The sequence below is a fragment of the Lentzea sp. NPDC036955 genome, assembly GCF_055608005.1.
In genome coordinates this window covers 240,318-295,894 of record NZ_JBVJRC010000003.1, presented here as the reverse complement: position 1 = coordinate 295,894, position 55,577 = coordinate 240,318, and the positions used below count along the sequence as shown (strand labels likewise).

Below are 55,577 nucleotides of genomic sequence, written 5' to 3'. Positions count from 1 at the left end.
AGGGACTCGGACCGGGCTCGTGGAACTGCTCGGCCTGGGCTCTCTGACGGTGCTCATCGGGGTCGTCGCACTGAGGATCTGAACCGTTCCTCTCAGCGAGAACCGGTCGAACCGGGCTCTCGGCGCAGGTCAGTGCCGAGGGTGTCCGGCATCACCCGGCGACGGTAGTCACAACGGCCCCTCCGGACGCGCGAAAAATGGGGTCGTGGTGCAACCATGTGTGTATGGCTGCTGTGAAGTCGCAACCCACGCGAATCGTCATTGTCGGCGGTGGGTACGTCGGGATGTACACGGCTCTCGGACTGCAGAAGAAGCTGCGTTCCGGTGAGGCGTCGGTCACCGTCATCGACCCGCAGCCGCACATGACCTACCAGCCCTTCCTGCCAGAGGCGGCGGCCGGCTCCATCGAGCCGCGCCACGTCGTCGCCCCCCTGCGCAAGGTGCTCAAGCGCTGCCACGTCGTCACGGGCCGCGTCACCAAGATCGAGCACGCGCGCAAGATCGTGACCGCCGAGCTGTCGGACGGCCACGTCGAGGAGATCGAGTACGACGTGCTCGTCTCCGCGTTGGGTGCGATCTCCCGCACGCTCCCGATCCCCGGCCTGGCCGAGGTCGGCATCGGCATGAAGACGATCGGCGAGGCGATCTACGTCCGCAACCACGTGCTGTCGCGCCTGGACCAGGCCGCCAGCACGAACAACGCGGACCTGCGCAAGAAGCTCCTGAGCTTCGTCGTGATCGGTGGTGGCTTCGCGGGCATCGAGACGCTCGCCGAGCTTGAGGACATGACGCGGTATGCGCTCAAGTACTACGAGGGCATCAAGCCCGAAGAGATGAACTGGGTCCTCGTCGAGGCGATGGGCCGGATCATGCCCGAGGTCTCCGCGAAGCTCGGTGCGTGGACGGTCGAGGCGCTGGAGAAGCGCGGTATCAAGATCTACCTCGACACCCGCGTGAAGTCGCTGGAGAACGGGCACGTCGTCCTCGACGACGGCACCGAGTTCGACTCCGACACGATCATCTGGACCGCCGGCATGAAGGCGAACCCGGTGCTGCGCAACACCGACCTGCCGCTCGACGAGCGCGGTCGCGTCCGCTGCACCGCCGCCATGCAGGTGCAGGGCCTCGAAGGCGTGTGGGCCGCCGGTGACTGCTCCGCGGTGCCGGACCTCTCGCGCACCGACGAGGACCCGACGGCGACGTGCGTGCCGAACGCGCAGCACGCCATCCGCCAGTCGAAGCTGCTCTCCAAGAACATCGTCGCGTCGCTGCGCGGCCAGAAGCCGAAGGACTACTTCCACAAGTACCTCGGCTCGGTCGCCGGCCTCGGCCTCTACAAGGGCGTCGCGGACGTGTTCGGCCTGCGCTTCAAGGGCCTGCCGGCGTGGTTCATGCACCGCAGCTACCACGTGGCGTTCATGCCGACCGTGAACCGCAAGCTCCGCGTGCTGATGGACTGGACGCAGGCGCTGTTCTACGGCCGCGAGGTCGTGGCGCTCGGCCAGATCAACGACCCGAAGTCGGACTTCGACCGCGCGGTCCAGAGCTGATCCTGGTTCGGTCCAGTGGGCCGAACGCGTGACCGCCACTCGCTGTGAGTGTGAAGATGCCCCGGACGACACCTCGTCCGGGGCACTCTTATGGCCCAGAGGCGGAACTTGAGCGCCCAATCGGAGTAAAGCGCTGACGCCTGCCTTGACATTGCGTTACGTGAACTTGAGACTACGGCTGGTGCATCACCTGAATGCGTGGTGCGCCCGTGTGGGAAAGAGGTGATCCCGATGTCTCTCGAGGAGCTGGCCGCACAGCTTCGTCGCGGCGAGATCGAGGACCCCGCGTTGGCGCGGTACGCCGCGGAGTACGCACAGGCGGGGAAGAGTTTCAGCAGCAAGAAGGACGATTGAGCAGGTCGGCTGACGGGCGGGTGCCGAGTGCCCCGTCCGAGGCTGCCAGACCACTGCTGCTGCAGGGTCAGGACTACCTCTTCCGCTCTCCTCCCAAGTGCCTGGACTTCCAGGAGCAGGTCCACCGCCTCGGCATGGTCGACGAGGGCGACGGGAACCCCCAGCCGTGCGTGCTGGTCCTGGCGCGCGCCGCCGACATGGAGATGAACGAGCTCTCCATCGCACTGGCCGAGCGCGGCATCCGGATGGCCCGCATCGACGCCGACCGCTGCGTCGACCTCCCGTTGTCGGTCTACACCGACCAGCCCCTCGTCGAGCTCGACCGCTGGCTGCTGCGCCCCCTGCTGGTCTGGCGCCGCCACTTCGAGCTCTCCGCGGTCCCCGTCGAGCCCGGCACCCTCGCCGGCGCCTACGCGGTCGATCAGTGGGCCTCAGTGGCCAACTGGCTGTCCTCCCGCTCCGACTGGGCCCACGTGAACCCCTCGCGCTTCTCGACGCACCTGGACCGCCTCACGCAGCTCTCCGACGCCGCCGCGTTCGGCCTGCGCGTGCCCCGCACCGCCGTGACGACCCGCCCCGGCCGCACCCGCCCCGGCGGTGGCCGCTGCATCGTCAAGACCGCGGGCCGCCACCTGCTCGAACCCCGCCCCGGCGTCCAGCACGGCCTGTTCCCGCGCCCGCTGGAGACCTCCAGGGCCTCCGACGCCCCCGAACCCGCCCCGGTGATCGTGCAGGAGTACGTCCCCTCCGACACCGAGCTGCGCGTCTTCGTGATCGGCGAACGCTGCATCGCCTACCAGGTCGACAAGCTCGACCCGGCCCAGTTGTGGGTGGACCCGGACGCCGTCCGCGTGACCCCGACCTCGGTCCCCACCTCGCTGTCGGACCGCCTGCTGGCACTGGCCCGCCACTGGCGCGTCCAGGTCGCCGCCTTCGACCTCCTCGTCACCGGCCGCGACCACGTGTTCCTGGAGATCAACGTCAACTGCGACTGGCGCTGGTTCGAACACCGCGCCGGCGACAACTCCGTGTCCGCCGCCGTCCACGACTGGGTCGCGCTGCGCTTCAAGGAGCTGCTCGGAGCGGGGAGGACGCGCTGATGTTCGGGTCCGTTCGATGCTTAGCCGGATGCTCGCTCTAGTCCAATTCACTGGGCCGCTCGGGCGAGAAACGACCATCCGCGCACACAAGCCGACGATCAAGGCCTAGGCTCCCCGTCGCCCCCGTAGCCCAATCGGTAGAGGCAGGTCCCTTAAAAGGATCACAGTACGGGTTCGAATCCCGTCGGGGGCACCATGCGCATCACCCGGTCGACCACGGCGTTGACCAGCGCGACCGTGCCGCAGAGTTGATCTTGTAACCGTCGGTGACACCCATTGGTCGCCGATCTTCCCGGAGCGCTGAGAGCGCTCCCGCCCTCCTGCCGGGACAGCTGAGAGTTCTCGCAGCTCAGACCCCCTCCGTTACAGGATTTGGCAAACCTTTCATCGTCACCTAATCCATTCGGGTGTCAGTGTGCCCACTGGGCTAACGACGACTACGGAGAGGCATACATCCCGGTCACGAGCATGTCCATAGGGGGACGAAGGGGGCCGGGATGCCGAACCCGATCGTGACCGAGAACCAGTTGCCGGGGAGTCCGAAGTCCGAGTGGGACGGCATCAGCGGGGCCGCTGATCCCACCCTGGCAGGCTTCACCACGAAGCTGAGCGTCAACAGGGGCCAGACGATCGACTTCAAGATCCACTCGAACTCCGCGAACTACCGCATCGACATCTACCGGCTCGGTTACTACGGGGGTGCCGGCGCGCGGAAGGTGCACACGATCCAGCGCACCACCTCGTCGGTGCAGCCGGCCGCGTTCAACGACCTCGGCACCGGGTTGTGGGACGCGTCGAACTGGTCGGTCACCGCCTCGTGGGCCGTGCCCGCGACCATGGTGTCCGGTGTGTTCCTCGCGAAGCTGGTGCGGCAGGACGGGGTCGCGGGGGCGAGTCACATCCCGTTCGTCGTGCGCGGCGACGGGACGCAGCGCGACATCGTCTTCCAGACCTCGGACACCACCTGGCAGGCCTACAACGGGTGGGGTGGCGCGAACCTCTACGGCGGCAACGCGGCCACCGGGACGCCGACGGGGCGGGCGTTCAAGGTGAGCTGCAACCGGCCGTTCAGCACGCGGCTCGCGCAGGGCGGTGTGGACGCCGGGCCGCAGGACTTCGTGCTCAGCGCCGAGTACGCGATGATCAGGTGGTTGGAGCGCAACGGGTACGACGTGGCCTACGTGACCGGCCTGGACGTCGGGCCGGGCAACTACGTCCTCACCAACCACCACGTGTACCTCTCGGTCGGGCACGACGAGTACTGGTCGGGGGCGCAGCGTGCGCGCGTCGAGGCGGCCAGGGACGCGGGGGTGCACCTGTGCTTCTTCAGCGGCAACGAGGTCTACTGGCGGGTCCGCTGGGAGCCCGACGTCACCGGCACGCCGAACCGGACCATGGTCTGCTACAAGGAGACCAGGAACGCCGCCAAGATCGACCCGAGTCCGGAGTGGACGGGCACCTGGCGCGACCCGGCGTTCTCACCGCCCTCGAACGGCGGCGTCGCGGAGAACCGGTTGACGGGCACCAGCTTCTCCGTCGACTCGCACCAGGCCGACCGGATCGAGGTGCCGGAGGCGTACGGGAAGCTGCGGTTCTGGCGCAACACCGGCATGGCCGCGCTGACCGCCGGGCAGGTCGGGTACGTCGAGGACGGCGTGCTCGGCTACGAGTGGGACGAGTCGCCGGACAACCGGTTCCGGCCGCCGACGCTCGTCAAGCTCTCCCGCACCGACCGGTTCATCGGCGCCAAGTACCTCCTCGACTACGGCACCACGACCGGTGACGGCGACGCCACCCACCACCTCACGCTCTACCGGGCGCCCAGTGGTGCCCTGGTCTTCGGCGCCGGCACGGTGTTCTGGTCGTTCGCACTCGACGCGGTGCACGACTACACCAGCACCGACCCGTCCATGCCCGTGGTGTCCGAGGACCGCGACGCGCAGCAGGCGACCGTGAACCTGTTCGCGGACATGGGTGTGCAGCCGGAGACGTTGCAGGGCAACCTGACGCCCGCCACGGCCTCGACGGACACCACGCCGCCGGTCACGGTGATCACGACGCCCGCGAACGGTGCGACGTTCACACAGCAGGCGCAGGTGATCATCAGCGGCACGGCGAGCGACGTCGGCGGCCGCGTCGCGACCGTCGAGGTGTCCACCGACAACGGCCAGTCCTGGCGGGCGGCCACGGGTACGACGAGCTGGTCGTTCTCCTGGTGGCCGCACCTGCCGGGCACGTACGCGGTCAAGGTGCGGGCCGTCGACGACAGCCTCAACGTCGAGAACGGGCCCACGCGCACGGTGACGGTGACGCCCGCGGCCTCGGTGCGGCTCTTCCAGCCCACCGACGTGCCGTACGGGCTGCACGCGCCCGACGAGAACCCGCTGGAGCACGGCATGCGGTTCTCCGTCAACACGCCCGGTTCCGCCACCGCGCTGCGGTTCTACAAGAACCCGTACAACACCGGTGCGCACACCGCCCGGCTCTACAACGCGGCCGGCACCAAGCTCGCCGAGGTGGGCTCCACCGGCGAGACCGCGAGCGGCTGGCAGCAGGTGAACATCGCCCCGGTCGCGCTGACGCCCGGCGAGACCTACACCGTCAGCGTGCACTCGGCGAAGTTCGAGAACTCCGACCACAACTTCTTCCACGTCCCGCGCACGTGCGGTGCGATCACCGCGCCCGCCGACGCCGGCGTGTTCCGCTACGGCGCGGGCGGCACCATGCCCACCGAGACGTTCCTGAAGTCCAACTACTGGGTCGACGTGGTGTTCGCGCGGGCGGGCGGTGCCGGCAACCTGGCGCCCGTCGCGGTCGGCAACAGCGGTTTCACCACGCCGGTGGGCACCGCGCTCACGATCCCCGCGGCGACGTTGCTGGCCAACGACTCCGACCCCAACGGCTACCCGATCTCGATGGTGTCGGCGGGTTCTGCCACCAACGGCACGGTGAGCTTCGACGCGGGCGCCCAGACCGTCACGTTCACGCCCACCGCCGGTTTCTCCGGGCCCGCGAGCTTCCAGTACACGATCACCAACGGGTTCCTGCAGTCCTCGGCGACGGTGAGCCTGAACGTCGGTGTCGCGATGACCACGCAGTCGCTGTTCACCGGCGCCGACGTGCCCGCCATCCCGAACTCCACCGACAACGGCCCGGTCGAGCTCGGTGTGAAGTTCCAGTGCACGGTGGCGGGGGCGAGCGCGACCGGTGTGAAGTTCTACAAGGGCACGCTGAACACCGGGCCGCACACCGGCCGGTTGTGGAGCGCCACCACCGGCGTGCTGCTCGCGACCGCCACGTTCAGCGGTGAGACGGCGAGCGGCTGGCAGAGCGCGACCTTCCCGTCACCGGTGTTGTTGACGCAGAACCAGTTCTACGTCGTCTCGTACCACACGACGACGAAGTACTCGGTGACCGAGAACGGGTTCACCTCGGCGCGGACGGCGGGGCAGCTCGTCGCACCGTCGAGTGCGAGCGCGGGCGGCAACGGCGTCTTCACCTACGGCCCGGCGGGCAGCTTCCCCTCGTCGTCGTTCGCGGCCAGCAACTACTTCGTCGACGTCATCGCCGCGGTCCCGGTGCAGCCGCCGGCACCGGTCTCGTTGTTCAGCGGCTCCGACGTGCCCGCGATCGTGAACTCCGGCGACGTCGGCCCGCTGGAGCTGGGCGTCAAGTTCCGCACGTCCTCGGCGAACGCCACGGCGACGGGCATCAAGTTCTACAAGGGTTCCCTGAACACGGGCACGCACGTCGCGCACCTGTGGAACGCCGCCACGCAGCAGCTGCTCGCCACGGCGACGTTCACCGGCGAGTCGGCGAGCGGCTGGCAGACGGTGACCTTCGCGAACCCGGTGCCGTTGACGGCCAACACCACCTACATCGCCGCGTACCACACGACGACGCGCTACTCGGTGACGAACGGCTACTTCGCCAACGCCAGGGTGGTCGGCTCGCTGACGGCGCCGTCGAGTGCGAGCGCGGGCGGCAACGGGGTGTTCGTCTACGGCCCGGCCGGGTCGTTCCCCGCGTCCAGCTTCGACTCGACGAACTACTGGGTGGACGTGGTCGTGCAGGCCGGCTGAGCAGGGCTACCAGGTGGGGCGTGCGGTCACCCCGCCGTCGACGACCAGGTCGTGGCCGGTGATCCACGCCGCCAGGTCGGAGGCGAGGAACACGCACGCGTTCCCCACGTCCTCGGGCGTGCCGAGGCGGTGCAACGGGGCGGCGTCGTGCCAGCGCGCGACGCCCTCCGGCCACTGCTCCTCGATGCCGGGGCGGCTGATCAGGCCGGGGGACACGGTGTTCACCCGCAGCCGCGGCCCGTACTCCTGGGCCGCGGCCCGCGCGTGCACGACCAGCGCGGCCTTGGAGGCGCTGTAGTGGGCGTGGCCCGCGGCCGGGTGGGTGCCCTCGATCGACGCGATGTGCGTGATCGACCCGCCCTGCGGCAGGACCTCTGCGGCCGCCTGGGTGACGGCGAACGGCCCGGTCAGGTTGATGTCCACAACGGACTGCCAGGACTCGGTGCTCATGCCCGGCAACGGTTCCACGGGCTGCACACCGGCGTTGTTCACCACCGCGTCGAGCCTGCCGTGCAGTGCGAAGGCCTCCTCGACCACGCGCCGCGCCGCGAACCGCAGGTCGCCGTCGACACGGCCGCGGTGCGGCACGACGACGGCGCCGGCCGCGGTGAACCGGCGCGCGATGCCGGCCCCGATCGTGCCGCCCGCGCCGGTGACCAGGACGACCCGGCCGCTGAGGTCGATCACGAGACGATGCCCTCCAACCGGTCGCGCAACCAGTCAACGATCTCACCACGGCCGGCCACGAAGCCCGCCGCCCCCAGCGCGTCGCCGCCGACGTGGTGGAACACGCCGCCGGCCGCCCGCACCAGCACCGCGCCGGCCGCCACGTCCCACGGGTGGATGCCCAGGTTCGCCGCCGCGTCCGCCCGCCCGGCCGCGACCCAGGCCAGCGACAGCGCCGTCACGTACACCCGCCGCACGTCCGCGACGGCGAGCAGGTCGGCCAGCAGCTCCACCTCGCCGCTGTAGGGGCTGCCGGGCAACGGGACGTCGGTCAGCACCACCGGCCGCGGGCTCGGTCCCGGCGGGATCACCAGCCCGGCCGACCGCACCGCGAACGGCACGCCCTCGGCCGCGGTGAACAGCTCGTCGCGGAACGGGTCCAGCACGCACCCCGCCACCAGTCGCCCGTCCACCGCCGCCGCCACCGACAGGCACGCGAGGGGCAGCCCGCGGACGAAGTTGCGGGTGCCGTCGATCGGGTCGACGTACCAGGTGATCCGCGCCTGCTCCGCGCCCAGCTCCTCGCCGACGACGGCGGAACCGGGCACGTCGAGCGCACGCCGCAGGAACGCCTCGACCGCCAGGTCGGCACTGCTGACCTGGTCGAACGCGCCCTTCGCGGCAACGTCCACCGGCAGCTCGCGCAGCAGCTTCGCGGCGTCCACGCAGGCCTGCGCGGCGAGGTCGAGGAGTTCGCCAGGAGTCACGCCCCCATTGTGATCGGTCACAAACCCGACCGGCCGACTCTGGGCAACGTCCCACCCGCGCACGTGACCGGAACCACCACGATGAGCTGACCTGACGACGACGTTGGAGGTTCGGGATGCGGATCGTGGCCGGGTTGGCTCTGGTGGCGGGTTTGGTCGCCGGAACAACCACCGCCCAGGCGGACACCGTGGAGTACGTGGCACTGGGCGACTCGGCGGCGGCCGGTCCGCTGGTCCCGGCCCAGGACCCGGCGCTGTGGTGCCTGCGGTCGGCCCGCGACTACCCGCGGGTGGCGGCGGAGCTGCTCGGCGCGCGGCTGACCGACGTCACCTGCTCCGGTGCGAAGACCGACGACTTCACGGGCCGCCAGTTCGGGTTCGTGGCACCGCAGTTCGCCGCGCTGAAGCCGTCCACCGACCTGGTGTCGCTGACGGTCGGCGCCAACGACGTCGGCCTGTTCCAGACGGCGTTGAGCTGCATCAACTTGCTGCCCCAGCCGATCGGGGTCTCCTGCAAGGACCGCTACACCTCCGGTGGGACGGACCGGCTGGCCGCGGCCGTGGACGCGTGGGGGCCGGAGCTCGGCGCCGCGCTCGACGAGGTCAAGCGCCGGTCACCGCGGGCGAAGGTGCTGGTCACCGGCTACGGCACGTACATCAGGCCGGGCGGCTGCTACCCGGTGCAGCCGGTGTGGAGCCGCGACGCCGACTACCTCCAGGGCGTGCTCAACCGGGTCAGCGCCACCGCGCGGGCCGAGGCCCAGAAGCGCGGCGCGACGTACGTGGACTTCGCCGCCGTGACCGTGGGCCACGACATCTGCGCCGCACCCGCAGACCGCTACCTGGAGGGGCTGGTGCCCACGACCGCCGCCGCGCCGCTGCACCCCAACGTCGCCGGCATGGCCGCGTTCGGCGCTACGGTCGCGCGCGCCGCGCGGCCAGGGCAGCCGCCAGCAGCGTGACGTGCTCGATCCGCGTCGGGTCGAGGCCGGTGAGCTCCGCGACCCTGCGCAGCCGGTAGTCCACGGTGTTCGGGTGGACGTGCAGCTCGGTGGCGGCCGGCCGGCGCGACCCGCGGCGCAGGTAGACCTCCAGCGTCTGCACGAGCTCGTCGGACAACGGCGCCACGACCGCGGCCAGCGGTTCCAGCGCCGCGCTCGGCCGGGACAGCTGGTACTCCAGCAGCACGTCGGCCAGCCGGTACAGGCCGGGACCCGAGCGCACGGCGACGGCGAGCACCTCGCGGGCGAGCCCGGCAGCGGCCGCGACCCCGGACGGCGGGGCCGCGACCGCCGCCACCGTCAACGGCACCCCGGCGGCCCGTGCCGCGTCCGCCACGACCCGGTCGGCCCGGTCGTCCTCACCCGGCAGCAGCACGATCCCGCCGTCGGGGGTGAGCGCCGACAGGACCGGTTCGCGGCTGTGCCGTTCCAGCTCGGTGCGCAGCCGCCGCAGCTTGCGCCGCCCGGCCACGGCCGCGTCCACCCCGTCGGTCAGCTCGTCCGGGTGCGGCGGCACGTGCAGCGCCAGCACCACCACGGGCCCGTCCGCGACTCGCGTGCCGTCGAGCAGCCCGGTCAGCTGCGTGTGCCGCGCCGACCGCTCGTCGTCGAACATCGTCTGCCGCTCGTCGAGGTACCCGGCGCTCACCACCGGCGTCACGAGCTGCAGGTACCGCATGGCCAGCGCGTTGAGCGCCAGCACCTCGCCGACCTCCTCCGGCCGCGCCTCGGGCACCAGCACGTCCCACACCACCTGGATGCCCACGTGGTACGCCGTGAGCACGACGTCGACCGGCACGCCCTCCTCCGCACGCCGGGCCGCCGACTCGCGCAGGAACCGCAGCTCGTCGGCCGTCGGCAGCTCCCGGCTGCGCAGCACCCGCGCGAACGCCCGCAGCGTCCCCTCGATCACGCGGGCGATGTCACCGGAGAGCTCCTCGGCGGGCAGCTGCCGGTAGCCGGGCACCCGGTCGGTGATCTCCGCGAGCACGAGCCGCACGAACGACGGCAGCTCCGCGACGATCCGCTCGGACAGCGGACGACCACCGATCACGAAGGACATCCGCCCATTCTGGCCCGTTCGGGGCTCGGGGCACCTCAGAGTCCGGGCACCTCAGAGTTCGAGCACCGTGCCGTCCGGCGGGAGCTCCACACCCGCCGCGCGCACCTGTGCCGCCTCCGGCGAGTCCGGGTCCAGCACCGGGTTGGTGTTGTTGAGGTGCGTGTAGATCCGCCGCACGGCCGGGAACCGCCGCAACCGCGGCAGGCTCGCCGTGATCGGCAGGTGGCCCATCGCGGCCTGCCCGGACCCGCTGCCCGTCGCCGTGCCCATCTCGGAGGCCGCGTGGAACGTGCCGTCGAGCACCAGGCAGTCCGCCCCGGCCACCACGTCGTCGAACCCGTCCGGCCAGTGCGCGAGGCACGGCGCGTAGACCAGCACACCACCGGTGACCGGATCGGCGAACCGGTAGGCGACCACCCAGTCGCCCTCCGCGGTGGACGACCGCGCGTACTTCGGGCGCTTGCCGCTGATCGGGACCGCCGTCACCCGCAGGCCGTCGAGCTCGACCTCGGCGGTGGTGACCTCGCGCCAGTCCACGGGTGCGTACCCGTCGACCACCGAGCGCAGGTCGAACCGGTCGCGCAACGCGTGCAGCACCGGGCCCGGCGCCCACACCGCCAGGCCCGTGCCGCCGCGCAACGTCAGCAGGCCGAGCGCGTGGTCGAGCTCCGCGTCGGTGAGCAGGGCGCCGCGCACCGGGGTCTCGCGCGGGCCGGGACCGGGGTTCAGCAGCGCGCAGGCGGCGAGTTGCGTGCGGATGTCCGGCGAGGCGTTGACCAGCCACCAGCGCGTGCCGTCGGCGCTGACCGCCAGGCAGTCCTGCGACCGGGTGGGCAGCTCACCGGACCGGGCGCGGACGCACAGCGCGCAGGCGCAGTTCCACTGCGGGAACCCGCCGCCGGCCGCGGTGCCGAGCAGGACCGCCTTCACGGCATCCTCCGCATGGCCACGGCCGGTTCGACCGCCGGTGCCACCTCGGTCGCCAGAATCAGGTCCACAGTGGACCGATGCGGCGACAGCGAGCACACCGGGTCGGTGGCGGCGGCGTCACCGGTGAGCTGGAACGCCTGGCACCGGCAGCCGCCGAAGTCGACCTCCTTGCGCGGGCACGACCGGCACGGGTCCCGCATCCAGTCGAAGCCGCGGAAGGCGGCGAACGACGGCGAGTCGTGCCAGATGTCGTGCAACGACGAGTCGCGCACGTTCTCGACCGGCAGCGTCGGGATCACGGTGGCGGCGGGGCAGGGGAGCACCGAGCCGTCGGGCGCCACGGTCAGCTGCCGCGCACCCCACCCGTACATGCACGGCTTCGGGTGCGCCTCGTGGTAGTCGGCGATGACGTAGACGATCTCCATCACCCCGCGCAGCCGTTCCTGCGCCGCGGCGACGACCGGGCCGGCCGCCGCCAGCTGGTCGCGCGTGGGCAGCAACGCCGCCCGGTTGCGCAGCGCCCAGCCGTAGTACTGGGTGTTGGCGAGCTCCAGCCGTTCCGCGCCCAGCCGCTCGGCCAGCGCGATGATCCCGGCGACGTTGTCGAGGTTCTGCCGGTGCAGCACGGTGTTCACGGTCAGCGGCAGGCCTTCGGCGCGGATGAGGGCCGCTGCCTCGACCTTCCGGTCGAACGCCTTGATGCCCGCGATCCGGTCGTTGCCTGCCTTGGTCGCGTCCTGCAAGGAGAGCTGCACGTGGTCGACGCCGCGCCCGGCCAGGTCGTGCAGCCGGTCGCGGGACAGGCCCACACCGGACGTGACGAGGTTGACGTAGCAGCCGAGGCTGTTCGCGTGCGCCACCAGCTCCGGGAGGTCCGGTCGCAGCAGCGGTTCCCCGCCGGACAGGTGGACCTGCAACACGCCCAGCGAGCGGGCTTGGTCGAAGACGCGCAGCCAGTCCTCGGTGGGCAGCTCGGCGCCCCTGCGCACCAGCTCCACCGGGTTCGAGCAGTACCCGCACTGCAGCGGGCAGCGGTGCGTGAGCTCGGCGAGCAGGCCGAACGGTGCCTCAGCCATCGACGTCGACCACCCTCCGGTCCACCAGCCGCGCCACCAGCTCCGCCACGTCCGCGGGCTCGACGCCGGCGTACTCGTCGCCCAGCGCCAGCGCGATGTCCCCCACCGACCGGACGCCGTCGCACAGCGCCACGACGGAGGCGGCGGTCTCGTTGAGCACCAGCACGCCCTCGGGGAACAGCACGACGTGCGCGGAGCGGATCTGGTCGTAGCCGCGCTTCACCCCGCGCCGGATGCGCGGCACGGCGCCGAGCGCTAGCACGGCCTGCCCCTGCCCGAGTAGTAGTCGACGGCGTCCAGCACGGCCCGCAGCACGTCGCACTTGAACGCCAGCGCCGCCACGGCCGCCAGCTGCTGTTCGCGGGTGCGGGCGTGCTCGACCACGACGTCCACAGTGGCCTGTCCCTCGCCGGCGACCGCCCGGATGCGGTCGGTGAAGTAGGCGAACCCCTCCTCGGCGATCCACGGGTACCGCTCCCGCAACGCCGCGAGTCGCTTGCGCATCAACGCACCCGAGAACATCTCGGTCAGCCCGGAGGCGACCCCCTCGACCCACGGCCTGGTGCGCGCGAAGTTCACGTAGGCGTCGACGGCGAACCGGACGCCGGGCAGCACGTGCCGTTCGTCGAGCACCTCGTCCCTGGTCAGCCCGACCGCCTCGGCGAGCAGCAGCCAGTTCTCGGCGCCGCCCTCACCGGGTCCCGTGCCGTCGTGCCACACGATCCGCTCGCGCCACTGGCGGCGGACCTCCGGCACCGGGCAGTTTGACAGGATCGCGGCGTCCTTCTGCGCGATGCAGCGCTGGTAGTACCAGCGGTTCGCGGCCCACGCCTGCAGCTCGTGCTTGCTCAGGCCGCCCTCGTGCATGCGCAGGTGGAACGGGTGGCTGTCCCAGTACCGCGGGGCCAGCGCGCGGAGCTCCGCAACGAACTCCTGGGCGGACACGGCTTTCATCAGCGTGCACTCCTCAGCGGTTCAGCCAGAAGTCGTACCCGTCGCGTTCGCTCCCCTGGCTTCGACGACGATTCGATCATGTGTTGGTGGTACTTGCAGATGCCGTTGCCGGCAGGGGAGGTGCGGGAGACCGGGGCCCCCGCCGCCGCGGGGGTCCCGGTGCGGGCCGCGTCAGCTGCGGGCCGCGTAGGCGGTGACCTCCATGGGCGTGTCGAAGTCGCGGAAGTCGGGCTTCACCCACTCGCGCTTGACCTCGGGAAGCTTGTGCTCGGTAGCGGTAGCGGCAACGTTCATGCGCGACTCCTCGGGTCTACGGCGTGCCCGGGAAGGGCACGCGCGGCTCTTCCGTGGGACGCGGCGGCGACTTTCACCGTAGGACGTCCCGCGTGGATCGCGCTAGACCGTTCACAAGGTTCCCAAAGATCATCGGAGCGGAACCGCCTTTCAGGCCTGAGAAGACGGACGGTTGTATCGAAACATCCGATGAGCGTTGTGGGTTTGTGCGAGCTGTGATTGGGTAAACACGCCCTGCAACACCTCCGCCGCAGCCTGAAACCACGAGCGGACCCGAAGGAGAGCACACATGCGTGCTCGTCGTATCGCGGCAGCGGCAGCCTGCACGGCCGTCGCCGCCTCCCTCTGCGTGATCCCGGCCTCCGCGCAGGACGGACCCTCCGCGCAGGCCGAGCGGACCCTCGCCAGCGGGTTGGACATCCCCTGGGACATCGAGTTCCTGCCCGACGGCAGCGGCATCTTCACGGAACGGGACACGTTCAAGATCAAGAAGCTCAGCGGCACGACCGTGACCGAGCTCGACACCGTGGAAGCGGCCCAGAGCACGGGCGGTGAGGGCGGACTGCTCGGCCTCGCGGTGTCGAAGACGTTCGCGACCGACAACTCGGTCTTCATCTACTACTCGACGGCGACCGACAACCGGATCGCCAAGCTCGTGCTGGGCGGCACGCCGCAGCCGATCGTCACCGGCATCCCGAAGAACCGCTACCACAACGGCGGCGGCCTGGAGTTCGGTCCGGACGGCTACCTGTGGGCGACCACCGGCGACGCCCAGAACACGGCCAACGCGCAGAACTGGAACTCGCTGGGCGGCAAGATGCTGCGCTTCGACACCGCGGGCAGGCCGGCGAGCGGCAACCCGCGCGCGAACAGCGTCGTGTACACGATCGGCCACCGCAACCCCCAGGGCATCACCTGGGTCGGCACCACCGCGTACGCCACCGAGTTCGGCAACAACACGACCGACGAGATCAACCGCATCGAGGCCGGGAAGAACTACGGCTGGCCGACGTGCGAGGGCAACTGCAACGTCGCCGGCATGACGAACCCGGCCGTCACGTGGTCCAACCGGCTGGCGGGCCCGACCGGCATCGCCCTGCACAAGAACGCGCTCTACGTCGGCGCCGTCACCGGCCGCCGGATCTGGAAGGTCCCGGTCAACGGCACCACGCTCGGCACGCCGCAGGCGTTGTTCACCGGCGCCTACGGCCGGGTGCGCTCGATCGCTCCCGCACCGGACGGCACCCTGTGGTTCGGCACGTCCAACCAGGACGCCAACGGCCAGCCCGGTTCGACCGACGACCGCATCGTCTCCACCGACGCCTGACCCACCCGTTCGCGCACCGCTGCTTCGGCACGCGGGGACCTTTCGTGCGCTTCTGGGGTACGAAAGGTCCCCGCGTGCCGTCGGCGGACACGAGTGGGTGACGTCGGGAGGTGGGGTCAGTTGCGGGCGGCGGGCATCCGGCGGAGCTGGTCGAGGACCGCCGGGTCCTGCAGCTGCATCCACTGGATGACCTCGGTGTAGGTGGCGCACACCGTCTCCGGCTTGCCGCACACCTCGCCGAGGAACTGCTCCATCGCCGTGGAGAACGCCGACCCGTTCCACTCGTTGAAGTGGTTGCCGATCACCAGCGGCGCGCGGTTGCCGTTCAGCGCCGCCCGGTACACCGACCGGTACGTGTCGACGACGATCTGCGTGAACTCCGGGGCACGCGCCGGTTCCTCCTTGGCGCCGTTGAGCGCGTACCAGAGGTTGAAGTCCATCATCACGACCTGCCGGCCCAGCGCGGGGACGCGCACCTCGGGCATCGGGAACTCGTACAGTCCCCTTTGGACGGACGGCCACTGGACGCCGAGCGCGACCTGGCTGGTGTCGTAGACCAGGCCGTGGGCGGCCATCGCAGGGAAGGCCTCGTCCCAGTTGCCCTCCAGGCACGGCGTCCGTCCACCCCGGACCGCGTCGGCGGGCAACCGGAAGCCCTCGGACCGCGCCTTGTCGACGATCAGGCGGAACTGCGCCAGCTCCGCGTTCCAGGCGGCGTTGTCCCACTTGTCCACCGAGGGCTGGCTGCCACCGGAGCAGAAGTGGCCGTTGTAGTGCGTGCCGATCTCGTGGCCGTCGGCGATCACCTGGTTCAGGTAGCCGATCCTGGCCTCGATGTCCTGCCTGCTGCCGCCGAAGTCGATGTCCGACCGGCCCCGCTTGAGACCCGCGGGCGGCTGGTACAGCGTCCGGTCCTGGTCGGCCAGCATGTACACGCCGGACAGCAGGCCGGTGACGTGCGCGCCCGTCTGCCTGGCGACCGGGAGCACCTTGTCCCAGTGCTGCTTGGACACCGCGCCGTCGAAGGAGAAGAGCACGAACTGCGGCGGCTTCTCACCCTGCGCCAGCTTGTGCATCCACGGTTGCTTCGCGAGCTGTTCCGGCGTGGGGCCGGGCACGCGCGGCGCGGGCCCGGACTCCTTCGGAGTCGGAAGGCGGGGCGCCATCGGCAGCGGGCCGTTCTCCGCCTGCTGGTCCGGGTCGTCGTGCGGACTCAGCGTCATCACCAGCACGAGTGCCAGTGCCAGAGCCACGCCCGTGGTCAACCATCCCCAGCGCTTCACACAGTAGGAGACGATCGGTCACCCGAACGGGTTGCGCCGGGGAGGCGATTGGTCACCTGACGGGGTCGGCGATCACCACTCGGTTCGCCTCGTAGCCCTGCTGCCCACCGATCCAGGTACCCCCGCACGTGACCAGCACCAGCCGGTGCGGGCCGCGCGGCCCGAAGAGCTCCAGCGCGCGGGCCGGCAGCTCCTCCTTGCGGACCGTCTCGATCTGCCGGATCTTGAACCGGAACTCCTCGCCCGCGCTGTCGGCGACGACGACCTCACGGCCGTTCTGCGCCTGCCACAGCTCGGCGAACGGTCCCTTCGCGCCCTTCCAGTCGACGTGCCCGGCCAGCACGGTCGCGCCCTCGGCGCCCGCCAGCTCGGTGCCCCACCAGGTCGCCTCGCCGATGCCGTCGGGCACCGGCAGCACGCCGTCCTTGACCTCGCGCCGCACCAGAGTGGCCGAGCCACCGGCGGGCAGCCGCACCGAACCGGGACCGGCCTTGGGCGGCGCGGGCTGTTGCTGCTGCGGTGGTGCGGGCTCGACCGGTTTGGCGTTGCCGGTGTTCGCGCCGCCGATCAACCCGGTGAGGTCGGCGCCCCTGCCGGTGCTCATGCTGTCGCCGACAGGACCGGGCCCGACCACGGGGATCTCGTCCGCGACCGGCCGTCCCGCGAGGACGTCGGTCTCGGACGAGGTGACCAGCACGCTGGTGGCGGCGACGCCCACCACCAGCACGCCGGTCAGGAAAGCCCGGGAACTCACTGCCTGCGCCACACCAGCAAGCCTGCCAGTGCCCCGCCGAGCAGCACCAGGCCACCCACCGAGAGCAGCAGACCGGGGCGCAGCTGCGAGTCGAACGACGCGGTCGCGACCGGCGTGCTGCCCTCCGTGCCCGCCGGGATCGTGCTGGGCACGACCGGGGTGTTCGGCTTGTTCACCAGCTCCAGCGCGAGCGTCGAGCCGGGGCCGACGGACCCGCACGCGGCCGGTGGTGCCTTCGCGTCGAAGAACTCCTCGTACCCCTTCGGCGCGGCCACCTCGACGAGGCAGATCTCCTGCGGCGTGCGCAGGTCCGGCACCTCGACCGTGCCGTCGGCGCCGGTCTGCAGCACCAGCGGCTTGCCGTCCGTGCCGACCAGCGGGCTGTCGTCCTGCTTGAGCGCGGGGCTCGTCTGGTCCTTGGCGGTGACGCGCAGCGCGACGCCCGCGATGGCCTTCTTGGTCTCCGAGTCGATCTTCGTGATCTTCACGGCGCCCGGAGCGGTCTTGGCCTGGGCGTTGGCGGCGGCGGTCAGCTTCTTCTCGCCGCCGGTGGTGACGATCCGCTGCATGTTCTCGGTCTGGATCGGCTGGTGCACGACCGGCTTGTCCGCGGGGGAGTCGGCGGTGACCGCGATCGCCGGCTTCGGGCCGGTGGGGACGACTTTGAGCGCGACCGGGCTGCCGTTCGCGTCGGTGGTGACCTTGCCCTCCGCGCTGCCGTCGACGAGCGTGGCGTCGGTCAGCGCGAAGCTGATCGGCGCGCCGGAGACGCCCTTGTCGTTCTGCTTGAGCAGCGACACGGTCCACGTCGACTCGGTGCCGATGACGAGCGGTTCCTGCGGCGCGGTCGCGGCGAGCTTCCACGGGCCGCGGTTGGCCTCGGCGTCGGCCCGCATCCGCGCGACGGCCTCCAGCACGGGCGCGGGCAGCCGGGCGGCGTACCACTCGGCGTTGTAGGCGAGGTAGCGCGGGTCCTTCGTGTCGAAGTTCACCGCACCGTCCGGCGCCGCGGTCCAGCTGTGCAGCAGGTGCGCGAGCGCCGCCGCCTCCTCCGCCGACTTGGTCGTGGAGTAGCGCAGCAGGAGGTAGGAGATGTTCGCGGCCACGTCGGGCGCGAGCTTCTTGCCCGCCTTCGTCAGCAGCTCGTCACCGGGCTGGTAGCCCACCGCGCTGTCGGGAGCGGGCAGGGCGTACTGCACGCACCACACGTGCTTGTCCTGCCACACGTACGACCCGTGCCACTCCGAACCCGTGGTGGCGTTGGGCTGGACCTCTGTCGCGTTGTAGCCGATGCCCTTGACGCCGACCGCTGTCGCCGTCGCGGGGGCGGTCAGGAGCGCGAGCCCCGAGACCGCAGCCACTGCGGCAAGACGTTTCCAGCCCATGGTGAATCGTGGTCCCCTCTGACCTGTACATATCCCGCGTGCGAGCTTGTCGGTAGCCCACTTCGGGGACAAGCCGCCACGAGGGGGAACTAGGGCGCTGCGCAGGGTGTGATCGTGAATGTTATGTGATCGGCGTTACGTGCGCGGGGCCGGACACGCCGCGACACGCCGTGGTCAGGTCACGCTCCGGAGTCTTCGCGCGAGTTCGCACACTATTAGCGCACGTGTGATCGCTTGTGCGAGTAAAGTCGGCTTTACCGACGGGGAACCTGGCACCCAGCGTGCTCGTTGTACCCGTGACGGCGTAAAGCAACGCCCCAGGAGGACCAGGTGCGCTCCAGCAGCAACCCGGCTTTCCGTAACCTGCCGACCGGCGGCGGGTACGGAGGCTATGCAGGCTTCGGACAGCCCGAAGCCGGCTACCAGCAGGCCCCGCCGCCGCTGACCAGCGAGCGGCCGATGACGATCGACGACGTCGTCACCAAGACCGGCATCACGCTGGCCGTGGTGGCGGTCACCGCCGTCATCACCTACCTGATGCAGGCTTGGGTACTGCTGTTCCCGGCCGCGATCATCGGACTCGTGCTCGCGCTGATCATCTCGTTCAAGCGCGTCCCGAGCCCGCCCCTCGTCATCGCCTACGCCGCCGTCGAGGGTGTCTTCCTCGGCGCGTTCAGCGGGATCATCGGGCGGCTGATCGACGGCTGGACCGGCAACCCCGGCCAGGGTGTCGTGGTGATCGGCCAGGCGATCATCGGCACGATCGGCGTCTTCGCCGGCATGCTGGTCGTCTACAAGACCGGCGCGATCCGCGTCACGCCGAAGTTCACGAAGTGGATCACCGGCGCGATCATCGGCGTCGCCGTCCTGATGCTCTTCAACCTGATCATGAGCTTCTTCACGACCGGCGGCCTCGGCCTCCGCTCCGGCGGCACGCTCGCGATCATCTTCAGCCTCGTCTGCATCGGCCTCGCGGCGTTCAGCTTCCTGATCGACTTCGACGCCGCGGACCAGGCGATCCGGGCCGGCGTGCCGGCCAAGTTCGCGTGGCAGATCGCGTTCGGTCTCACGGTCACCCTGGTGTGGCTCTACACCGAGATCCTGCGCCTGCTCTCGTACTTCAACTCGGACTGACGTCCGGGTATCCGATCGGAGGGCGTTCCGCTGCGGCGGGGCGCCCTTCTGCATTTGTAGGCTGGGTCGCGTGGAAAACGGGTACCGCCTGGAGATGAGTCCGCCGACCGTCGACGACTACCTGCGCCTGCGCGAGGAATCCGGCCTGAGCGCGCGCAGTCGTGAGGAAGCCGAGAACGGCATCAACGGCGCGTGGGCCACTGTTCGCGCGATTCACGCGGAATCAGGCGAAACCGTGGGCATGGGTCGCGTGCTGAGCGACGGTGGCTGGTACTTCCACATCATCGACATGGCGGTGTTGCCGCGCCACCAGCGCAAAGGCATCGGTGACGCGATCATGACCGCATTGCTGGACCGCATCGGCGACCACTCGCCCGACGCGTACGTCAGCTTGCTCGCCGACCCGCCCGGCCGTCGTCTCTACGAACGGCACGGCTTCACCGAGAGCGCCCCGGCGTCGGTCGGCATGCGGCTCGTGCGCTAGACCCGCCAGCGCACGTCCGGCAGCTCGGTGCCGATTTTGATCAGGCAGTCCGTGCAGAAGGCCCCCACCTGCGAACGCGACACCCGTTCATCGGGCACCGAGTGCTCGCACACCGCCTCGTAGAAACTGCGGCGGGAACCACGGGCCTGGTCGAGCGAGAACGCGTGGCATTGCAGGTCGTATTCGCTTTGCCACCACACATAGGGCATGTCCCAACCTCCTGACTCGTCGGTAGGGACGGACTTCCCCTCGCCCGATGACGCCATTGCTGGACGATTCAGGTCATCGGCAGAACGGTGGTGGGCAAGTAGCTCCGTTCGGGTGAAACGGAGCTACTTGCAAGTGGCAAATTGCAGATCTTGGAATCGGTCCAGGATCAGCTGAGGCGTTCCAGCACCATCGCCATGCCCTGGCCACCGCCCACGCACATCGTCTCCAGACCGAACTGCTTGTCGTGGAACTGGAGCGAGTTGATCAGGGTCGTGGTGATCCGCGCGCCGGTCATGCCGAACGGGTGGCCGACGGCGATGGCGCCACCGTTCACGTTCAGCCGGTCCAGGTCGATCCCGAGGTCCTGGTAGGACGGGATGACCTGGGCCGCGAACGCCTCGTTGATCTCCACGAGGTCGATGTCGGAGATCGACAGGCCCGCCAGCGCCAGCGCGCGCTTCGAGGCCTCGACCGGCCCGAGGCCCATGATCTCCGGCGACAGGCCGGAGACGCCGGTGGAGACGATCCGCGCCAGCGGCGTGATGCCGAGCTCGCGGGCCTTGGTGTCGGACATGACCACGAGGGCGGCCGCGCCGTCGTTGAGCGGGCAGCAGTTGCCGGCGTTGATCCGGCCGTCCGGGCGGAACACGGGCTTGAGCTGCGACACGGCCTCGTAGGTGACGCCGGCGCGCGGGCCGTCGTCGGTGGAGACGACAGTGCCGTCGGGCAGCGTCACCGGGGTGATCTCGCGGGCCCAGAAGCCGTCGGCGATCGCCTTCTCGGCGAGGTTCTGCGAACGGACGCCGAACTCGTCCATCTCCTTGCGGGAGACGCCCTTCAGCAGCGCCAGGTTCTCCGCGGTCTGGCCCATCGGGACGTAGACGTCCGGCAGGGCACCGGACACCCGCGGGTCGTCCCACGTCGAGGCGCCGGAGGCGGCGACGGAGGCCGTGCGGGCCTCGGCGTCGGCGAAGAGCGGGTTGTGGGTGTCCGGCCACGAGTCGGAGCTGCCCTTGGCGAAGCGCGACACCGTCTCGACGCCCGCGGAGATGAACACGTCGCCCTCGCCCGCCTTGATGGCGTGCAGGGCCATGCGCGTGGTCTGCAGCGACGAGGCGCAGTAGCGGGTGACCGTCGTGCCGGGCAGGGTGTCGTGGCCCAGCAGCACGGACACGACGCGCGCCATGTTGAAGCCCTGCTCGCCGCCGGGCAGGCCGCAGCCGAGCATCAGGTCGTCGATCTGCGCCGGGTCGAGCTGCGGCACCTTGTCCAGCGCCGCCTTCACCATCCGCGCGGCGAGGTCGTCGGGCCGCACGTCCTTCAGCGAGCCCTTGCCCGCGCGGCCGATGGGGGAGCGGGCGGCGGAGACGATCACGGCCTCAGGCATCGGGGAGCTCCTCGTTGGGGGTCAAGGTCGCAGCCGAGCCTAGTTAACGCCCGCTCACCCCGGCCAGCGCACGTGACGAGGATTTCCGGAACTCACGCGTGCCGCCGGTGCAGCCACGCGGGCCACCGCGACGCGCCCACCGCCAGCGCCGCCGCCGAGCGCAACGGCACCGGCGCCGCCGCCCACTCCGGCAGGAACCCCGCCACCCGGCACAACGGCGCCAGCAGCACACCGGCCGCCGCCTCGTAGCCGGCGGCGCTGGGGTGGAAGCGGTCGGAGCTGAACATGTCGGCGTGCCGCGCGGTGAACTCCGGTGCCAGCAGGTTCCCCAGCGGTACCGCGACACCGCCGGCCCGCCGCACCTGCGCCGTCTGCGCCGCCGCCAGCCGCAGGCTGTACCGCCGCCCGATCGCCCGCAGCGGCTGCGGGATCGGCCGCACGATCCCGAGGTCGGGGCAGGTGCCGACCACGACACCGCACCCGGCGGCGCGCAGCCGGCGGACCTGCTCGCCCAGCAACGCCGCCGAGTCGCGCACCGGCGTCCGCGTCGTCACGTCGTTCGCGCCGATGATGACCAGCGCCGCCTGCGGTTCGCCCGGCAGCGCCGCGTCGACCTGCGGCACCAGGTCGCGGGTCGTCGAGCCGCTGATCGCGTACGTCGACAGCCGCACCGGCCGGGCCGCCTCCTCGGCCAGCGCCCCGGCCAGCAACACGCCCGGCATCTGCGAGGGGTGCGTCACACCGACGCCGACCGCCATCGAGTCGCCGAGCACCGCCAGCCGCAGCGGGTCCCGGCCGTCGTCGCGGTACACGCCGTCGGGCGCGGGCCACAGGTGTTCCAGCACGCCGATGGCCACGCGGGCCCGTCTGCCCTGCTCGTTCAGCAGCCCGACGAGCGCCCCGGACAGCCCGCCGAGCGTCGCGGCGGTCATGGTGGCCGCGCGCAGGTGTCCCGTGCCGAGCATCCGCACCACCCCCTCTCCTCTGGAATCGTCGGCATCACCGTTCGAATCAACCTCCGCTGCCACTAGAGCTACGCTTCGTGCGCTATCTCGGAGAGTGGGAGTGGGGAGTACAGCGGTGGAGTACGTCGAGCACGTCGTCGACCTGGTGGGCAACACGCCGCTGGTCAAGCTCAACTCCCTGACCTCGGGCATCAAGGCGACCGTCCTGGCCAAGGTCGAGTACCTGAACCCGGGCGGCAGCGTGAAGGACCGCATCGCGCTGCGCATGGTGGAGGCGGCCGAGAAGTCCGGCGAGCTGCAGCCCGGCGGCACGATCGTGGAGCCCACCTCGGGCAACACCGGTGTCGGCCTCGCGCTGGTCGCCCAGCGCAAGGGCTACAAGTGCGTGTTCGTGTGCCCCGACAAGGTCAGCGAGGACAAGCGCAACGTCCTCAAGGCCTACGGCGCCGAGGTCGTGGTGTGCCCGACCGCCGTCGCGCCCGAGCACCCGGACTCGTACTACAACGTCTCCGACCGGCTGGTCCGCGAGATCCCCGGCGCGTGGAAGCCCAACCAGTACGCGAACCCGGAGAACCCGGCGAGCCACTACCACCAGACCGGCCCCGAGGTGTGGCGCCAGACGGCGGGCAAGATCACGCACTTCGTCGCGGGCGTCGGCACCGGCGGCACGATCTCCGGCACCGGCCGTTACCTCAAGGAGGTCTCGGACGGCGCGGTGAAGATCATCGGCGCGGACCCGGAGGGCTCGGTCTACTCCGGCGGCACCGGCCGGCCGTACCTCGTCGAGGGTGTCGGCGAGGACTTCTGGCCGGAGACCTACGACAAGACCGTCTGCGACCAGATCGTCGAGGTCTCCGACGCGGACTCGTTCGACGTCACCCGGCGCCTGGCCCGCGAGGAGGGCCTGCTCGTCGGCGGCTCCTGCGGCATGGCCGCCGCCGCGGCGCTGCGCATCGCGCGGGACCTGCCCGAGGACGCCGTCGTGGTCGTGCTGCTGCCCGACGGCGGCCGCGGCTACCTGTCGAAGGTCTTCAACGACCGCTGGATGGCCTCCTACGGCTTCCTGCCGCCCGACTCGACCGGCGCGACCGTCGGCGACGTGCTGCGCCGCAAGGGCGGCCAGCTGCCCGACCTGGTGCATGCGCACCCGAACGAGACCGTCGGCGACGCGGTGGCGATCCTGCGCGAGTTCGGCGTCTCGCAGATGCCCGTCGTGAACGCCGAACCGCCGGTCATGGCGGCCGAGGTCGCCGGCGCGGTCAACGAGCGCGACCTGCTCGACGCGCTGTTCACCGGCAAGGCCCAGCTGGCCGACCGCCTCGACAAGCACATGGGCGCACCGCTGCCCACGCTGGGCGCCGGTGAGCCGGTGAGTGTGGCCATGAACGCCATGACCCACGCCGACGGCGCGCTGGTGCTGGAGGACGGGAAGCCCGCCGGTGTCGTGACGAGGCAGGACATTCTCGGTTTCTTGGCTGGTCGCTGAACGTAGAAGGCCGTACGTCCGATAGCGTGACGCCCCAGATCAACCAGACTCATACACACACGGCCCAGCCAAGGGGGTTGGAAACCGGATGAACGCTCCGCAGCCGCCAGGAAATCCGTTCGGCGGTCAGCCGCAGCACGAGCAGCCAAACGCGGACGCCACGCAGGTCGTCCCAGGAGGTGGGCAGCCGCAGGCGTCCCACAACCCGGACGCCACGCAGGTCGTCTCGCCTGGTCAGACGCCTGCCGCGCCGCAGCAGAACGCGGACGCCACCCAGGTCGTCAGCCCGGGGCAGGTGCCCCCGGCCGGCGCTCCCGGCTCCGGCGGTTTCCCGGCACAGGGTCCCGGCTCCGGCGGGTTCCCCGCCCAGCAGCCGCCCCCGTACGGTGCTCCGCAGCCGCCCGCCTACGGCGCTCCGCAGTCGAACCCGTACGGGCAGCCCGTGCAGTCCAACCCGTACGGCCAGCCCGCGCAGTCGAGCCCGTACGGCCAGCCGCAGCAGCACCAGCAGCAGCCCTACGGCGCTCCGCAGAGCTCGCCGTACGGTCAGCCGCAGCAGCAGCCCTACGGCCAGCCCTCCTACGGCGGCGCTCCCGGCTTCCCGCCGCCGCCTCCCACCGGTTACGCCGAGTGGGGTTCGCGGTTCGTGGGCTACCTGATCGACGTCGCGGCGCCGGTCGTCGTGGTGTGGCTCGTCGCGTTCGTGCTGGGCCTCGTCGGCGCGGGCATCGGCCCCGACGCCGCGTGGATCTTCGCGATCATCGGCATCGTGCTCTACCTGGCGCTGTTCGGGTTCTACATCTGGAACCTGATCATCAGGCAGGGCGCGACCGGTCAGACGATCGGCAAGAAGATCGCCAAGATCAAGCTCGTCTCCGAGGAGACGCTGCAGCCGCTCGGCGCCGGCACCACCTTCGTGCGCCAGCTGTGCCACGTCGTCGACTCGCTGCCGTGCAACGCGGGCTTCCTGGCCCCGTTGTGGGAGCCGAAGAACCAGACCTGGGCCGACAAGATCATGAAGACCATCGTGATCAACGCCCCGGAGACGGCCTCGCCGTACGGCGGTGGCACCGGCGGCTTCCAGCAGCCGGGCACCGGCGGCTACCCGCAGCAGGGTGGCTACGGCCAGCCGCCGCAGCAGGGCTACGGCCAGCAGCAGGGTTGGTAAGACCTCACCAGCAACAGCCCCCGGTCCCTGTGACCGGGGGCTGTTCTGTTCCGCACTCCTGCCGGTCGGCGGCCGGACGGGTGAGTACCCTGCGGACATGAGCACCCCATACGGCTTCGCGACCAGGGCGATCCACGCCGGTCAGGACCCGGACCCGACCACGGGTGCGGTGAACGTGCCCATCTACGCGACGTCGACGTACGCCCAGGACGGCGTCGGTGGGCTGCGCCAGGGCTTCGAGTACTCGCGCACCGGCAACCCGACCCGCCGCGCACTGGAGACCGCCCTCGCCTCCCTGGAACGCGGCCGCTTCGGCCGTGCGTTCTCGTCGGGCATGGGTGCCACCGACACGGCCCTGCGCGCGTTCCTCAAGCCCGGCGACCACATCGTCATCCCGAACGACGCCTACGGCGGCACGTTCCGCTTGATCGACAAGGTCTTCTCGCAGTGGGGCGTCACCCACTCGCCGGCCCCGGTCTCCGACGTCGACGCGATCCGCGCCGCCATCACGCCGGCCACGAAGCTCGTGTGGATCGAGACGCCGACCAACCCGCTGCTGAACATCGGCGACATCGCCGCGATCGCCGAGGTCGCCCACTCCGCGGGCGCCAAGCTGGTGGTGGACAACACCTTCGCGTCCCCGGCCCTGCAGACCCCGCTGGAGCTCGGCGCCGACGTGGTGCTGCACTCCACCACCAAGTACGTCGGCGGCCACTCCGACGTCGTCGGCGGCGCCCTCGTCACCTCCGACGAGGAGACCGACGCGGCGTTCGGCTTCCTGCAGAACGGCGCGGGCGCGGTCCCCGGCCCGTTCGACGCCTACCTGACCCTGCGCGGCCTCAAGACGCTCGAGCTGCGCATGGAGAAGCACTCCGACAACGCCGAGCTGGTCGCCGAGGCCCTCACCCGCCACCCGCGCGTGAAGAAGGTCATCTACCCCGGCCTGGAGTCGCACCCCGGCCACGCGGTGGCGGCCAAGCAGATGCGCCGCTTCGGCGGCATGATCTCGTTCCTCGTCGAGGGCGGCGAGGAGGCGGCGCTCGCGGTCTGCGCGCGCACCAAGCTCTTCACTTTGGCCGAGTCGCTCGGCGGCGTCGAGTCGCTGATCGAGCACCCCGGCAAGATGACGCACGCCTCGACCGCGGGCTCGATGCTGGAGGTCCCGGCCGACCTGGTCCGCGTCTCGGTGGGCATCGAGTCGGGCGACGACCTGGTCTCCGACCTGCTGGCCGCCCTCGGCTAACCCCCACCCTCCGCTGCCCCACCGCACGCGGGGCCCTTTCGTGCGCTCCTGGTGCACGAAAGCTCCCCGCGTGCACTTCCAGGAGCACAAAAGTTCCCCGCGTACACCAGGAGTACGAAAGCTCCCCGCGTGCGCTCCTGGTGCACGAAAGGGGCCCGCGTGCACTTCAAGCAAGGGGAGAGGGCGTCTGCAAGTACGGCCAACGTGGAGTTGGTGGTACTTGCAGACGCCCTCAGCGCTACTACGGCTTCTTCGAGCCGCCGAACCTGTCCACGTTGTCCGCGGTGTCGGCTGTGGGCGCCGCCGGTAGGTCGGCGCCGTTGACGCAGCCGCCGACGAACTCGATCGACTCGCCGGTGCGGACGAAGCGGCCGGCCTCGTCGCAACCCGCGTGGGCCACGGTCAGGAACGCCGCGCCGGTCAGCGCCGCAGCCGTGGTCACGGCTCCGACCAGCGGAATCACCGCGGCCACGCGTCGTACGAGTGCCATGCCACCTCCCCACGATGTGAGTCCCCCGTAAGGCAGCCTACCGGGGAACGCGCATCAGAGGTTGCCGCGGCGCTCCTGTTCCCGCTCGATGGCCTCGAACAACGCCTTGAAGTTGCCCTTGCCGAAGCCCAGCGAGCCGTGCCGTTCGATCAGCTCGTAGAACACGGTGGGGCGGTCGCCGATCGGCTTGGTGAAGATCTGCAGCAGGTAGCCGTCCTCGTCGCGGTCGACCAGGATGCGGTGCTCCTTGAGGACCTCGATCGGCACGCGGACCTCGCCGATGCGGGCGCGCAGCTCGGGGTCGTCGTAGTAGGAGTCCGGGGTCTCCAGGAACTCCACGCCCGCCTCGCGCATGGCGGTGACGGTCTTGATGATGTCGTTGGTGGCCAGCGCGATGTGCTGGACGCCCGCGCCCTCGTAGAACTCGAGGTACTCGTCGATCTGCGACTTCTTCTTCGCGACCGCCGGCTCGTTCAGCGGGAACTTGACGCGGTGGTTGCCGTTGGAGACGACCTTGGACATCAGCGCCGAGTAGTCGGTGGCGATGTCGTCGCCGATGAACTCCGCCATGTTCACGAAGCCCATGACGCGGTTGTACCACTCGACCCAGTAGTCCATCTTGCCGAGCTCGACGTTGCCGACGCAGTGGTCGACGGCCTGGAACAGGCGCTTCGGCGCACCCTCCGGCCGCTTCACGGTCGACGTCTTGGCCACGTAACCGGGCAGGTAGGGGCCGGTGTACTTCGAGCGGTCCACCAGGGTGTGACGGGTCTCGCCGTAGGTGGCGATGGCCGCGAGGCGGACGGTGCCGTGCTCGTCGGAGACGTCGTGCGGCTCCTCCAGGACGGTCGCGCCCTGGGCGCGGGCGTGCTCGATGCACTGGTCGACGTCGCCGACCTCCAGCGCCAGGTCGACGACGCCGTCGCCGTGCTTGCGGTGGTGGTCGAGCAGCGGGGAACCGGGCTGCACGCCGCCGTGGATCACGAAGCGGGCCGAACCCGACTTCAGCACGAACGACTTGTGCGTGCGCTGGCCGGTCTCGGGGCCCGCGTAGGCCACGAGCTCCATGCCGAACGCCACCTGGTACAGCCACGCGGTCTGCGTGGCGTTGCCCGCGACGAACACCACGGCGTCCATGGCGCGCACGGGGAAGGGGTCCTTGGTCGCGTCGTAGTCGACCAACCCCACGAGCTGCCGGAGCTGGTCGTAGCTCACGTCGTCAAGCTGCTGCGTCATGCTCATCAGCATGAGATGACCCGACAGGGTGAGCAACAGTCTTCAATTTCGCTGCGCATTTTGTACAGTGATGCGTGGCCGAAGACCAGCAGAGTGAGCACTCTGACCAGACAGTCGACGAACTGGACGCACGGCTGCTGCTGCTCCTCACCGACGAGCCGCGGCTGGGCGTCCTCGAATGCTCCCGCAGGCTCGGTGTCGCACGTGGCACCGTGCAGGCCCGGCTGGACCGGCTGACCGGCCGCGGTGTGCTCACCGGGTTCCCGCCCGCGCTGGACCTGGGGGCGATGGGCTACGGGCTGACCGCGTTCGCGACGGTCGAGATCGCGCAGGGCCGCCGGCAGGAGGTGTGCGAGGGCCTGGCCGCGATCAGCGAGGTGTGCGAGGTGCACGCCACGACCGGGCAGGGCGACCTCTTCGTGCGGATGGTCGCGCGGTCCAACGCGGACCTGCAGCGCGTGGTCGACCACATCGTCGACGTGCCGCACGTGCGCAGGCTGTCGACCTCCATCGCGCTCTCCACGCCGGTGCCGCCGCGGGTGCGACCGCTCCTGGAACGCGTGAAGGGGCGGTCACCGCAGTGACCGCCCCTCCGCAACGTCGTGTGATCAGCCGGAGTACGGCACCGCGGAGATCAGCGTGACCTTCTGGAGCTTGCCGTTGGGCAGCTCGTACTCGACGGTCTCGCCGTCCTTCGAGCCGTTCAGCGCCTTGCCCAGCGGTGAGGACGGGGAGTAGACCTCCATCTCGCCGTGCGCGCCCTCTTCCCGCGTCGCCAGCAGGAAGGTCTCGGTCTCGTCGTCGCCCTCGTAGCGGATCGTGAGCACCGTGCCCGGTGCCGCGACACCCTTCGTGGTGGGAGCTTCGCCGACCTTCGCGGCCTGGAGCAGCTCGTGCAGCTGGCGGATGCGCGCCTCCTGCTTGCCCTGCTCCTCGCGAGCCGCGTGGTAGCCGCCGTTCTCGCGGAGGTCGCCCTCTTCGCGACGAGCGTTGATCTCGGCAGCCATGACCGGGCGGTACGCGATCAGTTCGTCCAGCTCAGCCTTGAGCCGGTCGTAGGCCTCCTGGGTCAGCCAGGTCACCTGGGTGTCGCTCACGGTCACCAACTCCTCGTCTTGCTCCGGCGCACGCGTGTGTGCCAGATAGTTCCCGGGCCGCCAGCCCGGAACGGAAAAACACGGCCCGCGCCGGGGCCGTGCTTGAGCTGCAATAGTAACACGGAGACAACGTTCAGCGACGGCGATTTGTTCCTCATCTCGCCGCTTAAACCGCAGATCACCCGCTTGGCCGCTAGGTCGTGGACAAGTAGGCGGGAACCTGGTAGGAGCAGCCGAACACTTCGCCGGTGACCGGCGGCTTCGAACCGCGAACAACAGTTGTCTCGACAACGGTCGAATTCCCCGGCGGGATCAGAACTTCACGCCGACCCGCTTCGTCCCCGTCCTTGGACCGGGCCCGAATGATGCAGACGGCCGGTCGCTCCGGTTGGTCTCGGGAAACCTGGAAAGTGACCTGCACCCGCTCGCTGTCGAGGATCTGGAACGCCGTCTGTTCGGCCTCGATCGGTTTTGTGCCGAGATTTCGGTAACCGACGAACGCGACGACCGCACCGACCACCACGGCTACGGCGAGTAACGCCCACCGCGCGAGCCTGGGCATCGCCGCGCGGCTGCTCTTGCCGTACCGCCCCTCGGGGAGAGCGCGCTGTGCCACTATCCCGCGCCTCCTCAAGCCTCTGGGGAACAATGGTGCTCGACGTTCAGTTGTTGAGTGTCGCAGGACCGTTCACACAGGAGGACCACGGGGGTCATGGCCGACAAGCTGCGCCTTATGGCAGTGCACGCACATCCCGACGACGAGTCGAGCAAGGGCGCGGCCACGATGGCCCGCTACATCGCGGAAGGGCACGACGTCATGGTTGTGACCTGCACCGACGGTGGTGCGGGCAGCATTCTGAACCCGGCGATGGACAAGCCGGACGTGCTCGAGAACATCATCGAGGTCCGCCGCGAGGAGATGGCCAACGCGGCCAAGATCCTCGGCATCCAGCACCGCTGGCTGGGCTTCAAGGACTCCGGTCTGCCCGAGGGCGACCCGAAGCCGCCGCTGCCCGAGGGCTGCTTCGCCCTCGTCCCGCTGGAGGAGTCGGTCCCGTCGCTGGTCGAGGCGATCCGCGACTTCCGCCCGCACGTGATCGTCACCTACGACGAGAACGGCGGCTACCCGCACCCCGACCACATCCGCACGCACGAGATCTCGATGGCCGCGATCGACGCGGCCGCCGACGCCTCGTACAAGCCGGAGCTCGGCGGGGCGTGGGACACGGTGAAGGTCTACTACTCGCACGGGTTCTCCCGCGCGAAGCTGGTGGCGTTCCACGAGGCGCTGGAGGCGCGCGGCCTGGAGTCGCCCTACACCGAGTGGCTCGCGAACTGGGACGCCGCCCGTCCCGACGTGATGGACCGCGTCACCACCCGCGTCCAGTGCTCCGAGTACTTCGACGTCCGTGACGAGGCCCTCAAGGCCCACGCCACCCAGATCGACCCGACCAGCCGCTGGTTCGCCATCCCGATGGACATCCAGGTCGAGGTGTGGCCCACCGAGGAGTACGAGCTCGTGCGCTCGCAGGTCGACTCGACGCTGCCCGAAGACGACCTGTTCGCCGGAGTTAAGGTCTAGGGGTGAACCCCTGGACCGACACGGTTGCGATCGTCGCTGTTCAGCAGCCGTCGAACACGAACGACGACAAGGGCGGCCAGGGGGAGGACTTCGGCAAGTCCTCCCCGGTCGGCCTCGTCCTGCTCATCCTGTTCTTCGTCGCCGTGTTCTTCCTGGTGCGCTCGATGAACAAGCACCTGAGGAAGCTGCCCGCGTCGTTCGACGAGCCGGCGGAGACCGCGGAGCCGGCGAAGGCGCCGAAGAAGGACTGACCGGGTTCCGGCGCACGCCCGCCAGGATGCAGGCGTGCGTCCCGGCCGTCACAGTCGCGGGTCCACCGGTTCCGACTCCAGCGCCAGCACGCCGAACACGCATTCGTGCACGCGCCACAACGGCTCGCCGCGTGCGACCCGTTCCAGTGCCTCGATGCCCAGTGCGTACTCGCGCAACGCCAGCCCGCGCTTGCGGCCGAGGCTGCGCTTGCGCAGACGGGCCAGGTTCGCCGGCTCGGTGTAGTCGGGGCCGTAGATGATCCGCAGGTACTCGCGCCCGCGCACCTTCACGCCCGGCTGTGCCCGCCGGGTCAGGTTCGCCAGCGGCTTCACGACCATCCCCTCACCGCCGTCCGCTGTCAGCGACTCCCACCACTCGACCCCGCGCGCCACCGAGGACTCGTCGGTGACGTCGACCACGAGGTGCCGAGTCTGCTGCCACAGCGGACCCTCCAGCGCACCCAGCTTCTCCAGGTGCCACAGGTGCGAGCGGTCGTGGAACGTCTGCCCGGCCGCCGCCAGCAGCTGGAACGGTGCGATCCGCACGCCCTCCAGACCGTTCGTGGGCCAGCAGTAGCGCGAGTAGGCCTCCTGGTACGCAACGGCGTTCGCGGCACGACGCGAAGTACGCGCCAGCAGGTCCGACACGTCCACACCACGGGCCGCCGCAGCCGACAACGCCTCGACCGCCACCGGCAGCGCGCCACCGGCCGCCGCGCCGACCGCCGCGTACTGCTCGCGGATCAGGCCGGAGGCCTTGGCGTTCCACGGCAGCAGCTCGGCATCGAGGAGCAGCCAGTCGGTGGCGAGCTCGGCGAACAGCGGCCGGACGGCCTCCCGCACCCGGTCGAGCAGTTCCTCGCCCAACGCGCCGTCGAAGAACGCGCGGCCGGTGCGCGTGTACACCGCCCCGCCCTCCTCGCGCACCAGCAGCACCGCGCGGGAGCCCATGTGCTTCTCCTCGCAGATGACCTGCGCGACACCGGCCGCGCGGTACTCGGCGAACGCGTCGGAGGGGTGCTCCAGCACGTCCTCGCGCCGCGAGGTCGCCGTGGGCGCCATCGTCGGCGGCAGGTACAGCAGGTCGTGCGGGTCGATCGCGAACCGGCTCATCACCTCCAGCGCCGAGGCCGACTGCTCCGCGCGCACCGTCACCGCGCCCATCACCGACGTCTCGATCCGGCGCAGGCCGGTGACGTCGGTCAGCGACAGCACGTCCGGCGCGCGCTCGGCGACCGGCGGCGGGAACGGCCGGTCGTTCTCGTACCAGACCTGGTGCGCCTTGACGGAGACGAGCTCCTTCTCCGGGTAGCGCAACGCGGTCAGCTTCCCGCCGAACACCACGCCCGTCTCCAGGCACATGGTGTTGTTGACCCACTCGGCCTCGGGCACCAGCACGTGCCCGTACAGCACCATCGCGGAGCCGCGGTAGTCGTTCGCCCACGGCAGCCGCACAGGCAGGCCGTACTCGTCGGTCTCGCCGGTCGTGTCGCCGTAGAGCGCGAAGCTGCGCACCTTCGCCGACGCACGGCCGTGGTAGCGCTCGGGCAGGCCCGCGTGCGCCACGACGAGCTTGCCGTCGTCCAGCACGTAGTGCGCGATCAGCCCGTCGCAGAACTTCTGCGCAGCCAGGCGGAACTCCTCCGGCTCGTGCGCGAGCTGCTCCAGCGACTTCTCCAGCCCGTGCCGGACCGTCACCTTGTGCCCGCGCAACGCGCGGACCAGCTTCTCCTCGTGGTTCCCGCGCACGCTCAGCGCGTGGCCGTTCGCGACCATGCCCATGACGAGCCGCAGCACACCGGGCGTGTCCGGGCCGCGGTCGACCAGGTCGCCGACGAACACGGCCCTGCGGTCACCCGGCGGCAGCGCGTCGACCGCGCGCCCCTCCTCGTCGCGGACCAGCGCGTAGCCCAACTCGGTGAGCAGCTCCTCCAGCTCGGCGCGGCAGCCGTGCACGTCACCGATCACGTCGAACGGGCCGGTCTCGTGCCGCAGGTCGTTGAGCAGCTTCTCGTACACGACGGTCGCGTTGTCCACATCGGACTCCGAGCGCAGCACGTGCACGCGCTTGAAGCCCTCCTTGCCCAGATGCTTCAACGACCGGTGCAACGCGGCCCGGTGCCGCTTCACGACGTGCGCGCCGAAGTCGCGGTCCGGCCGCGATGCGTTGCGCCGCAGGCAGACGTCGGCCGGCGTGTCCAGCACGATCGCCACCGGCAGCACGTTCGCGCGCTTCGCGATCTCGACCAGCTTCGCGCGGTCGGGCGCCTGCACGTTGGTCGCGTCGACCACGGTGACCTTGCCGGCTTCCAGCCGCTTCGCCGCGACGTGGTGCAGCACGTCGAACGCCGCCGCGGACGCCGACTGGTCGTTCTCGTCGTCGGAGACGAGCCCGCGGAAGTAGTCGCTGGACAGCACCTGCGTGGGCAGGAAGTGCCTGCGCGCGAACGTGGACTTGCCCGAGCCGGAGGCTCCGACCAGCACCACCAGGCACAGGTCCGGGATCTTCAGTTCCATCAGTTCTCCGCCCCCAGGCTGAACACGGCCATCTGGGTCGGTGCGCCACGTTCGGCGTCCTCCGGCCCGATCGGCACATGTCGCACGGTGTAACCGCGTCGTGCGGCCACACCTCCCGCCCACTCCCGGAACTCCGCGCGAGTCCACTCGAAACGGTGGTCGGAGTGCCGCAACCGGCCCTCCGGCAACGTGTCGAAGAGCGGGTTGTACTCCACGTTCGGCGTGGTCACGAGGACCGTCGCCGGGCGCGCGACCACGAACACCGAGTGCTCCAGCGCGGGCAGCCGCGACGGGTCGACGTGCTCGACGACCTCCATCAGCACCGCCGCGTCGTACCCGGCGAGCTCGGGGTCCGCGTAGGTCAGAGCCGACTGCCGCAGCGTGATCCGCTCGCGCGCCCGGTCGTTCACGCGGTCGAGCTTCAGCTTGCGCGCGGCCTCCTGCAGCGCCTTCGCGGACACGTCGACGCCGTGCAGCTCGGTGAACTCGGGTTCGTCGACGAGCACCCGCAGCAGCGCGCCCCCGCCGCAGCCGAGGTCGAGCACGCGCTTGGCCCGCGCCTGCTTGAGCGCCTCGACCACGGCCACCTTGCGCTGCGCGGCGAGCGAGACCTCCGGTTCGGCCAGCGCGTTGTCCAGCTCCTCCGGCTCGACCTCGTCGACCTCGGCGAGCCGTTCCAGCGCCGACAGCACCAGCGGCCGCTTGCGCGCCAGGTAGCGAGTGGTGATCAGCTCCTTGTCCGGGTGCTGCGCCAGCCAGCCGTCACCGGCCTTGAGCAGCTTGTCGACCTCGTCGGCGGCGACCCAGTAGTGCTTGCCGCCGTCGAGCACGGGCAGCAGCACGTACAGGTGCCGGAGCGCGTCGCTGAGCTTGACCGTGCCGGTCAGCGTGACGTCGCCGTAGCGGGAGTCGCCGTGCTCGTCGACCTCGACGGTCCAGCCCAGCGGCGTGAACAGCCGGTCGGCGAGCCGGTGCGGCAGCGCGGGAATGCGGACCACCAGCGGGATCGGCGTGCGCGCCAGCTCCGGGTAGCTGTCGCTGCGGCCGTTCATGGCGGTGCGGAACACGCTGCCGAGCGCGACCGTGAGCAACGACCCGGCCGCGTACGGGCGGTCGTTGACGTACTGGGTGAGCGTGCTGCCGGGACCTCGCACCAGCGCGACCGGGTCGACCTCCAGCAGGAGGGCGACCGTGCACTCCTCGTGCGTCGCCTTCGGGTAGAAGACGTGCGCGACACCCGAGCTCGTCGTGAACGACTGGGCCCGGTCCGGGTGCTTGTGCAGCAGGTGACCGAGGTCGGTCGCCGGCCGGTGGGTGGTGGTCATGGTGAGCAACACCCGGTCGAGTCTGATCGAGAGTCGCCGTTTCCGCTGCTCATTTAGTGTTGTTCGCATGACGAACCGGCTAGCGGACGCGACCAGCCCCTACCTGCTGCAGCACGCGGACAACCCGGTCGACTGGTGGCCGTGGTGCCCCGAGGCGTTCGAGGAGGCCCGGCGGCGCGACGTCCCGGTGCTGCTCTCCGTCGGGTACGCGGCCTGCCACTGGTGCCACGTCATGGCACACGAGTCGTTCGAGGACGCCGGCATCGCCGCGTACGTGAACGAGCACTTCGTGGCGGTGAAGGTCGACCGCGAGGAACGCCCGGACGTCGACGCGGTGTACATGGAGGTCACGCAGGCCATGACCGGCCACGGCGGCTGGCCGATGACCGTGTTCCTCACCCCGGACGCCAAGCCGTTCCACGCGGGCACCTACTACCCGCCGTCGCCGCGGCCCGGCATGCCGTCGTTCCGGCAGCTGGTCGAGGCGGTCTCCTCGGCGTGGACGACGCAGGGTGACGAGGTGCTGGCGTCCGCTTCGGCCGTGGTGGAGGAGATCTCGCGCCGCGCCACGCCGCTACCGCCGTCCACTGTGGACGCCGAGGTGCTGGGCGGTGCGGTGGTGTCGTTGCTGGGCGAGTTCGACCGGCGCAACGGCGGCTTCGGCGGCGCACCGAAGTTCCCGCCGTCGATGGTGGTGGAGTTCCTGCTGCGCCACCACGAACGCACGGGCTCGGTGCAGGCGCTGTCGATGGCGACCGTCACGGCCGACGCGATGGCCGACGGCGGCATGTACGACCAGCTCGGCGGTGGGTTCGCCCGATACAGCGTCGACGCGTCCTGGGTCGTGCCGCACTTCGAGAAGATGTTGTACGACAACGCTTTGCTGCTCCGCTTCTACACGCACCTCACGCGTGTCACGGGTTCTTCGCGCTATGAGCGGGTCGCGCGTGACACGGCCGGGTTCTTGCTGCGCGAGCTGCGCACGGACGAGGGCGGCTTCGCGGCGTCGCTGGACGCGGACACCGAGGGCGTCGAGGGCCTGACCTACGTGTGGTCGTACGACGAGCTGGGTGCGGCGGCGGCAGAAGCCTTCGGCGTCACCGAGGAGCCGAACTTCGAGGACGGCAGGTCCACGCTGCGGTTCGTGTCCGAGCCGGGGGAGGACGTGCGGGCGGCGTTGCTCGCGCGGCGTGCCGAGCGCCCGCAGCCCGGCCGCGACGACAAGGTGGTCGCGGCCTGGAACGGCATGGCGATCGCGGCGCTGGCCGAGGCGGGCGCGTTCTTCGGCGAGACGTCCTGGGTGCTCGCGGCGACGACGGCGGCCACGACGCTGACCGGCGTGCACCTGGTCGAGGGACGGCTGCTGCGGACCTCGCGCGACGGCGTCGCCGGCCCGTCCGCGGGCGTGCTGGAGGACTACGGGTGCCTGGCGGACGGCCTGCTCGCGCTGCACCAGGTCACCGGGTCGGTGCGGTGGCTCGACACGGCGTGCGGCCTGCTGGACACGGCACTGGCGCGCTTCGCCGTCCCCGGCACCGCAGGGGCCTACTTCGACACCGCGGACGACGCCGAGGCGCTGGTGCGCCGCCCGGCCGACTCGACCGACAACGCCTCGCCCTCCGGTGCCTCGTCGCTGGCCTCGGCGTTGCTGACCGCGTCCCTGCTGGTCGGCGCGGACCGGTCGGCCCACTACGCCGAGGCCGCCGCTGCGGCGGTGACCCGCGCGGGTCTGCTGGCCGCACGCGCGCCCCGGTTCGCGGGTCACTGGCTCACCGTCGCCGAGGCGCTGGTGGCGGGCCCGGTGCAGGTCGCCGTGGTGGGGGCGGTCGACGATCCGCGCCTGGTCGAGCTGTTCGCGACGGCGGTGGCCCACGTGCCCGGCGGTGGGGTCGTGGTGGCCGGCGAACCCGGCTCGGCGCCGTTGCTGGAGGACCGTCCGCCGGTGGACGAGGCGCCCGCCGCGTACGTGTGCCGCGGTTACGTGTGCGACCGGCCGGTGGTGTCGGTGGACGCGCTGGTCACTTCACTGTCGGCGAACACCCTCTGACTGATTGCAGGCGTAACGTCGGTAACGACGTAATCATGTAATCAAGGGTGTGGTGGAAATGGGACGTGGATGGCGCGGACGAGGAGGCTGGCAGCAGGCTGACCTGCCACCGGCCGACGACGCGGCGGCCTGGTTCACAGGCCGGCTGCCGGACGGCTGGTTCACCGGCGCCCCCGAGGTCGTCGTCGACCGCGAGGAGATCACCGTCGTCGGCACGCTGCCCGACCTGGAGGGCGAGTTCGACGACGCCTCCCGCGCGGCGGCCGAGTCGGGCCGCATCTCCCGGTGGCGCGAGCAGACCCGCGACGAACGCATCGAGATCGCCCGCCAGGCCGAGCACCGCTACGGCCGCAAGGTGGCGTGGGGCGCCGTGCAGGGCGGCACCCGCGAGCTCTTCACGCACCTGGCCGTGCCGGTGATGACGCGCCTGCGTCAGCCGGAGCGCCAGGTGCTCGACACCCTGGTGGCCGCCGGTGTGGCGCGGTCACGGGCCGATGCGCTGGCGTGGGCCGTGCGGCTGGTCGGGGAGCACGCGGACTCGTGGCTGGCCGAGCTGCGGGACGCGATGTCGAAGGTGGACGACCTGCGGGAGCAGGGCCCGGACCTGACCTGAGGTCCAGAGCGGCGTGGACCGGCTCCCCCCGCGACTTCCGCCCGCGGGGGAGCCGCTGCCGCACCCCGGCTCGGTGCCGCCGTCCGGTTGCCCTGCGGCGTGAGCTGCGCCCGGTCGGCCAGGAAGGCGCTCGACGTCTCGCTGCCGCTGAACCAGCGGGTCAACGGCCTGAAGGGCTGCGTCGAGTGCTACCACCTCATCGGGTTCGCGGCGTCGATGAGCTTCCTGGAGGCCGTGGCCGGTGACTTCGCCTCCGGCCCGGCGGCGTTGCCACTGGCGGTGGAGGTGCTGACGGCCGGCCGGCACGCGTGGCAGGCCGAGGTCCGCGCCTACGCCGTGCTGCGGCGGCGGGCCAAGCGGCTCGGTCTGCGGGTGCCGCACCCAGCCGCGCCCAACCCCAACCGGCCGTCGCACTGGCACGGCGCACGGCGGGAAGCGGCGTTGCACGCCGTCTGGTTCCGGTACTCGAAGGGCGCCATCGCCGACGTCGACCTGCACTGCCTCGCCGCCGCGCTGGTGCGGCGCGGCCGGCTCACGGCGGTGCAGCTCGCCATGTTCGACCAGGTGCACGCCGGGTTGGAGGAGCGCTTCGCCGCCGCCGGCACGCACGACTACCAGCGCTACGACGAGCTGCGGCAGCTGCTCGCGCTCGCCACGCAGATCGCGGTCGTCACGGGCCGGTGCTGAGCGCCGTCGGCAGGAGGGCACGCACCTCCTCGATCGTCGTGGCCTCGGACGGGTCCTTGTCCGGGCGGTAGCGGACCACGCGGGCGAAGCGCAGGGCCACGCCGCCGGGGTAGCGCGACGAGACCTGCACGCCGTCCAGCTCGATCTCGATCACGAGCTCCGGGCGGACCATCACGACCCACTCGTCCTCGGAGACCGCGATCTCCTGCAGGGCCTTCGTCTGCCAGGTCAGCAGCTCGTCGGTGAGGCCCTTGAAGGTCTTGCCGACCATGATCGGCGGGCCGCCGTCCGGGTCGCGGGCGCCGAGGTGGAGGTTCGACAGCCAGCCGCGGCGGCGCCCGGAGCCCCACTCGACGCCCAGGACCACGAGGTCGAGGGTGTGGACCGGCTTCACCTTCTGCCAGGAGCGGCCGCGCCGGCCCGCCGCGTAGACCGAGGACAGCGACTTCACCATCACACCCTCGTGGCCAGCGCCCAGCGACGCCGCCACCACCGCGCCTGCCTCCTCCGGTGACGGGTCGAGGACGCCGGGGATGACGTGCTCACCCGCGACCGAGCGCAGGGCGGCGAGGCGGTCGCGCAGCGGTTCGTCGAGCAGGTCCTCCCCGTCGAGGTGCAGGCAGTCGAAGAAGTACGGGTGCAGCAGCAGCTCGCGTTCGTCCTGTGCGCCGAAGCGGCTCATCGTCTCCTGGAACGGGCGCGGGCGGCCCTCGTCGGTCAGCGCCAGCGTCTCGCCGTCCAGCACGACCGAGGTGCACGGCAGGCCGCGGACGAGCTCGACCAGCTCCGGCACGGTCTTGGTGATCTCCCGCAGCGTGCGGGTGTAGACGTGCACCTCGTCGCCGGAGCGGTGCACCTGGATGCGGGCCCCGTCGAGCTTGTGCTCCACGACGCAGCCGCCCAGCTCGGTCAGCGCCGCGTCGAGCGACTCGGCGGGGGAGGCCAGCATCGGGCGCAGCGGCCGGCCGACCTCCAGCCGGAACGCCTCCAGCTCCCCGGCACCGCCCCGCAACGCCGCCACGGCCGTCTCCGGCAGGCGACCGGACAGCATGAACGCCCGGCGGACCGCCTCACCCGGCACGTCCGCCGCCGAGGCGATGGCGTCGAGCATCACGCCCTCCAGCGCGCCCTGGCGCAGCTCACCGGTCAGCAGGCGGCGCAGGAAGTCCTGCTCGGCGGCCGTGGCCAGGCCGAACAGCCCCACCAGCAGGTCGACCCGCCGCTGCGCCGACCCCTTGCCGGACGTCGTGGCGACGGCCCCCAGGGTCAGGTCGACCTCGGCCACGGTCAGCGACGGCTCCGCGGCCGGGGGCACGGACAGGTCGAGGACCGTCCGCCAGCCGGTGCCGATGCGGCCCTGCCGGGGCGTGCCGATGAGGAACGACACGACGGCGACCACCGTGTCCGCGGTGCTGGCGGCGTTCTCGGCGTCCAAGGTGCCCTCGGCTCCTGCGGCGTCCCCGGTGCCAGCGGCGCCTCCGGCCCCTGCAACGTCCTCGGCGTCCGCGGGGGCCACCGCCGCGCGCAGCACCGCGGCCAGCGCCTTGACCTTGGCCAGGCGCGACCGCGTCGCCGCCACCGCGGCCGACGTGTCGACTACTTCGGAGAGGTGCACGGTTTCATGGTGCACCCGTGCACTGACAATTTCTCGAGGGCCGGACTAGGCTGGGCCCGACATTCGTTCTACCTGGGGGTTCACCGCGCCATGCGAGCCGTCAAGATCATCGCCGCCGCCCTGCTCGTCGCCGCCGTCGCCGCTGTCACGGCCGGTGCCACCGCCGGTCAGGCCCGCGAGCACATCCTCCAGGGCAACACCGCCGCCGAGAAGCGCGAACACATCCTCTGAGCAGGCTGCCAGCTGTTGTACCTGTGACGCCCTGAGCTCCCGCTCTAGACCACCGCGGCGATCTCGCGGACTGCCTCGCGCAGGCGGTCCGGCGTCAGCGCGGCGTAGCCCAGCACCAGTCCGGGCCACATGGGCGTGCGCGCGTACTGCGCGAGCGCCCACACGTGCACACCTCGCGCCTCCAGTGCGCGCTTCAACGCCATGTCGTCCGTGCCGTCCGGCATGCGCAGCACCACGTGCAACCCGGCCGCGACACCGATCGGCTGCCACGACGGCAAGTGCGTCGCAACGGCGTCGAGCAACGCATCCCGGCGCTTGCGGTAGAGCGCGCGCGTACGGCGCAGATGCCGGTCGTAACCACCGGTCCGCAGCAGGTGCGCGAAGGCGGCCTGCGGGATCGTGCCGGTGCCCATGTCGTTGTACTTCTTGCGGTCCACGACACCCGCGCGCAACCGCTCCGGCACCACCAGCCACCCCAGCCGCAGGGCCGGCGCGAGCACCTTGCTCGTCGTCCCCTGGTACACGACGTGGTCGGGCGCCAGCGCCTGCAACGCGCCCAGCGCCGGCCGGTCGTAGCGGTGCTCGGCGTCGTAGTCGTCCTCGATGATCAGGCCGTCCCGCTCGCGCGCCCACTCCACCAGCGCCCGCCGCCGTTCCGGGTGCAGCACCACCCCCAGCGGGAACTGGTGCGCCGCCGTCACCAGCACCGCGCGACAGTCCGTTCTGGACAACAGGTCGACCCGGATTCCCTTGTCGTCAACGGGAACCGACACCGGCTTGAGGCCGTGCGACCGCAGCAGGTCCGCGCCGCCGAAGTGGCTCGGCTCCTCGATCGCGATGCTGCCGTTCAGCATCCGCGCGGTCAGCTGCAGCCCGTCCGCCGAGCCGTTGGTGATCACCGCGTCGCGCGCCACGACCGCGCGCACCCGCGCCAGGTAGTCGACGATCTCCTTGCGCAGCCCCACGAACCCGGCCGGGTCGGGGTAGGCGAGGTCGTCGTCGGGCAGCTCGGCCAGCGCCGCGCGGTGCGCCGCGACCCAGTCGGCGCGCGGGAACGCGCTCAGCGCGGGCAGTCCCGGCCGCAGGTTGTACCGCCAGCGCCGCGGCGGCTCCGGCACCCCGCACACCCCGGCCGGCCCGAGCGCCGCGACCGTCGTACCCGACCCGCGCCGGGCCGTGAGGTAGCCCTCCGCCACGAGCTGCGCGTACGCCGACGTGACGGTGCCGCGCGCGACGCCGAGCTGCGCGGCCAGGTCGCGCGACGACGGCAGCCGCGTGCCCGGTGCGAGCCGCCCGTCCCGGACCGCCCGCCGCAGCGCTGCCTCCACGCCACGGCGCCGCTGGTGCTCGGGCAGCAGCAGCTCGCGGAAAGTGGTCCAGTTCGCAGACATCGAAGTGGAGCTTAAATCTGGACCAGTCCGCGGCAAAGCTCTGGTGCATGAGACTCGGGGTGGCCGCGGGAGCGACAGCGGCAACGATCGTCGGCGCGTCGGTTCCGATCACGGGGATGCTGGCCGGCTACCCGGTCCTGACCGGCCAGGCCCTGCGCTACGCCCTCGCGGCGGCCATCCTGCTGCTGGTCGCGCGCCGGCTGCCGGTGCCGTCGTGGCGCGACCTCCCGCCGCTGCTCGGCGTGGTGCTCACCGGCATGCTCGGCTTCAACGCCCTGCTCATCGCCGCCCAGCAGTACGCGGAACCCGGTTTCGTCGCCGCCGTCATGGGTGCCTCGCCGATCGCCCTCGCCCTGCTCGCCCGGCAACGGTCGCTTGCCGCGATCGTCGGCGCGGTGGTGGTGGCCGCGGGCGTGGTGGTGTTGTCCGGCGGTGGCGCGTGGCACGGCCCCGGCCTGCTGCTCGCCCTGCTCACGATGGCCGGCGAGGTCTGCTTCACGCTGTTCGCGGTCGGTGTGGTGAAACGGCTCGGCGTGCTCGGCGTGGCCACCTGGACGTGCATCATCGCGGCCGTCATCGGGTCCGTCCTGGGCACGTTCGTCGGCGGCTGGCAGGTGCCCGACGCGAAGCAGGCGCTCGCGCTCGTGTCGCTCGCCGTCCTCGTCACCGCGCTGGCGTTCGGCCTCTGGTACTTCGCCGTGCACCGCCTCGGCTCCGACCGCGCGGGCGTGCTCATCGGCCTGATGCCGGTCGCGGGGCTGGCGGCGTCCGTGCTGCTCGGCGTGCAGGACCTGACGTTCGCGTCCGCGGCCGGCGTCGTCACCGTGACGCTCGGGTGCGGCATCGCGCTGCACAAGGGCGGTAAATCGCGTGCGGTCGAGGAACCGGCGCCCATAGCGTTGGGTCAGTGACCGACGCTGCCGCTCTGCTGAGCGCCTACGACACCCAGGCCCGTCCCGCCGAGTGGGCGAATGCGGTCCCCGGCGCCCCCGTGCACCGCGACGGCCCGGTGTTCCGGGTGGAGGGCCCGCACGGCGGCACCGTCGCGGGCCTGCCCGACCTGGGCGTCACCGGCGCCGAGCTGGACGCCCTGATCGCACGGCAGCGCGACGTCTTCGCGCGGCGCGGTCAGCCGGTCGAGTGGAAGACCTGGGCCCACGACCGGCCCGCCGGCCTGCCGCGGCGCCTGGAGGCCGCCGGGTTCGCCGCCGAGGACCGGGAGACGGTGTTGATCGGCCTCGCCGAGGAGATGACGGCGCCGGTCGAGGTCGCCGGCGTGGTGCTGCGGGAGACGCGGGCCGAGGCCGACCTGCGGCGCATCGGCGACTGCCTCGGCGAAGTGTGGGGCAAGGACTGCGGCGCGCTCGTCGACCGGCTGGTGTCGATCAAGGACGACCCGGACGTGGTGATCGTCGTCGCGGAGGCCGGGGACGTGGTCGTGTCGTCGGCCCGGCTGGAGGTCGTGCCGGGCACCGAGTTCGGCGGGCTGTGGGGCGGCTCGACGCTGGAGCGGTGGCGCGGGCGCGGCATCTACCGGGCGCTGGTGGCGCACCGGGCGCGGGTCGCGGTCGAGCGCGGCGTCCGGTACCTGCAGGTGGACGCGTCGGAGGACTCACGGCCGATCCTGGAACGGCTCGGGTTCACGGCTGTGACGACCACGACGCCGTACGTGTGGCGGCCGTAGACGCGGCTGGCCATCCCGGGCGCTGCGCGTATCGTGGAAGCACGTGCGGTTCATCGAAGGGCATCGACCCTCTTACGACCTGACCTACGACGACGTCTTCCTCGTCCCCGGCCGCAGCGCCGTGGAGTCGCGGTTCGGCGTCGACCTGTCCACCTCGGACGGCACCGGCGCCACCATCCCGATCGTCGTGGCGAACATGACGGCCGTGGCCGGGCGCAGGATGGCCGAGACCATCGCGCGGCGCGGCGGGATCGTGGTCATCCCGCAGGACGTGCCCACGGAGGCCGTCGCGGAGATCACCGCCTGGGTCAAGGAGCGGCACTCGGTCTGGGACACGCCGCTCACCCTCACCACCGGTGACGCCGTGGCGGACGCGCGCAACCTCATGCACAAGCGTGCGCACGGCGCGGTTGTCGTCGTCGACGACGGTGGGCGGCCCATCGGTGTGGTGGACGAGGCCGCGTGCACCGGGGTCGACCGGTTCGCGCGCATCGGCGACGTCATGAACACCGACGTCCTCCTGCTGCCGCTCGACACCAAGCCGCAGGACGTCTTCGAGCACCTGCACCACAGCACCCACAAGATCGCGCTCGGCGTCGATGAGCAGCAACGGCTGCGCGGCGTGCTGACCGAGCTCTCGGCGTTGCGGGCGGAGATCTACAAGCCCGCCACCGACGACGACGGGCAGCTGCGGATCGCCGCGGCGGTCGGGGTCAACGGCGACGTCAGGGCCAAGGCGGAGGCGCTGCTCAAGGCCGGGGTGGACGTGCTGGTCGTCGACACCGCGCACGGGCACCAGGAGAAGATGATCGGCGCCATCCGCGCGGTTCGCGAGGCGAGCCCGACCGTGCCGATCGCCGCGGGCAACGTGGTCACGAAGGAGGGCGTGCGGGACCTCGTCGAGGCCGGTGCGGACATCATCAAGGTCGGCGTCGGACCGGGCGCGATGTGCACCACCCGCATGATGACCGGCGTCGGCCGGCCGCAGTTCAGCGCCGTCGCCGAGTGCTCCGCCGAGGCGCGCGGGCTCGGCAAGCACGTGTGGGCCGACGGCGGCGTGCGGCACCCGCGGGACGTGGCGCTGGCGTTGGCGGCGGGCGCGAGCAGCGTCATGGTCGGCAGCTGGTTCGCCGGCACCTACGAGTCGCCCGGTGACCTGCAGCGCGACGAACGCGGGAATCTCTACAAGGAATCCTTCGGAATGGCGTCGAAGCGGGCGGTCACGGCGCGCACGCGCAGCGACAACGCGTTCGACCGTGCGAAGAAGGGCCTGTTCGAAGAAGGCATCTCGACGTCGAAAATGCGGTTGGACCCGGCGCGCCCGAGCGTGGAGGATCTGCTCGACGCGATAACGTCCGGCGTTCGCTCGGCCTGCACGTATGCGGGTGCGACCTCGCTGGAGGAGTTCCACGACAAGGCAGTTCTCGGCATCCAGTCCGCTGCTGGCTTCGCGGAAGGGCGGCCGTTGCCAGGGGGTTGGTGAGGAATGGACGACGCGGTCTCCGTGAGAGAACTCCGCAAAATCTACAAACCAGGACAAAAGCCGGCGGTGGACGGGTTGAGCTTCACCGTCCGCCGCGGTGAGGTGTTCGGCCTGCTCGGCCCGAACGGGGCCGGCAAGACGACCACGGTCGGCGTGCTCACCACGCGCGTCCGCCCCACCTCGGGGCAGGCGCTCGTGGAGGGCGTCGACGTGGTCGCCGACTCCAAGCGCGCACGGCAGCTGCTCGCGGTCGTGCCGCAGCGCAACAACCTCGACCGCTCGCTCAACGCACGGCAGAACCTGCTGTTCCACGCCGCCTACCACGGCATCGGACCGAAGGAACGCCAGCAGCTCGCCGACGACATCCTCGAACGCATGGGGCTGAAGGACCACCGCAACGCGCTCGTGGACACGCTCTCCGGCGGTCAGGCGCAACGGCTGATGATCGCCCGCGCGCTCATGCACCGCCCGAAGGTGCTGTTCCTCGACGAGCCGAGCACCGGGCTCGACCCGCAGGCCCGGCTCTTCGTCCACGAACGCGTCGCCGCACTGCACGCCGAGGGCGTCACGGTCGTGCTGACCACGCACGACATGGACGAGGCGGCGAAGCTCTGCGACCGGGTCGGCATCGTCGACCACGGCAAGCTGCTCACCCTCGACACGCCCGCGGAGCTCACGAGGAACCTGCCCGGCAGCAACACCGTCAGCGTCACGGTGAGCCCGAACGGCCACGAGCCCGCGAAGATCAACCAGGTGCTGTCCGAGGTGGACGGTGCGCAGCGGGTCGAGGAGGTCGGCGGGATGTACCGCGTGTACACCGACGCCGACACCGCGGTCACGCTGCCGGCGGTGCTGAACGTGCTGCGCGACCTCGACGTCGTCGTCAGCGACGTGGCGATCGGCAAGCCCAGCCTGGAGGACGTCTTCATCCACCTGACCGGGCGGGAGCTGCGGTGAGCCAGTTGCGCACGTTCAAGGCGATCCTGTGGCGCGACGTCTTCGTCACCGGCCGCGAGCTGCCGAGCTTCCTCGCGCAGGTCATCATCCAGCCGTTCTTCATCCTCTTCATCTTCGCGAAGGTGCTGGGGGACATCGGGTACGTCCAGGACGACTTCGCGCAGGTGCTGCTGCCCGGCATCATCGCGATGAACGGGTTCCTGGGCGCGCTGCAGAACACGACACTGCCGCTGGTGCTGGACTTCTCGTGGACGCGGGAGATCGAGGACCGGCTGCTGGCGCCGATCTCCATCCCGCTGGTCGCGGTGGAGAAGATCGTGTTCGGCGCGATCCGCGGGTTCTTCGCCGCGGTGCTGATGGTGCCGGTCGGGTTCGTGATGCTCGACGTCTCCTGGCAGTGGTCGGGAATCCCCGGTGCGCTGCTGGTGATCGTCCTGGGCTGTCTCGCGGGCGGGTCGGTCGGCATGGTCATCGGCACGTCGGTGCCCGCGCGCCGGGTCAACGTGATGTTCGCGGTGATCCTGACGCCGTTGCTGTTCACCGGTTCGTCGCAGTTCCCGTGGCGGTCGCTGAGCGACGACCTGCTGTGGTTCAAGGTGGTCTGCGCGCTGAACCCGTTGACGTACGTCAGCGAGGGCATGCGGGCGGAGCTGGTGCCGGAGGTGCCGCACATGCCGCTGCCGGTCGTGCTGCTGGTGCTCGTCGTGGCGATCGCGGGCTTCGGCGGGCTGGGTCTGCGCGGCTTCATGAGGCGCGCGCTCGACTAGGGCCTGTGTCCTGGCAGAGAACGGGAAACGGCCCCGCGCGGTGGGAACGCGGGGCCGTTCCGTCCACTCAGGACACTACGAGGCGTAGTCCTCCAGCATCTCCGTGACGAGCGCCGCGATCGGCGACCGCTCCGAGCGGGTCAGGGTGATGTGGGCGAAGAGCGGGTGGCCCTTCAGCTTCTCGATCACCGCCGCCACGCCGTCGTGCCGCCCGACCCGCAGGTTGTCGCGCTGCGCCACGTCGTGCGTCAGCACCACCCGTGAGTTGCTGCCCAGCCGCGACAGCACGGTCAGCAGGACGTTGCGCTCCAACGACTGCGCCTCGTCCACGATCACGAAGGAGTCGTGCAGCGAGCGGCCGCGGATGTGGGTGAGCGGCAGGACCTCCAGCATCCCGCGGTCCAGCACCTCCTCCAGCACCGCCTGGCTCACCAGCGCGCCGAGGGTGTCGAACACCGCCTGCGCCCACGGCCCCATCTTCTCGTTCTCGCTGCCGGGCAGGTACCCGAGCTCCTGGCCGCCGACCGCGTAGAGCGGCCGGAACACCACGACCTTGCGGTGCTGCCGTCGTTCCATCACCGCTTCGAGACCGGCGCACAGCGCCAGTGCCGACTTGCCGGTGCCCGCACGTCCGCCCAGCGAGACGATGCCGACATCGGCGTCGAGCAGCAGGTCCAGCGCGATCCGCTGCTCAGCGGACCTCCCGTGCAGTCCGAACGCCTCCCGATCCCCGCGCACCAGCCTGATCTGCTTGTCCGCGGTCACCCGGCCCAGAGCGCTCGACGTGCCCGCCAGCAACCGCAGACCGGTGTGGCAGGGCAGCTCGGCGACGTGCTCCAGGCCCTCGTACTGGGCCGGGTCGACGACGTTCTCCTTGAACAGGCCGTCCACCAGGGACTGCGGAGCGTCCAGGTCGGACATCCCGGTCCAGCCGGACAAGGTGACGTCGTGCGCCCGGTACTCCTCCGCGGGCAGGCCGACCGATCCGGCCTTGACCCGCAGCGGCATGTCCTTCGTCACCAGGGTGACGTTGCGCCCCTCAGCGGCGAGGTTGAGGGAGCACGCGAGGATCCGGGCGTCGTTGGAGTCCGTTCGGAAGCCTGATGGCAACACCTCCTGGTCGGAGTGGTTGAGCTCGACGTGCAAGGTGCCTCCCAGATCCCCGATGGGGATCGGGGAGTCGAGGCGACCATGCCGCAAGCGCAGGTCGTCGAGCAGGCGCAGGGCCTCCCTCGCGAACCAGCCCAGTTCGGGGTGGTGGCGCTTGCCCTCCAGCTCGCTGATCACCACGAGCGGGAGCACGACCTCGTGCTCCGCGAACCGGGTGGGGGCGAGCGGGTCGGACAGCAGTACCGACGTGTCCAGCACATACGTGGTGATGGCCGGAGCGGCGGACTTGCGCCGGGAGGAGGATGTGCGCGATGAGCCTGAGGAACGGCTCGCGGGACGTCGTGCGTTCACGGCAACTCCCTCACGAACGCGGCACCCGCGTCCGCTCCTCGCTGGGCCAGGCACCACCCTGATCGACCGTCCCGCCCTTTCAGGCTGGTCGGCCACGAGGGCCGGGTGCCGGCCCCCTCGCGACGTCGTCTGCCACGATCAGAGCCTCCCTGCGCGGTCCGCAGTGGTCGCGTCCCGCCACTTCCGAAGTTACCTGCGGAAGTGCCACGTGTGCATGAAGCCACACAGGTGAATCCGAACTTGTCATCTCCGCGAAAACTGGACGAAACGTGGTCGCAGAGGTTTATCCGCAGGTCAGGAGCCGCTCTCGGCGGCGTTGCGGGCGAGCCACGACAGCCCTTCGCGGACCTGGGCCCGCAAGGACTCCGGCACCAGCGGCTCGTCGAGGAGCCTCAGGTACCGGGACTCGAGCGACTCACCGGGCGCGCGGACGTCCAGCCAGGCCCTGACCAGGCGCACCCCCTCGACGTACGTCGTCGTGTACGCGCGCCACAGCGGGTCCGCCAGAAAACGCACCATCTGCCGCGCGCGGCGGTCCGGCACCAGCAGCCACTTGCGCAGGTACGCGACGACGTCGTCCTGGTCGGCACCTCGGTCGTGCAGCATCAGCGCGGCGTCCTGCCGCACGGTGAGCAGACCGGCCGCCGCGGCCTCGACCTCTTCGGACAGTCGGCCGTCCATTCGCAACCCGAGGTCGCGCAGGACCTCCTCGGTCCACAGGCCCCAGCCGGGCCCGACGACGGCGTGCAGCCCCAGGTCGGCCATGCCCTCGGCCATCAGGCACTGCGGCGTGTTGATCAGGAAGATCGACTGCTCGGCGTGCCCGCGCCGGTGGACGAGCCCGGCCTCCTTGCGGCAGTGCTCGGTGTGGTGGCCGGGGTAGGACTCGTGCGCGACCAGGTGCGGCAGGTTCGACATGCGGTGGCCCATGTCGGCGTTGATCGCGACCCTGGACCGGTAGCCGCCCAGGTAGTAGTTGAAGCCGCTCCACGGCTTGTTCGTGACGACCTGGTACTCGACGATCTCCTGCTCGGGCAGCGCGTACCGGTGCCGCACGCGGTCCCGCAGGGCGCTGGACAGGGCCTGCACGCACCCCTGGAGCCGCCGTTTCGGCACCTCGTCGTCCGCGCGGAAGTCGGCCAGCCGGTCGCCCAGCGACCCGCGACCGGGCAGCAGCGCGTCGAGGTTGCGGTGCGCCTGCGCGTACGCGTCCTCGTCACCGGGGCGGATGCGCACCTGGAAGTACTGCTCCACCTCGTCGACGAACGAGATGCGCTCGCCGGCGAGCTTGCGCGCGTTGCACTCCATCGCCCTCAGGTGCGCGTCGAGGAACTGTTTGCGCTGGTCGGCGAGGTCGGCGCAGTCCAGCAACTCCGCGCGCAGCTGCCGGGCGTGCCCGGCGAGCGCCCGCGGGTCCAGGCGCGGTTCGTTGTCGACCGCGCGGCTCAGCGCCGGGTCGCCGGTGTACGAGTCCACGAACCCCGACCTCAGCCGCCCGAGCCGCAGCCCCAGCACCAGGTACCTGCGCACCAGCTCGCCTGCGTCCATGAGCAGGAGAGCGTAGAGCGTGTACCACAGCGTCCCGGTCGCGGCCGAATCGCGAAACGAACACCACCTGAAGGGGGAATGTTGTTGATCATGCCGTCACACAATGGGGGCAACGGGAGCATCAAGCCAGATTCCCGCGGGTAGCTTTTCTGCACGAGAACCCCACCGTCCGGAGATCCCCGAAGACTCCGGAAATGACGGGGAGACCCGACATGAAGGAGAACGACGTGAAGAAGGTTTTCGCCGCGGTTGCCGCTGCTGCCGCTCTGTCGCTCGCGTTCGCCCCGGCCGCCATGGCCGGCGAGGGCGACGACCACCACGGCCACGACCAGGGCCACCACAACTACTACCACGGCTTCCACCAGTCGAACGGCCCGCTGCTCAGCGTGCTGAACGGCAACAACGTCAACGCCGTCGTCGGCGCCTGCGGCAACAACGTCGGCGTGCTGGGCGCCGCGGTGCCGATCAACTCGCCGAGCATCACGGAAACCTGTGCCGCCGGCGGCATCGTGGACGGCGACGACGTCAACTTCGAGGGCTGATTTCCGCCTTCAGGTAATTCCCGGGTCCAGGGACGTCATTTGATGGCGTCCCTGGACCGTTTCCGGCAGTAGCACCCGTTCACGAGGAGAAGAAATGCTGAAGAAGGCGTGTGCCGCTGCGGCCGCCGCGGCTGGCCTGATGATGCTCGGCGTCGGCATGGCCTCCGCGGCCCCCGATTTCGACCAGTCCAACGGCGGGCTGCTGAGCGTGCTGAACGGCAACAACGTCGACGCCGTCGTCGGTGTCTGCGGCAACAACGTCGGCGTGCTGGGTGTGGCCGTGCCGGTGAACTCGCCGAGCATCACCGAGACCTGCGCCGCCGGCGGCATCGTGGACGGCGACGACGTCAACTTCGAGGGCTGACGTCCTCACGCACAACGGGGCGCCCACCTTCGCCGTGGGCGCCCCGTTCCGCGTGCGGGTCACTAACCGCCGTAACGGCGGTGGCGCTTGGCGTACTCGCGCATCGCCCGCAGGAAGTCCGTGCGCCGGAAGCCGGGCCAGTACGCCTCGCAGAACCAGAACTCCGAGTGCGCCGACTGCCACAGCATGAACCCGGACAGCCGCTGCTCCCCGGACGTGCGGATGATCAGGTCCGGGTCCGGCTGCCCCGAGGTGTAGAGGTGCTCGGCGATGTGGTCGACGTCCAAGACCTCCGCGAGCTCCTCGATCGTCCCGCCGCGCTCGGCGTGCGCCTGCAACAGCTTGCGGACCGCGTCCGCGATCTCCTGCCGCCCCCCGTACGCCACGGCGACGTTGACCTGGATGCCGGTGCGGTCCCTGGTCTTGGCCGCCGCGGTCGTGAGCCGCTCGGCGTGCTCCCGCGGCAACATGTCGATCGCACCCACGTGCCGCACCCGGAACGGGTTGCCGTCGGCGGCGAGCTCGTCGGTGATGTCGGCGATGATGTCCAGCAGCGGCGCGAGCTCGTCGGACGGCCGGTTGAGGTTGTCCGTGCTCAACATCCAGAGCGTGACGACCTCGACCTTCGCGTCACCGCACCATTCGAGCAGCTCCAGGATCTTCCGCGCCCCCGCCCGGTGCCCGTGCGCGACGTCGGTGAACCCGGCCTCGCGAGCCCACCGCCGGTTCCCGTCGAGCACGACACCGACGTGCTTGGGCACCTGCGTCCCGCTCAGCTCGCGCCGGAGAATCCACTCGTAGAGGTGGATAGCGACGTCTTTCACACGCGTGCGGAGTGCCACGTCCGAACAGCGTACGCCGTGCGGAGTTCATCACTGATCCATGGTCGGAAACCTACGGTGGCGTAACCTGTTGTCCTGTGACCGCTGCTGCGCCTCTTCCCCCACAGCCCGGACTGCGGCCGCGCCTGCGTGGATGGCTGCACCTCTGGTCCTTCATAGTCTCCGTCGCCACCGGTGCCACGCTCATCGCGCTGGCGGCCTCCACGGTGTCCGGCCTCGCCGCACTGGCGACCTCCGTCTACGGCGCCACCGTCGTGGGCCTGTTCGGCGTCTCCGCGCTGTACCACCGCGTGACGTGGCAGTCCGAACGCGTCCGCACGTGGATGAAGCGCCTCGACCACTCGATGATCTTCGTGTTCATCGCCGGCACCTACACCCCGTTCGCACTGCTGGCGATGGACCGCGACACCGGCCACGTCGTGCTCTGGGTGGTCTGGCTCGGCGCACTGGCCGGCGTGACCCTGAAACTGGTCTGGCCACACGCCCCCCGCTGGCTCGGCGTGCCCATCTACATCGCCCTGGGCTGGGTGGCCGTCTTCGTCCTGCCCGAACTGCTGCACCACGCCGGGGCAGCCGCTCTGGTGCTGCTGCTCGTCGGCGGGCTGCTGTACACCGCCGGGGCCGTGTTCTACGCGACCCGGTGGCCGAACCCGTGGCCGCAGGTGTTCGGGTACCACGAGTTCTTCCACGCGGCGACCGTGGTGGCGGCCATCTGCCACTACATCGCCATCTGGCTCGCGATGTACTCCTGACCTGCGATTTCGGGTTTTTTGATCTTGTCAGGCCGTCTCCAGGCCGTCAGTGCGTCTCTTCGGCTTGAAGAGCGCGTTGGCGGCCTTGCGTGTCAGCGGTCCCATCGTGACTAGGCAGCGGCGGTTCGACGTGCCTCGAACCCGTGGCGGATGCGATTCGCCACCTCAGCCGCCGCATCCAACGTGCGTCCTGACCGGACTCGATCATCAGCAACAATGAACACTTGTTGTGCAGTTGCTTCAGGGACGACACATACCTGGGTCAAGCCGCCGACCTCACCTGGGCGGGCTGGCCGGTAAGGCTTCATCCTGTATCCATCGTTGCGAACTGAGAAGAACAATGACGGGAACCGAACGGTCGAGTCGATATGGCTATTGATGCGAACGTCAGAGTATCCAATCCAGACCAAAAGCTCGGTATCATCCATGTACAGCCGAAGGAGCCACTTCGCGCCTGTCGCGTCTTGCTCTGCCAGCAGCCCGAACGACTCGTTATCCAGTTGTGAAAGTTCGACTACTCGAATCTTTCGGACTGACAACTCGCCGGTCAAGCGCGCGAGGAACTCACCGAACGCCCCGGTCCACTTAATGAAGGCGCTGGACTTCTCGCGGGCGATCTCGTCTCGCAAGATCCGGCGTAGTTGCTGAGGCTTCTCGATGTCGCGCGCGAATCTCTTCATGGTTTTCACGAAAAGTCCAGTGAGTGGCATGATGTCGCCACCTGTATCGCTGTGCGCGAGTGCATCGATGTATCCGTCTCGTTGGCTCTTGTGAACGATAATTGCGGGTGGAAGCTGCGACTTCGCAAGAATGAGGTTGGCGATGATTCGGGCCATTCGACCGTTTCCATCCTCGAAAGGATGAATATGCGTCAGCCAAGCGTGTGCGATCGCTGCGCGCAAGGTTGGCGGCAGGGTGCCTTCAGAGCCGGCAAGCCAAGCAGCGTAGGCACGCATCGCATCCGGCGTATCGATCGGCAGGACAGGCTCGTGTCCGCCGTTACCGCTGATCTTGACGTGGTAGCGCTTGTACATGCCGGCGAAACTTTCTCCAGCACATATCAGACTGTGCATGGAACGAATGTCGACCTCGGTCAGTGGCGTCCCGGCTTGCCATGACGTGAGTAGATCTTCAGCCAGGATCTTTGCTCCGTGGAGAGTGAGCACGTCCACCAAATGGGTGTCGCTCTGGACGCTGTCGATGAACATGTGGTCGTGAAGGGTGGTGACTGACTCGCGAATACGTTTCGCTTCTGGGCGGTCGAGAATGGTGATTGTTTCCGGCAGGGATGGGCCGAGTCCCTCGATTGAGTTGCTCTCGTAGATCTCGCGGGCACGTTGACCTGACAAGGCCTGCTTCAGCACACCGGTTTGCTGCAACTTTTGGGCTGCGCTGGTGATTCTTTCGCGGATGCTAGTCTCTGCCGCAAGCAAGGTATCTACTTGGCCTAGGATGTCCATGTCATCCGGCAACGAATAAGGACAACCCAAAAGCCCGTCCATGCTTGCCCCAATCCATCGACGCGTGGTAGCTCAACCATCGCTGCAGGCCGGTAGCTCGTTACAGCCACATCATTCAGTTAGAGCACTCGTGACTGATGCTATGGTCGCAGATTGACTGAGTCAGCCAGTGTTCGAGTCTTCAACCCGCTTCTTCGACTGGAAGAGCGCGTTGGCGGCCTTCCTGCTCTTGTCGCCGCTGGACGGCATCAGGTGGGTGTAGACGCGCAGCGTGAAGCCCGGATCGTGGTGTCCGAGGTTCACTGAGAGCGCCTTGACCGAGACGCCGCCCTCCAGCTGAGCGGACGCGTAGAGGTGCCGTAGGGCGTGCATCCCGTCGTCCTGCGGCACGTACTCCAGACCCGCCCTGGCGAACGCTGGACGCCAGACACCCATGTTGAACTTCTGGCGTCGGCACGCGCTCCCGTCCGGCGTGGTCATGAGCAGCCGGATCGTCACGAGCTTCCCGTCCGGCTTCTCCCAGGGCAGCGTGACCGCGACCGGCGGGAATTCCTCCATGTAGTCGTCCAGCTCGTCCAGGACGCCGTCACCGGCTGGCACGCTGTGTTCCTTCTTGCTCTTCGGCGAAGCGAACACCAGCGTGTTCTTGACGATCCGCACCTGGCGCACGATGTGGAGCTCACGGGCGTTCCGGTCGATGTCATCGGGGGAGAAGCCGAAGACCTCACCTTGACGCATCCCCGCACCGGCTCCGAGTACGGCAGCTGGCTTGTAGCGGGCAGGCAGCGCCAGTCGGATCGAGTTCAACCGCTTCTCCGGCCAGGGCTTGATCCGCCGCTCCGGCGGTGACGGCCGCTGTACGCTCCGCGCCTTGCACGCGTTGGAGTGGATGATCTTCTCCTCCACCGCCGCGTTCAGGATGGAGGACAGCCGGTCGAACAGGAGTTGCTGATAGGTGAGCGACAGGCCCTCTTCGGTCATTTCGGTGAGCCAGCCGCGCACCATCGGGATGTCGATGCTCTTCATGGCGCTCTTGCCGAAGAACGGCACCAGGCGCTTGTTGACCTGGTAGCGCAGGTTCTCCTGCGTCGCGGCGTCCTGGGACTGCCCGCCGAACCAGGTCTCGACGTACTTCTCGAACTTGACCTCACCGGCCTTGGGATCGACGTACTTGCCCTCCCGCTTGTCCGACTCGACCTCAAGCAGGAAGTCGTCCGCCCTCTTCTTCTGGCGGTCCGGGAAGCTCTTGCTCTTCTCGTTCCCGCTGGGGTCGAGGTAGCGGACCTTGTAGCGCAGACCCTTGCCGTACAGCTCGGTCTTCACCCGCGTGACCTTCTCGGTCTCCGGGTCCTTGACCTCTTTCCACCAGCGATCTTGCACGTGTCCCATCGCTGCACTCCCTACGCTGCTTGATCTTGTTCAACCCACCGGCGCACCTGTGCGGGCACGTAGCGCAGGTGTTTGCCGACCTTGCGCACCGGCGGGCCATATCGCCGCCACTTCCACTGGTAGAGGGTCTTGACCGGCACCTTCAGGAAGGCCGAGACCTCTTCCACACCCCACAACGGTTCGACGTCCGACATGCAGATCCCCCCGGATCAGGCGGCTATCGCTGGAGTTGCTGAAACATCCGGCGCAGGCCGAGGCAGTGCCGCGATCACGGCCTGGGCCTGCTCGTACTCGGCTCGCCACCTGAGGCGTTGCGCGATCATCTGCATGAGCAGTTCGGCGCGGCCGGGGACGTGTGGATCACCGGCCCGGACGGGTGACCACATGAGGCGTGTCCGGTCGGGCTCCTCCTTGACGATGCCCGCAGCCGCCAGCGTCTCTTTCACGAACGCGGCACGGTCGGCCTTGTGCTCGGCGAGGGTCTTCCCTGACCAACGCCGTGACACGAGCACCCGCCGGCCGGGCAGGCCGAGGGTCTCGCGCCGGTGAGCCTTGGAACGGCAGCGGCCGGGTGTCATCCGCG

Annotated in this window: 56 protein-coding genes and 1 tRNA gene (2 of these 57 cut by a window edge); 28 read left to right on the top strand and 29 right to left on the bottom strand. The window is 70.2% G+C overall.

All coding sequences use genetic code 11. The features are described 5' to 3' along the window. From ACZ7CF_RS10570 to ACZ7CF_RS10545, 6 genes are all read left to right on the top strand, one after another. Positions 1-82: the 3' end of a hypothetical protein gene (locus ACZ7CF_RS10570; protein ID WP_470369455.1), read on the top strand. Its footprint begins 380 nt before the window's first position; 82 of the gene's 462 nt are visible here — the last part of the coding sequence; the start codon falls outside the window, past its left edge; its stop codon occupies positions 80-82. Between the two features lie 142 nt (positions 83-224). Beyond that, on the top strand, positions 225-1,550 hold the full coding sequence (locus ACZ7CF_RS10565; RefSeq protein ID WP_360385942.1) for an NAD(P)/FAD-dependent oxidoreductase: 1,326 nt from the start codon (positions 225-227) through the stop codon (positions 1,548-1,550). A 231-nt stretch (positions 1,551-1,781) separates the two neighbouring features. Then, positions 1,782-1,904 carry a hypothetical protein gene (locus tag ACZ7CF_RS10560; RefSeq protein WP_360385944.1) on the top strand — a complete coding sequence of 41 codons (123 nt, stop codon included), beginning with the start codon at positions 1,782-1,784 and terminating at the stop codon, positions 1,902-1,904. Then, a complete protein-coding gene (locus ACZ7CF_RS10555; RefSeq protein ID WP_360385946.1) occupies positions 1,901-3,004 on the top strand; it encodes an ATP-grasp domain-containing protein in 1,104 nt (367 codons plus the stop codon). The genes ACZ7CF_RS10560 and ACZ7CF_RS10555 overlap by 4 nt, the downstream gene beginning before the upstream one ends. Before the next feature lie 119 nt (positions 3,005-3,123). Next, positions 3,124-3,200, top strand: a tRNA-Leu gene (locus ACZ7CF_RS10550). 301 nt (positions 3,201-3,501) lie between these two features. Further along, positions 3,502-7,086 (top strand): DUF4082 domain-containing protein, encoded by a 3,585-nt coding sequence (locus ACZ7CF_RS10545; RefSeq protein ID WP_470369454.1) that lies wholly within the window; start codon positions 3,502-3,504, stop codon positions 7,084-7,086. Between the two features lie 6 nt (positions 7,087-7,092). Here the strand turns inward: ACZ7CF_RS10545 and ACZ7CF_RS10540 are convergent, their stop codons facing one another. Continuing rightward, positions 7,093-7,773 carry an SDR family NAD(P)-dependent oxidoreductase gene (locus ACZ7CF_RS10540; RefSeq protein ID WP_470369453.1) on the bottom strand — a complete coding sequence of 227 codons (681 nt, stop codon included), beginning with the start codon at positions 7,771-7,773 and terminating at the stop codon, positions 7,093-7,095. Then, positions 7,770-8,519: an inositol monophosphatase family protein gene (locus tag ACZ7CF_RS10535; RefSeq protein ID WP_470369452.1), complete on the bottom strand. Its 750-nt coding sequence runs from the start codon at positions 8,517-8,519 to the stop codon at positions 7,770-7,772. The genes ACZ7CF_RS10540 and ACZ7CF_RS10535 overlap by 4 nt, the downstream gene beginning before the upstream one ends. 116 nt (positions 8,520-8,635) lie before the next feature. On the opposite strand from ACZ7CF_RS10535, the gene ACZ7CF_RS10530 reads away from it, so the two are divergent. Beyond that, a complete protein-coding gene (locus ACZ7CF_RS10530; RefSeq protein ID WP_470369451.1) occupies positions 8,636-9,481 on the top strand; it encodes an SGNH/GDSL hydrolase family protein in 846 nt (281 codons plus the stop codon). Here the strand turns inward: ACZ7CF_RS10530 and ACZ7CF_RS10525 are convergent. The 6 genes from ACZ7CF_RS10525 to pqqA all read right to left on the bottom strand — a co-directional run bounded on the left by ACZ7CF_RS10525 (position 9,435) and on the right by pqqA (position 13,837). Next, complete coding sequence (locus ACZ7CF_RS10525; protein WP_470369450.1) at positions 9,435-10,583, bottom strand: PucR family transcriptional regulator; 1,149 nt, start codon at positions 10,581-10,583, stop codon at positions 9,435-9,437. The two genes, ACZ7CF_RS10530 and ACZ7CF_RS10525, sit on opposite strands and share 47 nt — an antisense overlap. A 51-nt stretch (positions 10,584-10,634) precedes the next feature. Then, entirely contained in the window at positions 10,635-11,513 is an 879-nt protein-coding gene (pqqB, locus tag ACZ7CF_RS10520) for a pyrroloquinoline quinone biosynthesis protein PqqB (protein WP_470369449.1), read from the bottom strand. After that, positions 11,510-12,589, bottom strand: a complete 1,080-nt coding sequence (pqqE, locus tag ACZ7CF_RS10515) for a pyrroloquinoline quinone biosynthesis protein PqqE (RefSeq protein ID WP_470369448.1) — start codon at positions 12,587-12,589, stop codon at positions 11,510-11,512. Before pqqE ends, pqqB begins: the two co-directional genes overlap by 4 nt. Continuing rightward, positions 12,582-12,851 carry a pyrroloquinoline quinone biosynthesis peptide chaperone PqqD gene (gene pqqD / locus ACZ7CF_RS10510; RefSeq protein ID WP_360385962.1) on the bottom strand — a complete coding sequence of 90 codons (270 nt, stop codon included), beginning with the start codon at positions 12,849-12,851 and terminating at the stop codon, positions 12,582-12,584. Before pqqD ends, pqqE begins: the two co-directional genes overlap by 8 nt. After that, the gene (pqqC, locus tag ACZ7CF_RS10505; RefSeq protein ID WP_458429357.1) at positions 12,845-13,543 is read right to left on the bottom strand and encodes a pyrroloquinoline-quinone synthase PqqC; all 699 of its coding nucleotides are present in this window, start codon (positions 13,541-13,543) and stop codon (positions 12,845-12,847) included. The genes pqqD and pqqC overlap by 7 nt, the downstream gene beginning before the upstream one ends. A gap of 171 nt (positions 13,544-13,714) precedes the next feature. Next, positions 13,715-13,837 carry a pyrroloquinoline quinone precursor peptide PqqA gene (gene pqqA, locus ACZ7CF_RS10500; RefSeq protein ID WP_360385966.1) on the bottom strand — a complete coding sequence of 41 codons (123 nt, stop codon included), beginning with the start codon at positions 13,835-13,837 and terminating at the stop codon, positions 13,715-13,717. A 289-nt stretch (positions 13,838-14,126) separates the two neighbouring features. Here pqqA and ACZ7CF_RS10495 point away from each other — a divergent pair, with 289 nt between their 5' ends. Then, positions 14,127-15,164 (top strand): PQQ-dependent sugar dehydrogenase, encoded by a 1,038-nt coding sequence (locus ACZ7CF_RS10495; RefSeq protein ID WP_470369447.1) that lies wholly within the window; start codon positions 14,127-14,129, stop codon positions 15,162-15,164. Positions 15,165-15,280: 116 nt separating this feature from the next. On the opposite strand, the gene ACZ7CF_RS10490 is transcribed toward ACZ7CF_RS10495, so the two are convergent. From ACZ7CF_RS10490 to ACZ7CF_RS10480, 3 genes are all read right to left on the bottom strand, one after another. Further along, complete coding sequence (locus ACZ7CF_RS10490; protein ID WP_360385970.1) at positions 15,281-16,417, bottom strand: polysaccharide deacetylase family protein; 1,137 nt, start codon at positions 16,415-16,417, stop codon at positions 15,281-15,283. A gap of 82 nt (positions 16,418-16,499) precedes the next feature. Then, complete coding sequence (locus tag ACZ7CF_RS10485; RefSeq protein WP_360385972.1) at positions 16,500-17,201, bottom strand: class F sortase; 702 nt, start codon at positions 17,199-17,201, stop codon at positions 16,500-16,502. Continuing rightward, positions 17,198-18,562 carry an MSCRAMM family protein gene (locus tag ACZ7CF_RS10480; protein WP_458429355.1) on the bottom strand — a complete coding sequence of 455 codons (1,365 nt, stop codon included), beginning with the start codon at positions 18,560-18,562 and terminating at the stop codon, positions 17,198-17,200. The genes ACZ7CF_RS10485 and ACZ7CF_RS10480 overlap by 4 nt, the downstream gene beginning before the upstream one ends. A gap of 354 nt (positions 18,563-18,916) precedes the next feature. Between ACZ7CF_RS10480 and ACZ7CF_RS10475 the strand changes: the two genes are divergently transcribed. Both ACZ7CF_RS10475 and ACZ7CF_RS10470 read left to right on the top strand, forming a co-directional pair. Beyond that, complete coding sequence (locus tag ACZ7CF_RS10475) at positions 18,917-19,720, top strand: Bax inhibitor-1/YccA family protein (RefSeq protein ID WP_360385976.1); 804 nt, start codon at positions 18,917-18,919, stop codon at positions 19,718-19,720. Positions 19,721-19,814: 94 nt separating this feature from the next. Beyond that, entirely contained in the window at positions 19,815-20,204 is a 390-nt protein-coding gene (locus ACZ7CF_RS10470; protein WP_470369446.1) for a GNAT family N-acetyltransferase, read from the top strand. Here the strand turns inward: ACZ7CF_RS10470 and ACZ7CF_RS10465 are convergent. The 3 genes from ACZ7CF_RS10465 to ACZ7CF_RS10455 all read right to left on the bottom strand — a co-directional run bounded on the left by ACZ7CF_RS10465 (position 20,201) and on the right by ACZ7CF_RS10455 (position 22,766). Then, a complete protein-coding gene (locus ACZ7CF_RS10465; protein WP_470369445.1) occupies positions 20,201-20,413 on the bottom strand; it encodes a hypothetical protein in 213 nt (70 codons plus the stop codon). The genes ACZ7CF_RS10470 and ACZ7CF_RS10465 overlap by 4 nt on opposite strands. Before the next feature lie 167 nt (positions 20,414-20,580). Further along, on the bottom strand, positions 20,581-21,801 hold the full coding sequence (locus ACZ7CF_RS10460; protein ID WP_458429354.1) for an acetyl-CoA C-acetyltransferase: 1,221 nt from the start codon (positions 21,799-21,801) through the stop codon (positions 20,581-20,583). A 92-nt stretch (positions 21,802-21,893) separates the two neighbouring features. Continuing rightward, entirely contained in the window at positions 21,894-22,766 is an 873-nt protein-coding gene (locus tag ACZ7CF_RS10455) for an SGNH/GDSL hydrolase family protein (protein ID WP_470369444.1), read from the bottom strand. A 115-nt stretch (positions 22,767-22,881) separates the two neighbouring features. Between ACZ7CF_RS10455 and ACZ7CF_RS10450 the strand changes: the two genes are divergently transcribed. The 3 genes from ACZ7CF_RS10450 to ACZ7CF_RS10440 all read left to right on the top strand — a co-directional run bounded on the left by ACZ7CF_RS10450 (position 22,882) and on the right by ACZ7CF_RS10440 (position 26,663). Continuing rightward, on the top strand, positions 22,882-24,252 hold the full coding sequence (locus tag ACZ7CF_RS10450; RefSeq protein WP_360385986.1) for a cystathionine beta-synthase: 1,371 nt from the start codon (positions 22,882-22,884) through the stop codon (positions 24,250-24,252). Between the two features lie 88 nt (positions 24,253-24,340). After that, positions 24,341-25,420, top strand: a complete 1,080-nt coding sequence (locus ACZ7CF_RS10445; protein ID WP_360385988.1) for an RDD family protein — start codon at positions 24,341-24,343, stop codon at positions 25,418-25,420. Between the two features lie 97 nt (positions 25,421-25,517). Then, positions 25,518-26,663, top strand: coding sequence for a cystathionine gamma-synthase (locus tag ACZ7CF_RS10440; RefSeq protein ID WP_360385990.1), 1,146 nt, complete (start codon positions 25,518-25,520; stop codon positions 26,661-26,663). A gap of 241 nt (positions 26,664-26,904) precedes the next feature. On the opposite strand, the gene ACZ7CF_RS10435 is transcribed toward ACZ7CF_RS10440, so the two are convergent. Together ACZ7CF_RS10435 and hppD are read right to left on the bottom strand one after the other, a co-directional pair. Then, positions 26,905-27,153, bottom strand: a complete 249-nt coding sequence (locus ACZ7CF_RS10435) for a hypothetical protein (protein ID WP_360385992.1) — start codon at positions 27,151-27,153, stop codon at positions 26,905-26,907. Between the two features lie 54 nt (positions 27,154-27,207). After that, positions 27,208-28,389 carry a 4-hydroxyphenylpyruvate dioxygenase gene (gene hppD, locus ACZ7CF_RS10430; protein ID WP_458429351.1) on the bottom strand — a complete coding sequence of 394 codons (1,182 nt, stop codon included), beginning with the start codon at positions 28,387-28,389 and terminating at the stop codon, positions 27,208-27,210. Between the two features lie 74 nt (positions 28,390-28,463). Here hppD and ACZ7CF_RS10425 point away from each other — a divergent pair, with 74 nt between their 5' ends. Next, positions 28,464-28,973, top strand: coding sequence for an Lrp/AsnC family transcriptional regulator (locus tag ACZ7CF_RS10425; protein ID WP_458429350.1), 510 nt, complete (start codon positions 28,464-28,466; stop codon positions 28,971-28,973). Between the two features lie 24 nt (positions 28,974-28,997). On the opposite strand, the gene greA is transcribed toward ACZ7CF_RS10425, so the two are convergent. Continuing rightward, complete coding sequence (gene greA / locus ACZ7CF_RS10420; RefSeq protein ID WP_360385997.1) at positions 28,998-29,495, bottom strand: transcription elongation factor GreA; 498 nt, start codon at positions 29,493-29,495, stop codon at positions 28,998-29,000. 184 nt (positions 29,496-29,679) lie between these two features. Beyond that, complete coding sequence (locus ACZ7CF_RS10415; protein ID WP_360385999.1) at positions 29,680-30,102, bottom strand: DUF4307 domain-containing protein; 423 nt, start codon at positions 30,100-30,102, stop codon at positions 29,680-29,682. A 96-nt stretch (positions 30,103-30,198) separates the two neighbouring features. On the opposite strand from ACZ7CF_RS10415, the gene mca reads away from it, so the two are divergent. Together mca and ACZ7CF_RS10405 are read left to right on the top strand one after the other, a co-directional pair. Continuing rightward, positions 30,199-31,068 (top strand): mycothiol conjugate amidase Mca, encoded by an 870-nt coding sequence (gene mca, locus ACZ7CF_RS10410; RefSeq protein ID WP_360386001.1) that lies wholly within the window; start codon positions 30,199-30,201, stop codon positions 31,066-31,068. A gap of 2 nt (positions 31,069-31,070) precedes the next feature. Further along, complete coding sequence (locus ACZ7CF_RS10405) at positions 31,071-31,319, top strand: hypothetical protein (RefSeq protein ID WP_458429349.1); 249 nt, start codon at positions 31,071-31,073, stop codon at positions 31,317-31,319. A 48-nt stretch (positions 31,320-31,367) separates the two neighbouring features. On the opposite strand, the gene ACZ7CF_RS10400 is transcribed toward ACZ7CF_RS10405, so the two are convergent. Both ACZ7CF_RS10400 and ACZ7CF_RS10395 read right to left on the bottom strand, forming a co-directional pair. Continuing rightward, on the bottom strand, positions 31,368-33,836 hold the full coding sequence (locus ACZ7CF_RS10400) for a polynucleotide kinase-phosphatase (RefSeq protein ID WP_470369443.1): 2,469 nt from the start codon (positions 33,834-33,836) through the stop codon (positions 31,368-31,370). Continuing rightward, positions 33,836-35,173: a 3' terminal RNA ribose 2'-O-methyltransferase Hen1 gene (locus ACZ7CF_RS10395; RefSeq protein WP_458429347.1), complete on the bottom strand. Its 1,338-nt coding sequence runs from the start codon at positions 35,171-35,173 to the stop codon at positions 33,836-33,838. Before ACZ7CF_RS10395 ends, ACZ7CF_RS10400 begins: the two co-directional genes overlap by 1 nt. Positions 35,174-35,228: 55 nt before the next feature. Here ACZ7CF_RS10395 and ACZ7CF_RS10390 point away from each other — a divergent pair, with 55 nt between their 5' ends. The 3 genes from ACZ7CF_RS10390 (at position 35,229) to ACZ7CF_RS10380 (ending at position 38,508) form a co-directional block, all read left to right on the top strand. After that, on the top strand, positions 35,229-37,208 hold the full coding sequence (locus tag ACZ7CF_RS10390; protein ID WP_470369442.1) for a thioredoxin domain-containing protein: 1,980 nt from the start codon (positions 35,229-35,231) through the stop codon (positions 37,206-37,208). A 58-nt stretch (positions 37,209-37,266) separates the two neighbouring features. Next, positions 37,267-37,821, top strand: a complete 555-nt coding sequence (locus ACZ7CF_RS10385; RefSeq protein ID WP_470369441.1) for a hypothetical protein — start codon at positions 37,267-37,269, stop codon at positions 37,819-37,821. 99 nt (positions 37,822-37,920) lie between these two features. After that, positions 37,921-38,508, top strand: coding sequence for a hypothetical protein (locus ACZ7CF_RS10380; RefSeq protein ID WP_470369440.1), 588 nt, complete (start codon positions 37,921-37,923; stop codon positions 38,506-38,508). Here ACZ7CF_RS10380 and ACZ7CF_RS10375 read toward each other — a convergent pair. Beyond that, positions 38,492-40,123: an ATP-dependent DNA ligase gene (locus ACZ7CF_RS10375; protein WP_470369439.1), complete on the bottom strand. Its 1,632-nt coding sequence runs from the start codon at positions 40,121-40,123 to the stop codon at positions 38,492-38,494. The genes ACZ7CF_RS10380 and ACZ7CF_RS10375 overlap by 17 nt on opposite strands. Before the next feature lie 90 nt (positions 40,124-40,213). On the opposite strand from ACZ7CF_RS10375, the gene ACZ7CF_RS10370 reads away from it, so the two are divergent. After that, complete coding sequence (locus tag ACZ7CF_RS10370) at positions 40,214-40,354, top strand: hypothetical protein (RefSeq protein WP_470369438.1); 141 nt, start codon at positions 40,214-40,216, stop codon at positions 40,352-40,354. A 44-nt stretch (positions 40,355-40,398) separates the two neighbouring features. Here the strand turns inward: ACZ7CF_RS10370 and pdxR are convergent, their stop codons facing one another. Continuing rightward, positions 40,399-41,745 carry a MocR-like pyridoxine biosynthesis transcription factor PdxR gene (pdxR, locus tag ACZ7CF_RS10365; protein WP_470369437.1) on the bottom strand — a complete coding sequence of 449 codons (1,347 nt, stop codon included), beginning with the start codon at positions 41,743-41,745 and terminating at the stop codon, positions 40,399-40,401. Positions 41,746-41,792: 47 nt separating this feature from the next. On the opposite strand from pdxR, the gene ACZ7CF_RS10360 reads away from it, so the two are divergent. Genes ACZ7CF_RS10360 through ACZ7CF_RS10340 form a run of 5 tightly spaced genes read left to right on the top strand, consistent with a single transcriptional unit; the run spans position 41,793 to position 46,636 of the window. Then, positions 41,793-42,656 carry a DMT family transporter gene (locus ACZ7CF_RS10360; protein ID WP_470369436.1) on the top strand — a complete coding sequence of 288 codons (864 nt, stop codon included), beginning with the start codon at positions 41,793-41,795 and terminating at the stop codon, positions 42,654-42,656. Continuing rightward, entirely contained in the window at positions 42,653-43,429 is a 777-nt protein-coding gene (locus ACZ7CF_RS10355; RefSeq protein WP_470369435.1) for a GNAT family N-acetyltransferase, read from the top strand. Before ACZ7CF_RS10360 ends, ACZ7CF_RS10355 begins: the two co-directional genes overlap by 4 nt. A 43-nt stretch (positions 43,430-43,472) precedes the next feature. Further along, positions 43,473-44,912: a GuaB1 family IMP dehydrogenase-related protein gene (locus ACZ7CF_RS10350; RefSeq protein ID WP_470369434.1), complete on the top strand. Its 1,440-nt coding sequence runs from the start codon at positions 43,473-43,475 to the stop codon at positions 44,910-44,912. A gap of 3 nt (positions 44,913-44,915) precedes the next feature. Further along, positions 44,916-45,869 (top strand): ABC transporter ATP-binding protein, encoded by a 954-nt coding sequence (locus ACZ7CF_RS10345; RefSeq protein WP_360386023.1) that lies wholly within the window; start codon positions 44,916-44,918, stop codon positions 45,867-45,869. Further along, on the top strand, positions 45,866-46,636 hold the full coding sequence (locus ACZ7CF_RS10340; protein WP_360386025.1) for an ABC transporter permease: 771 nt from the start codon (positions 45,866-45,868) through the stop codon (positions 46,634-46,636). The genes ACZ7CF_RS10345 and ACZ7CF_RS10340 overlap by 4 nt, the downstream gene beginning before the upstream one ends. 75 nt (positions 46,637-46,711) lie before the next feature. Here the strand turns inward: ACZ7CF_RS10340 and ACZ7CF_RS10335 are convergent, their stop codons facing one another. Both ACZ7CF_RS10335 and ACZ7CF_RS10330 read right to left on the bottom strand, forming a co-directional pair. Next, the gene (locus ACZ7CF_RS10335; RefSeq protein WP_360386027.1) at positions 46,712-48,004 is read right to left on the bottom strand and encodes a PhoH family protein; all 1,293 of its coding nucleotides are present in this window, start codon (positions 48,002-48,004) and stop codon (positions 46,712-46,714) included. 387 nt (positions 48,005-48,391) lie between these two features. Then, entirely contained in the window at positions 48,392-49,645 is a 1,254-nt protein-coding gene (locus ACZ7CF_RS10330) for a DUF885 domain-containing protein (protein ID WP_360386029.1), read from the bottom strand. A 212-nt stretch (positions 49,646-49,857) separates the two neighbouring features. Here ACZ7CF_RS10330 and ACZ7CF_RS10325 point away from each other — a divergent pair, with 212 nt between their 5' ends. Together ACZ7CF_RS10325 and ACZ7CF_RS10320 are read left to right on the top strand one after the other, a co-directional pair. Beyond that, on the top strand, positions 49,858-50,187 hold the full coding sequence (locus ACZ7CF_RS10325; RefSeq protein WP_470369433.1) for a hypothetical protein: 330 nt from the start codon (positions 49,858-49,860) through the stop codon (positions 50,185-50,187). 94 nt (positions 50,188-50,281) lie between these two features. Then, on the top strand, positions 50,282-50,551 hold the full coding sequence (locus ACZ7CF_RS10320) for a hypothetical protein (RefSeq protein WP_470369432.1): 270 nt from the start codon (positions 50,282-50,284) through the stop codon (positions 50,549-50,551). Positions 50,552-50,613: 62 nt separating this feature from the next. Here ACZ7CF_RS10320 and ACZ7CF_RS10315 read toward each other — a convergent pair whose 3' ends face one another. Next, a complete protein-coding gene (locus tag ACZ7CF_RS10315) occupies positions 50,614-51,393 on the bottom strand; it encodes an isoprenyl transferase (RefSeq protein WP_360386035.1) in 780 nt (259 codons plus the stop codon). Positions 51,394-51,470: 77 nt separating this feature from the next. Here ACZ7CF_RS10315 and trhA point away from each other — a divergent pair, with 77 nt between their 5' ends. Continuing rightward, positions 51,471-52,145, top strand: a complete 675-nt coding sequence (gene trhA / locus ACZ7CF_RS10310) for a PAQR family membrane homeostasis protein TrhA (protein WP_360386037.1) — start codon at positions 51,471-51,473, stop codon at positions 52,143-52,145. A gap of 110 nt (positions 52,146-52,255) precedes the next feature. On the opposite strand, the gene ACZ7CF_RS10305 is transcribed toward trhA, so the two are convergent. The 4 genes from ACZ7CF_RS10305 to ACZ7CF_RS10290 form a co-directional block, all read right to left on the bottom strand. Next, complete coding sequence (locus ACZ7CF_RS10305) at positions 52,256-53,647, bottom strand: Fic family protein (RefSeq protein ID WP_470369431.1); 1,392 nt, start codon at positions 53,645-53,647, stop codon at positions 52,256-52,258. A 120-nt stretch (positions 53,648-53,767) separates the two neighbouring features. Next, positions 53,768-54,994: a tyrosine-type recombinase/integrase gene (locus ACZ7CF_RS10300; RefSeq protein WP_470369430.1), complete on the bottom strand. Its 1,227-nt coding sequence runs from the start codon at positions 54,992-54,994 to the stop codon at positions 53,768-53,770. A gap of 11 nt (positions 54,995-55,005) precedes the next feature. After that, positions 55,006-55,188, bottom strand: a complete 183-nt coding sequence (locus ACZ7CF_RS10295; RefSeq protein ID WP_470369429.1) for a helix-turn-helix domain-containing protein — start codon at positions 55,186-55,188, stop codon at positions 55,006-55,008. Between the two features lie 15 nt (positions 55,189-55,203). After that, positions 55,204-55,577, bottom strand: partial view of a replication initiator gene (locus ACZ7CF_RS10290; protein WP_470369669.1) — the 3' portion only. The gene runs 1,240 nt beyond the window's last position; 374 of the gene's 1,614 nt are visible here — the last part of the coding sequence; the start codon falls outside the window, past its right edge — the gene reads right to left on this strand; its stop codon occupies positions 55,204-55,206.

Coding starts and splice junctions, on each gene's coding strand:
- ACZ7CF_RS10460 (WP_458429354.1), bottom strand. CDS start 21,801: ATGCCTGAGGCCGTGATCGTCTCCGCCGCCCGCTCCCCCATCGGCCGC.
- ACZ7CF_RS10300 (WP_470369430.1), bottom strand. CDS start 54,994: ATGGGACACGTGCAAGATCGCTGGTGGAAAGAGGTCAAGGACCCGGAG.
- mca (WP_360386001.1), top strand. CDS start 30,199: ATGGCCGACAAGCTGCGCCTTATGGCAGTGCACGCACATCCCGACGAC.
- ACZ7CF_RS10465 (WP_470369445.1), bottom strand. CDS start 20,413: ATGCCCTATGTGTGGTGGCAAAGCGAATACGACCTGCAATGCCACGCG.
- ACZ7CF_RS10360 (WP_470369436.1), top strand. CDS start 41,793: ATGAGACTCGGGGTGGCCGCGGGAGCGACAGCGGCAACGATCGTCGGC.
- ACZ7CF_RS10325 (WP_470369433.1), top strand. CDS start 49,858: ATGAAGGAGAACGACGTGAAGAAGGTTTTCGCCGCGGTTGCCGCTGCT.
- ACZ7CF_RS10470 (WP_470369446.1), top strand. CDS start 19,815: ATGAGTCCGCCGACCGTCGACGACTACCTGCGCCTGCGCGAGGAATCC.
- ACZ7CF_RS10445 (WP_360385988.1), top strand. CDS start 24,341: ATGAACGCTCCGCAGCCGCCAGGAAATCCGTTCGGCGGTCAGCCGCAG.
- ACZ7CF_RS10435 (WP_360385992.1), bottom strand. CDS start 27,153: ATGGCACTCGTACGACGCGTGGCCGCGGTGATTCCGCTGGTCGGAGCC.
- hppD (WP_458429351.1), bottom strand. CDS start 28,389: ATGACGCAGCAGCTTGACGACGTGAGCTACGACCAGCTCCGGCAGCTC.
- pqqC (WP_458429357.1), bottom strand. CDS start 13,543: ATGAAAGCCGTGTCCGCCCAGGAGTTCGTTGCGGAGCTCCGCGCGCTG.
- pqqE (WP_470369448.1), bottom strand. CDS start 12,589: ATGGCTGAGGCACCGTTCGGCCTGCTCGCCGAGCTCACGCACCGCTGC.
- ACZ7CF_RS10305 (WP_470369431.1), bottom strand. CDS start 53,647: ATGGACGGGCTTTTGGGTTGTCCTTATTCGTTGCCGGATGACATGGAC.
- ACZ7CF_RS10560 (WP_360385944.1), top strand. CDS start 1,782: ATGTCTCTCGAGGAGCTGGCCGCACAGCTTCGTCGCGGCGAGATCGAG.
- pqqA (WP_360385966.1), bottom strand. CDS start 13,837: ATGAACGTTGCCGCTACCGCTACCGAGCACAAGCTTCCCGAGGTCAAG.
- ACZ7CF_RS10525 (WP_470369450.1), bottom strand. CDS start 10,583: ATGTCCTTCGTGATCGGTGGTCGTCCGCTGTCCGAGCGGATCGTCGCG.
- ACZ7CF_RS10400 (WP_470369443.1), bottom strand. CDS start 33,836: ATGGAACTGAAGATCCCGGACCTGTGCCTGGTGGTGCTGGTCGGAGCC.
- ACZ7CF_RS10565 (WP_360385942.1), top strand. CDS start 225: ATGGCTGCTGTGAAGTCGCAACCCACGCGAATCGTCATTGTCGGCGGT.
- ACZ7CF_RS10440 (WP_360385990.1), top strand. CDS start 25,518: ATGAGCACCCCATACGGCTTCGCGACCAGGGCGATCCACGCCGGTCAG.
- ACZ7CF_RS10545 (WP_470369454.1), top strand. CDS start 3,502: ATGCCGAACCCGATCGTGACCGAGAACCAGTTGCCGGGGAGTCCGAAG.
- ACZ7CF_RS10495 (WP_470369447.1), top strand. CDS start 14,127: ATGCGTGCTCGTCGTATCGCGGCAGCGGCAGCCTGCACGGCCGTCGCC.
- ACZ7CF_RS10320 (WP_470369432.1), top strand. CDS start 50,282: ATGCTGAAGAAGGCGTGTGCCGCTGCGGCCGCCGCGGCTGGCCTGATG.
- ACZ7CF_RS10295 (WP_470369429.1), bottom strand. CDS start 55,188: ATGTCGGACGTCGAACCGTTGTGGGGTGTGGAAGAGGTCTCGGCCTTC.
- ACZ7CF_RS10345 (WP_360386023.1), top strand. CDS start 44,916: ATGGACGACGCGGTCTCCGTGAGAGAACTCCGCAAAATCTACAAACCA.
- ACZ7CF_RS10390 (WP_470369442.1), top strand. CDS start 35,229: ATGACGAACCGGCTAGCGGACGCGACCAGCCCCTACCTGCTGCAGCAC.
- ACZ7CF_RS10385 (WP_470369441.1), top strand. CDS start 37,267: ATGGGACGTGGATGGCGCGGACGAGGAGGCTGGCAGCAGGCTGACCTG.
- ACZ7CF_RS10455 (WP_470369444.1), bottom strand. CDS start 22,766: ATGCTCGGCACGGGACACCTGCGCGCGGCCACCATGACCGCCGCGACG.
- ACZ7CF_RS10530 (WP_470369451.1), top strand. CDS start 8,636: ATGCGGATCGTGGCCGGGTTGGCTCTGGTGGCGGGTTTGGTCGCCGGA.
- ACZ7CF_RS10370 (WP_470369438.1), top strand. CDS start 40,214: ATGCGAGCCGTCAAGATCATCGCCGCCGCCCTGCTCGTCGCCGCCGTC.
- ACZ7CF_RS10330 (WP_360386029.1), bottom strand. CDS start 49,645: ATGGACGCAGGCGAGCTGGTGCGCAGGTACCTGGTGCTGGGGCTGCGG.
- pdxR (WP_470369437.1), bottom strand. CDS start 41,745: ATGTCTGCGAACTGGACCACTTTCCGCGAGCTGCTGCTGCCCGAGCAC.